Annotated in this window: 51 protein-coding genes, 2 pseudogenes and 1 riboswitch (1 of these 54 only partly in view); of the genes and pseudogenes, 18 read left to right on the forward strand and 35 right to left on the reverse strand. The window is 66.6% G+C overall.

From position 1 onward, the window contains the following. Positions 1-73: 73 nt before the first annotated feature. Positions 74-1,486 carry a hypothetical protein gene (locus C7444_RS17460; protein ID WP_146219426.1) on the reverse strand — a complete coding sequence of 471 codons (1,413 nt, stop codon included), beginning with the start codon at positions 1,484-1,486 and terminating at the stop codon, positions 74-76. Between the two features lie 326 nt (positions 1,487-1,812). Between C7444_RS17460 and C7444_RS17465 the strand changes: the two genes are divergently transcribed. From C7444_RS17465 to C7444_RS17475, 3 genes are read left to right on the forward strand one after another with little or no spacing between them, the layout of a single operon-like run. Beyond that, entirely contained in the window at positions 1,813-2,970 is a 1,158-nt protein-coding gene (locus tag C7444_RS17465) for a glycosyltransferase family 4 protein (RefSeq protein ID WP_110402142.1), read from the forward strand. Next, entirely contained in the window at positions 2,967-4,073 is a 1,107-nt protein-coding gene (locus C7444_RS17470; protein ID WP_110402143.1) for a glycosyltransferase family 4 protein, read from the forward strand. Before C7444_RS17465 ends, C7444_RS17470 begins: the two co-directional genes overlap by 4 nt. Continuing rightward, the gene (locus C7444_RS17475; protein WP_110402144.1) at positions 4,070-4,642 is read left to right on the forward strand and encodes a putative colanic acid biosynthesis acetyltransferase; all 573 of its coding nucleotides are present in this window, start codon (positions 4,070-4,072) and stop codon (positions 4,640-4,642) included. The genes C7444_RS17470 and C7444_RS17475 overlap by 4 nt, the downstream gene beginning before the upstream one ends. A 260-nt stretch (positions 4,643-4,902) precedes the next feature. Here the strand turns inward: C7444_RS17475 and C7444_RS20045 are convergent, their stop codons facing one another. The 12 genes and pseudogenes from C7444_RS20045 to C7444_RS17505 all read right to left on the reverse strand — a co-directional run bounded on the left by C7444_RS20045 (position 4,903) and on the right by C7444_RS17505 (position 16,228). After that, the gene (locus C7444_RS20045; protein WP_146219427.1) at positions 4,903-5,877 is read right to left on the reverse strand and encodes a DUF6625 family protein; all 975 of its coding nucleotides are present in this window, start codon (positions 5,875-5,877) and stop codon (positions 4,903-4,905) included. 28 nt (positions 5,878-5,905) lie between these two features. Beyond that, positions 5,906-6,318 (reverse strand): annotated as a pseudogene (locus tag C7444_RS17480) (transposase); the annotation flags it as partial. Positions 6,319-6,442: 124 nt separating this feature from the next. Then, entirely contained in the window at positions 6,443-6,844 is a 402-nt protein-coding gene (locus C7444_RS20050; RefSeq protein WP_146219428.1) for an acyltransferase family protein, read from the reverse strand. A 14-nt stretch (positions 6,845-6,858) separates the two neighbouring features. Next, complete coding sequence (locus C7444_RS17485; RefSeq protein ID WP_110402145.1) at positions 6,859-7,515, reverse strand: acyltransferase family protein; 657 nt, start codon at positions 7,513-7,515, stop codon at positions 6,859-6,861. 27 nt (positions 7,516-7,542) lie between these two features. Continuing rightward, on the reverse strand, positions 7,543-8,523 hold the full coding sequence (locus C7444_RS17490; protein ID WP_110402146.1) for an acyltransferase family protein: 981 nt from the start codon (positions 8,521-8,523) through the stop codon (positions 7,543-7,545). After that, a complete protein-coding gene (locus tag C7444_RS20055) occupies positions 8,516-9,829 on the reverse strand; it encodes a hypothetical protein (RefSeq protein ID WP_146219429.1) in 1,314 nt (437 codons plus the stop codon). Before C7444_RS20055 ends, C7444_RS17490 begins: the two co-directional genes overlap by 8 nt. A gap of 36 nt (positions 9,830-9,865) precedes the next feature. Continuing rightward, on the reverse strand, positions 9,866-10,684 hold the full coding sequence (locus tag C7444_RS20060; protein ID WP_146219430.1) for a hypothetical protein: 819 nt from the start codon (positions 10,682-10,684) through the stop codon (positions 9,866-9,868). Then, entirely contained in the window at positions 10,677-11,966 is a 1,290-nt protein-coding gene (locus C7444_RS17495; protein ID WP_146219431.1) for a lipopolysaccharide biosynthesis protein, read from the reverse strand. The genes C7444_RS20060 and C7444_RS17495 overlap by 8 nt, the downstream gene beginning before the upstream one ends. After that, entirely contained in the window at positions 11,963-12,979 is a 1,017-nt protein-coding gene (locus tag C7444_RS20065; protein WP_146219432.1) for a hypothetical protein, read from the reverse strand. Before C7444_RS20065 ends, C7444_RS17495 begins: the two co-directional genes overlap by 4 nt. 210 nt (positions 12,980-13,189) lie before the next feature. Next, a complete protein-coding gene (locus C7444_RS20070; RefSeq protein ID WP_146219433.1) occupies positions 13,190-14,080 on the reverse strand; it encodes an SGNH/GDSL hydrolase family protein in 891 nt (296 codons plus the stop codon). A 6-nt stretch (positions 14,081-14,086) separates the two neighbouring features. Beyond that, complete coding sequence (gene gmd, locus C7444_RS17500; RefSeq protein ID WP_110402148.1) at positions 14,087-15,223, reverse strand: GDP-mannose 4,6-dehydratase; 1,137 nt, start codon at positions 15,221-15,223, stop codon at positions 14,087-14,089. Positions 15,224-15,268: 45 nt separating this feature from the next. Beyond that, positions 15,269-16,228: a GDP-L-fucose synthase family protein gene (locus C7444_RS17505; protein ID WP_110402149.1), complete on the reverse strand. Its 960-nt coding sequence runs from the start codon at positions 16,226-16,228 to the stop codon at positions 15,269-15,271. 422 nt (positions 16,229-16,650) lie between these two features. On the opposite strand from C7444_RS17505, the gene C7444_RS17510 reads away from it, so the two are divergent. From C7444_RS17510 to C7444_RS17535, 6 genes are read left to right on the forward strand one after another with little or no spacing between them, the layout of a single operon-like run. Beyond that, complete coding sequence (locus C7444_RS17510; protein WP_110402150.1) at positions 16,651-17,928, forward strand: glycosyltransferase WbuB; 1,278 nt, start codon at positions 16,651-16,653, stop codon at positions 17,926-17,928. Positions 17,929-17,958: 30 nt separating this feature from the next. Beyond that, complete coding sequence (locus tag C7444_RS17515) at positions 17,959-18,228, forward strand: hypothetical protein (RefSeq protein ID WP_146219434.1); 270 nt, start codon at positions 17,959-17,961, stop codon at positions 18,226-18,228. A 30-nt stretch (positions 18,229-18,258) separates the two neighbouring features. After that, positions 18,259-19,743, forward strand: coding sequence for an O-antigen ligase family protein (locus tag C7444_RS17520; protein ID WP_146219435.1), 1,485 nt, complete (start codon positions 18,259-18,261; stop codon positions 19,741-19,743). A 4-nt stretch (positions 19,744-19,747) separates the two neighbouring features. Then, positions 19,748-22,048, forward strand: a complete 2,301-nt coding sequence (locus tag C7444_RS17525) for a GumC family protein (RefSeq protein ID WP_110402153.1) — start codon at positions 19,748-19,750, stop codon at positions 22,046-22,048. Positions 22,049-22,066: 18 nt separating this feature from the next. Beyond that, the gene (locus C7444_RS17530; protein ID WP_110402154.1) at positions 22,067-24,748 is read left to right on the forward strand and encodes a tyrosine-protein phosphatase; all 2,682 of its coding nucleotides are present in this window, start codon (positions 22,067-22,069) and stop codon (positions 24,746-24,748) included. 9 nt (positions 24,749-24,757) lie between these two features. Then, positions 24,758-25,552 (forward strand): hypothetical protein, encoded by a 795-nt coding sequence (locus C7444_RS17535; RefSeq protein WP_110402155.1) that lies wholly within the window; start codon positions 24,758-24,760, stop codon positions 25,550-25,552. 63 nt (positions 25,553-25,615) lie between these two features. On the opposite strand, the gene C7444_RS17540 is transcribed toward C7444_RS17535, so the two are convergent. Continuing rightward, positions 25,616-26,371 carry a PEP-CTERM sorting domain-containing protein gene (locus C7444_RS17540; protein WP_110402156.1) on the reverse strand — a complete coding sequence of 252 codons (756 nt, stop codon included), beginning with the start codon at positions 26,369-26,371 and terminating at the stop codon, positions 25,616-25,618. Positions 26,372-27,183: 812 nt separating this feature from the next. On the opposite strand from C7444_RS17540, the gene C7444_RS17545 reads away from it, so the two are divergent. Then, on the forward strand, positions 27,184-28,662 hold the full coding sequence (locus C7444_RS17545; protein ID WP_110402157.1) for a DEAD/DEAH box helicase: 1,479 nt from the start codon (positions 27,184-27,186) through the stop codon (positions 28,660-28,662). 117 nt (positions 28,663-28,779) lie between these two features. Here the strand turns inward: C7444_RS17545 and C7444_RS17550 are convergent, their stop codons facing one another. From C7444_RS17550 to yaaA, 4 genes are all read right to left on the reverse strand, one after another. Further along, positions 28,780-29,388, reverse strand: a complete 609-nt coding sequence (locus tag C7444_RS17550; protein WP_170130793.1) for a GNAT family N-acetyltransferase — start codon at positions 29,386-29,388, stop codon at positions 28,780-28,782. 167 nt (positions 29,389-29,555) lie between these two features. Then, positions 29,556-30,104, reverse strand: coding sequence for a hypothetical protein (locus C7444_RS17555; RefSeq protein ID WP_110402159.1), 549 nt, complete (start codon positions 30,102-30,104; stop codon positions 29,556-29,558). Positions 30,105-30,139: 35 nt separating this feature from the next. Then, positions 30,140-31,003, reverse strand: coding sequence for a 2OG-Fe(II) oxygenase (locus C7444_RS17560; RefSeq protein WP_110402160.1), 864 nt, complete (start codon positions 31,001-31,003; stop codon positions 30,140-30,142). Between the two features lie 53 nt (positions 31,004-31,056). Next, the gene (gene yaaA / locus C7444_RS17565) at positions 31,057-31,830 is read right to left on the reverse strand and encodes a peroxide stress protein YaaA (RefSeq protein ID WP_110402161.1); all 774 of its coding nucleotides are present in this window, start codon (positions 31,828-31,830) and stop codon (positions 31,057-31,059) included. A 146-nt stretch (positions 31,831-31,976) separates the two neighbouring features. On the opposite strand from yaaA, the gene C7444_RS17570 reads away from it, so the two are divergent. The 4 genes from C7444_RS17570 (at position 31,977) to nth (ending at position 34,397) form a co-directional block, all read left to right on the forward strand. Next, on the forward strand, positions 31,977-32,654 hold the full coding sequence (locus C7444_RS17570) for a hypothetical protein (protein WP_245909620.1): 678 nt from the start codon (positions 31,977-31,979) through the stop codon (positions 32,652-32,654). Positions 32,655-32,722: 68 nt separating this feature from the next. Beyond that, positions 32,723-33,298, forward strand: a complete 576-nt coding sequence (locus C7444_RS17575) for an RES family NAD+ phosphorylase (RefSeq protein ID WP_245909621.1) — start codon at positions 32,723-32,725, stop codon at positions 33,296-33,298. 38 nt (positions 33,299-33,336) lie between these two features. Beyond that, complete coding sequence (locus C7444_RS17580; RefSeq protein ID WP_110402163.1) at positions 33,337-33,744, forward strand: YchJ family protein; 408 nt, start codon at positions 33,337-33,339, stop codon at positions 33,742-33,744. Positions 33,745-33,758: 14 nt separating this feature from the next. Then, positions 33,759-34,397, forward strand: a complete 639-nt coding sequence (gene nth, locus C7444_RS17585; protein ID WP_110402164.1) for an endonuclease III — start codon at positions 33,759-33,761, stop codon at positions 34,395-34,397. Between the two features lie 66 nt (positions 34,398-34,463). Here the strand turns inward: nth and C7444_RS17590 are convergent, their stop codons facing one another. From C7444_RS17590 to C7444_RS17660, 15 genes and pseudogenes are all read right to left on the reverse strand, one after another. Further along, entirely contained in the window at positions 34,464-35,276 is an 813-nt protein-coding gene (locus C7444_RS17590; protein ID WP_110402165.1) for a cobalamin-binding protein, read from the reverse strand. Positions 35,277-35,302: 26 nt separating this feature from the next. Next, positions 35,303-36,361 carry a biotin synthase BioB gene (bioB, locus tag C7444_RS17595; RefSeq protein ID WP_110402166.1) on the reverse strand — a complete coding sequence of 353 codons (1,059 nt, stop codon included), beginning with the start codon at positions 36,359-36,361 and terminating at the stop codon, positions 35,303-35,305. Positions 36,362-36,408: 47 nt separating this feature from the next. Beyond that, a complete protein-coding gene (gene panD / locus C7444_RS17600; protein WP_110402167.1) occupies positions 36,409-36,825 on the reverse strand; it encodes an aspartate 1-decarboxylase in 417 nt (138 codons plus the stop codon). A 111-nt stretch (positions 36,826-36,936) separates the two neighbouring features. After that, a complete protein-coding gene (locus C7444_RS17605) occupies positions 36,937-37,509 on the reverse strand; it encodes a histidine phosphatase family protein (protein ID WP_110402168.1) in 573 nt (190 codons plus the stop codon). Continuing rightward, complete coding sequence (locus C7444_RS17610) at positions 37,506-38,351, reverse strand: adenosylcobinamide-GDP ribazoletransferase (RefSeq protein ID WP_211317595.1); 846 nt, start codon at positions 38,349-38,351, stop codon at positions 37,506-37,508. The genes C7444_RS17605 and C7444_RS17610 overlap by 4 nt, the downstream gene beginning before the upstream one ends. Positions 38,352-38,358: 7 nt before the next feature. Beyond that, a complete protein-coding gene (gene cobT, locus C7444_RS17615; protein ID WP_110402169.1) occupies positions 38,359-39,393 on the reverse strand; it encodes a nicotinate-nucleotide--dimethylbenzimidazole phosphoribosyltransferase in 1,035 nt (344 codons plus the stop codon). A gap of 35 nt (positions 39,394-39,428) precedes the next feature. Continuing rightward, positions 39,429-40,949: a cobyric acid synthase gene (locus C7444_RS17620; RefSeq protein ID WP_245909622.1), complete on the reverse strand. Its 1,521-nt coding sequence runs from the start codon at positions 40,947-40,949 to the stop codon at positions 39,429-39,431. Then, positions 40,946-42,115 carry an aminotransferase gene (locus C7444_RS17625; RefSeq protein ID WP_245909623.1) on the reverse strand — a complete coding sequence of 390 codons (1,170 nt, stop codon included), beginning with the start codon at positions 42,113-42,115 and terminating at the stop codon, positions 40,946-40,948. Before C7444_RS17625 ends, C7444_RS17620 begins: the two co-directional genes overlap by 4 nt. After that, the gene (gene cbiB, locus C7444_RS17630; RefSeq protein WP_110402171.1) at positions 42,112-43,206 is read right to left on the reverse strand and encodes an adenosylcobinamide-phosphate synthase CbiB; all 1,095 of its coding nucleotides are present in this window, start codon (positions 43,204-43,206) and stop codon (positions 42,112-42,114) included. Before cbiB ends, C7444_RS17625 begins: the two co-directional genes overlap by 4 nt. Before the next feature lie 6 nt (positions 43,207-43,212). After that, the gene (gene cobO, locus C7444_RS17635; RefSeq protein WP_110402172.1) at positions 43,213-43,782 is read right to left on the reverse strand and encodes a cob(I)yrinic acid a,c-diamide adenosyltransferase; all 570 of its coding nucleotides are present in this window, start codon (positions 43,780-43,782) and stop codon (positions 43,213-43,215) included. 180 nt (positions 43,783-43,962) lie between these two features. Further along, a pseudogene (locus tag C7444_RS17640) lies at positions 43,963-44,754 on the reverse strand (ABC transporter ATP-binding protein); the annotation flags it as partial. Beyond that, complete coding sequence (locus C7444_RS17645) at positions 44,754-45,761, reverse strand: FecCD family ABC transporter permease (RefSeq protein ID WP_110402174.1); 1,008 nt, start codon at positions 45,759-45,761, stop codon at positions 44,754-44,756. The gene C7444_RS17645 and the pseudogene C7444_RS17640, both read right to left, overlap by 1 nt. Then, a complete protein-coding gene (locus C7444_RS17650) occupies positions 45,758-46,702 on the reverse strand; it encodes an ABC transporter substrate-binding protein (protein WP_110402175.1) in 945 nt (314 codons plus the stop codon). Before C7444_RS17650 ends, C7444_RS17645 begins: the two co-directional genes overlap by 4 nt. Further along, positions 46,699-47,271 (reverse strand): bifunctional adenosylcobinamide kinase/adenosylcobinamide-phosphate guanylyltransferase, encoded by a 573-nt coding sequence (gene cobU / locus C7444_RS17655; RefSeq protein ID WP_110402176.1) that lies wholly within the window; start codon positions 47,269-47,271, stop codon positions 46,699-46,701. The genes C7444_RS17650 and cobU overlap by 4 nt, the downstream gene beginning before the upstream one ends. A 3-nt stretch (positions 47,272-47,274) precedes the next feature. Further along, complete coding sequence (locus C7444_RS17660; protein ID WP_110402202.1) at positions 47,275-49,203, reverse strand: TonB-dependent receptor domain-containing protein; 1,929 nt, start codon at positions 49,201-49,203, stop codon at positions 47,275-47,277. 62 nt (positions 49,204-49,265) lie between these two features. After that, positions 49,266-49,505, reverse strand: a riboswitch (cobalamin riboswitch). Positions 49,506-49,578: 73 nt separating this feature from the next. Between C7444_RS17660 and C7444_RS17665 the strand changes: the two genes are divergently transcribed. The 3 genes from C7444_RS17665 (at position 49,579) to C7444_RS17675 (ending at position 51,258) form a co-directional block, all read left to right on the forward strand. Further along, on the forward strand, positions 49,579-49,833 hold the full coding sequence (locus C7444_RS17665; RefSeq protein WP_110402177.1) for a DUF904 domain-containing protein: 255 nt from the start codon (positions 49,579-49,581) through the stop codon (positions 49,831-49,833). 2 nt (positions 49,834-49,835) lie between these two features. Further along, positions 49,836-50,192, forward strand: a complete 357-nt coding sequence (locus C7444_RS17670; RefSeq protein WP_110402178.1) for a cell division protein ZapA — start codon at positions 49,836-49,838, stop codon at positions 50,190-50,192. Positions 50,193-50,445: 253 nt separating this feature from the next. Continuing rightward, entirely contained in the window at positions 50,446-51,258 is an 813-nt protein-coding gene (locus C7444_RS17675) for a sulfite exporter TauE/SafE family protein (protein WP_110402179.1), read from the forward strand. A 36-nt stretch (positions 51,259-51,294) separates the two neighbouring features. Here the strand turns inward: C7444_RS17675 and C7444_RS17680 are convergent, their stop codons facing one another. Together C7444_RS17680 and C7444_RS17685 are read right to left on the reverse strand one after the other, a co-directional pair. Further along, on the reverse strand, positions 51,295-52,287 hold the full coding sequence (locus tag C7444_RS17680; RefSeq protein ID WP_110402180.1) for a sensor domain-containing diguanylate cyclase: 993 nt from the start codon (positions 52,285-52,287) through the stop codon (positions 51,295-51,297). Positions 52,288-52,393: 106 nt separating this feature from the next. Beyond that, entirely contained in the window at positions 52,394-53,665 is a 1,272-nt protein-coding gene (locus C7444_RS17685) for a type IV pili methyl-accepting chemotaxis transducer N-terminal domain-containing protein (protein ID WP_110402181.1), read from the reverse strand. 387 nt (positions 53,666-54,052) lie between these two features. On the opposite strand from C7444_RS17685, the gene nirB reads away from it, so the two are divergent. Then, a protein-coding gene (nirB, locus tag C7444_RS17690) for a nitrite reductase large subunit NirB (RefSeq protein WP_110402182.1) crosses the window boundary here: on the forward strand, positions 54,053-56,094 show its 5' portion. The gene runs 415 nt beyond the window's last position; the window shows 2,042 of its 2,457 coding nt (coding positions 1-2,042); the start codon lies at positions 54,053-54,055; its stop codon lies beyond the right edge, outside the window.

The following is a 56,094-nucleotide window of genomic DNA, read 5'->3' on the forward strand; positions in this document are numbered from 1 at the left end:
GACTTCGACGCGATGCGCGAGGCCGTGCAGGACCGCGTCGTCTTCGACGGGCGCAACCTCTACGAGCCCGCGCTCATCCGCGGCTTCGGGCTGGAATATCGATCGATCGGGCGGCGCTGATCGGGCGTGCGGTCGGGGCCTCGGTCAACCTCGTCTGCAGCAGCCTGAAGGCGTCATGCCGCGTCACGTTCCGCCCCTTGAGCGCGGCCAGCAAACAATGGATCTGCAAAGCGGCCGCCGCACGTTCATCGGCCAGCACGAGCGCCTCGTCGGCGCGGTGCGACCGGCCCTGCTCCCGAATCACGCCACCGGCCACGCTCCACCGCATCGGATAGCCGGAGGCTTGGCGCACCTCCAGGTTCAGCGGCCCCCGACCCGGGTTGCGCAGCTCCAGCGTCCAGATCTCATCCTGCGTGCGCTGGCGACCCTGCTTGCGCCCTGCGGGCATGCAGCGGATCCAGACCTCGCGCTGCGCCTGCTGCGCGCTCACGGCCACCTGGGTCACCTGCACCAGACATCCGGCCATTTCCACCGCTCGGGTGCTGACGGCGCTGCCGGTGTTGGCTGGAACCACCGCCACGGCACCGTCGGGGGCCGTGATGCGGACATCCAGCGCCATGCCGGACTCGTAGCGCAACACCGTGTCCAGCTCCCGCTCCGGCAACAAACCACCACACACCTGAGCCGACGCCCCGCCCGTGACCGCCGAGCCCAGCACGCCCCGGAACACGGCATCGGGCCGAGTGCCCCGTCGCGGCGCGGCCCACACCACCACCTGCCCCGCCTCGGACAAGGCTCGCACCTTGGCGCCGAGCAGATCGTCCTGGTCGGCCACCACCGCCTGGTAATCCACATCCAGCAGCAGCAACGGCACGGCGCCTGCACTCGCCGCTTCTGCCAGCGCGAAGTCCAGCGCATCCAGGACGGCGGCATCGAACGGCAGGCAACGGACCACGATGTCCACGTCATGAGGCGCATCGGCACCATCGGCAGGCGGCTGGCGCATCACGCGTCCATGCACCGGTCCGTCCGGCTGGGGTGCGGCCACTGCCGTCTGATCCCAGCTCACCTGGGCCAGCGCACGATGCCCGGGGCGCTGCCGGGGCGCCGCCCCTTCGCCGCAACCGATCCAGCAGCAAGCCACCCTGGTCCCGGCCCCCTGCGACAGCAGCGCCTCCCACGACAACGAGCAAGGCGCAGCCACCAGGGCCTGCACGGGCTGTGCAGGCAACACCCGGAGGACCTCAGGCCGGGCACACCACGACACCAGATCCGCCAGCGACGCCTGAGCCGTGCGCCACCCCAGCGGGCGCCGCTCGTCGGCACCGGTCTCGATGACCACCGACCAGCTCGACGCGGCGGCCCACGGACGCAGCGCGTCCGGCGCCAGCGGCCGGGCCGAACGACCCGGACGAACCGGCACTTCATTGGCTTCCAGATGGGCGAAGTCCCGCCAGAGCCGAGCGTGCAGCTTGTTCAATTTCATCGAGATTTCCCTGAGCGTTTTTCTGGCGATCTCTGTCGCCCATGACCGACCCGGTGCGCACGCCTCTTGCACGGGCTTCGTCACGATACCGGCCAAGCCCCTTCTCACGGCATTGATTTCAGGGCGCCACCCCGGGAACACGGGGGGCAACTGTCGCCATTCGGATCCGAAGAGCAGTGATGCTGAGAACCTTGACTCAAACTGATGCGCCCGGTGGATCCGTAGGCTTTCCAGGGCGCCCAGGTGCCGTATCTTCGACCACATGCATGACATCGCCGATGTCATGCCCATGACGACCCTCTGCCACTCCTGCACCCACACCACCCATGCAAATTGCCATCTTCCACAACATCATGTGGTCCAAGTACAAGGGTGGCGTCTTCTCCGCCATCCACGACCTGACCCAGGGCTCGGGCACCCAGGTGTCCTTCACCCAGATCGCCGAGACCGAGGGTGAGCGCGTCGCGCTCGGCGGCGTGGACCTGAACTACCACCGCTACCCGTACGAGCTGATCTTCCCGGGCTCCTACACCAGCGTGCCCACCTACCAACGCACGGCAGCGCTCGTGGCCCGCGCCTGGAAGACCCAGGCCGACGTGGTCGTGCTGGCCGGCTTCGAGCGGATCGAATACTGGGCCATGCTGGCCACGCTGATGGTGCGCCGCAAGCCCCGCGCGGTGTTCTGCGACTCCACCGCCTACGACCGCCCCAGCCGCCTGCTGAAAGCGCTGGCCAAGCGGCTGTTCTTCTCGCAGTGCGACGGCTTCTTCGGCTACGGCATTCGCAGCCGCGAATACCTGATGCAGCACGGCGTGCCCTCGGAAAAGATCTACTTCCGCTGCCAGGCCGCGGCGCTGTCCCTCGACTACGACGAATCCACCGCCCTGGCCCGCCGCCTGGAAGCCGCCCCCAAGGAGGGCGAGGCGCCACGCTTCGTCTACGTCGGCCGCCTCTCGCCGGAAAAGGGGCTCGACACCCTCATCCAGGCCATGGCCAGCGTGGTGAAGGTCCATCCCCGGGCGCAACTCAACATCATCGGCGGCGGCCCCACCCGGGACGCCCTGCTGCAGCAGGTCGCGCAAGCCGGGCTGCAGGACAACATCCACCTGCCCGGCAGCATGGGCATCGACAAACTGGCTGAGCAATATGCCAGCGCCACCGCCATGGTGCTTCCCAGCACCAGCGAGCCCTGGGGGCTGGTGGTCAACGAGGCCCTGAGCCACGGCTGCCCGTCCATCGTCAGCAACATCTGCGGCTGCGTGCCCGAGCTGGTCGTCGCCGCACAGACGGGCTTCGTCTTCCAGGCCAACAGCGCCATCGATCTGGCCGAGAAGATGCTGGCCGCGCCCGGCGCCTTCAGCCACACCGAAAACACCGCACGCCGCTGCATCGAGCACATGCGCCAGTTCTCTCCGGCCAACGCGGCCCGCCAGATCGTCGAAGGCTGCCAAGCCATCCTGAAACGCAACCAGCGCCCGGCATGAGCATCCTGTTCCTCGGCCCCTTGCCCCCGCCGGTGCACGGCTTTTCAGCGATCAACGCGGCCATGCTGGCCCGCCTGGAACAGGCCGGCCCGGTGACGGTCTTCAACCGGGCGCTGCCCGCCCAGGCCACCGGAGCCCGCGCGACCCGCAAAGCCGGCCGGGCCCTCGGCCACTGGCTGGGCCTGCTGGGCGGTTTCATCGCCGCGGCTTCGCGGCGCCCCACCTCGGTGTATGCCGGATTCTCGGGTGGCAAAGGACAGCTGCTCGACCTGCCCTTTTTTGTCGTGGCCCGCCTGCTGGGCATCCCGACCTACGTGCACCACCACAGCTTCGCCTACCTCAATCAACCCTCACGCCTCACCGGGGCGTGCATGAAGGTCTTGAGCCGGGCCCGGCACATTGCGCTGTGCCCCGAAATGGCCAAGGCCATCGGCGCCACCTACGGCATCCCGCAAGCACAGTTGATCGTGCTGTCCAACGCGGCCTTCCTGCCGGCCATGAGCCCACCGGAAACCACCCCCGAATACCACCCGGCCCGCCAAGCCATCAAGGTCGGATTCCTGTCCAACATCACCGCGGAAAAAGGCATCTTCGAGTTCTTTGCCGTGCTGCGCCGCGCCGCCGAGGCCGGACTGGCCCATGAAGCCGAGATTGCCGGTCCGGTCGACCCCGGCATCCTCGATCGTTTCCAGGCCGAGCTGGCCGCCCTGCCCCAGGCAAGGCACCTCGGCCCGCTGTATGGCGCCGACAAGCAGCGCTTCTTCCAGCGCATCGACCTGCTGCTGTTCCCGACGCGCTACGCCAACGAGGCCGAGCCCGTCACCCTGCACGAGGCCCTCCAGGCCGGCGCCACCGTCGTGGCGGCGCATCGTGGCTGCATCGGCGGCATGCTGCCCGACCACTGCGGCTCCGCACAGCCCGCCGAAGCCTTCGAATCCCAGGCGATTCAAACCCTGCAGGAATTGACCTCACTCGACCCGGCCCGGCGCCTGGCCAAACGTGCCGCCATCCAGCAGCACTACCAGACGACCGCCGAGCGCAGCGAGCGCACCCTGCGGCAACTGGTGCAAGACATCAGCCACCCATCCACATCGAGCCCATGACCACCCGCCCTGAAGCCGCCCCCGCACAAGTGCAAGACCTCTCCCGCTTCAGGATGCCCCCCGGCTTCCGCGGCCGCCCCGGCTGGTACGTTCAACTCTGGTGGGCCGTGCAGGCCACCCTCTTCCGCGGCTCACCGCAGTTTGCCTACCGCTACCGCGCCGCACTGCTGCGACTCTTCGGCGCCAAGGTCGGCAAGAAGGTCGTCATCCGCCCCAGCGCCACCATCACCTACCCCTGGAAAGTCGAGATCGGCGACCACGCCTGGATCGGCGACGACGCCGTGCTCTACAGCCTGGGCCCCATCTCGATCGGCGCACACGCTGTCGTTTCCCAACGCAGCTACCTGTGCGCAGGCGACCACGACTACCAGCAGCCCGACTTCCCCATCCGCGGCCAGCAGATCACCATCGGCGACCAGTGCTGGCTCGCCGCCGACACCTTCGTCGCCCCAGGCGTCACCATCGGCTCAGGATCAGTCATCGGTGCGCGCAGCTCAGTGTTCGGCGATCTGCCGCCCAACATGGTGTGCCTCGGCTCCCCATGCCGGCCGATCAAGGCCAGAAATTGATCTCAGGCGCCGCTAAGCCGGCATCTACGCTAACAAACGCCGCCACGCACAAGGCATCACGGGTGTCCCAGCTGCTGTCCCATCGCTGACAACCTCAAGTCAGCGACTGAATTCCTCGGCCGGGGAAACTCAATTGCGAAGTGGATATGCATCCAACCTTCCGTGGTCAGTTCAAAAATGGCGTGGACATGTGTCCGATTACGCCATTCCGGCTATATCCACCAGATATCTTGCCCGGACGATTGCGTTCGTAACACGTTTTAAGATAACGAACCCAACAACCACTTAAAACGCCGCACCCAATTACGAGCCAAAACAAAAAATCTCTTCTTGACTCTATAAAATACACGATTCTTGTTCAATTCAAAAAAATCAGCACGACAATGTTCCCTTTTCATTTTAACAGAAAAATTGTCCGGGGAAATATAAAACCCTCGTGCGCCTATCAATTTAAGATCAATCGACCTCATTGGTCTCTTCTGCAAATGGACATAAGCCCACTCATCACGACACACAACAGGATTAGCCCAACAAATATTGTCATCCTCGACAACATACTCGCGATACAAACAACCATCCTCCCAGTACAGGATTTGCAATTTAAAATTTCCACCACACACATCGCGCAGCATAAATGAATTGCTATTTGCATCGAATATTTTTTTATTCCAGTAATTTCTTACTCCGGCAGCATATGAAATATTATGTATACCACCCCACTCATCGAAACAATACGACCGATCCGAAGAAAAAACCTCGCGATGACTAAGGAAATAGTCATGCGTACGGAACATGTTATTAATATAATCTGTATTTCTATAAAAAGTTAGATGTCCATTTTCTTGAATTCTGTCGAAATCACAAAACACAGAATCAGAGAAAAATTTTGACAAATCACCCCAAATTACATCCAAGTCACAATGCGCCCACCAATCATATCCAGATAAATACCGCGAGAGAATCACACCAAATGCCGGCCTAAAATCACAAATCTTGTAAGGCGCACGCAAAGATATCTCGAAATCAAAGGGCTCCGCCGCACAATCCTTAAAATCCGAAAAACCCATTCGCTCCACAATGATGTTCGCAGGAATATCACCATAACAAGAAACATCCGCATCAGTAATAAGTAGCCAATTAAAACTTTCATTCTTAGCGGCCGATTTCAACCACAAAGGAAAGTAATCAGGCAACCGCCCAAAATACACAGCGACAATGCATACAGAATTTTTCATAAATCCAATCGACAGAGATTAGAGCGTGTTATGAACTTCCCCCCGAAGCCAGCACCGCTGCGGCCTTGGGGAGCATGAGGATGGCGAAGACCACGAAATGCAAACTGGCCAGCACCTGAGGCAAACGCTCGAAATCGCGGCTGAGCCGACGAAACCGCGACAGCCAGCCGAAACTGCGCTCGACCACCCAGCGCCGGGCGGGGCAGCAAGACAAACCCCTTCTTCGCCTCGGGCAGTTTGACGATCTGCAGGTCGATGCCGCTTTCCTTGGCATCTTGCCTGGCCTGCTCGCCCGTGTAGCCTTGGTCGGCCCACGCCAGCTGGACCGTCTCGCCGGTGGCCACCTGCACCGCCTCGCACAGCGCCTTGACTTTGGCTCGCTCCTGCTCGTCGGCCGGGCGTGACCGTCATCGCAATCAACTGCCCCAGCGTATCCGGGGCCTTCAAGCACATCAGTGACTCATTTGTGCAGACCATCCCTAGAACTTGATTTCACGCCGCACCAAGCGGCCTCTACGTTGACAAACACCAGGGGGTTCTGGGAGTGGCCTTTGCACTGCTGCTCTCATGGATTTGTGGAAGCACTGCGTCGCCTCTTGAGAAAGACATTTATTGGAGCCTCCATGTAACCATAAACAACGGCAGAAAACAAAACACTCACAATAACACAGAAAATCAAAAATCCAATCGGATAAATAAAATCAATCTTTGCCCATATTTTCATTAAAAACAAAACAACAAATATATGACTCAAATACAAAGAATAAGAGCTATCACCAAGTCTACAGAGTATTTTTCCAAAAAAAACGAAATAAAAATCTTCGACAAAAACTACACCCACAACCAACAAACAAGCAGAAACCCAAGAAAAATATTTAATTAAGTGAAATTTTTCGAAAAAAAGCGATGGCCAAATAACCGAAAAAAGCAGCACCACGAAAAACGGCAAACAAAAAATCTTCGCCATTTTAATATTAATTTTTAAATTAGACTTATAAATACAACCAAAAAAAATACCGACCAAAAATAAAACCGGAAGCGGGTTACTAAAAAAACAATTAAATCATAGGAGACAAAACCCTCCTGTACGGAATTAAATACAAACAATAATAATAATATAATAAAATTTATAAAAAAAATACCATAAAACTTCTTAAAAGAAATGCCGATCGCGAAAATTATGTAAAAAAATAATTCATACATCAAAGTCCAGCCCGGACCAAGAATTGGTCGGATTGGCCCAGCATAACTACCAGCCTCCAAATATGGAATGAGAAGAAATGATTTAATAACTGTTTCGACTGAAATAACTTTTGGCTGATTCCACAAACCAAACCCAGTCAATAAAACAGCCAACGAAGTAAATATCCAATACATTGGAATTATTCTGAACAACCGATTCTTTAGAAAATAAAATCCAGCGCGCCTCTTTTGAAAAACATCCCAAGAAGTGGTTATCATGATAAATCCACTTATGACGAAAAATATCACAACCCCCTGCTCGCCAAGAAACCAAGCAAAATCCCTCAAAGGATACTCGGCATAAGGATGTTTAATTAAAATTGTTAGCGAATGATCAAACACAACCATTATTGCCGCCACCGCCCGCAAAATTTGCAATAATTGCAACTTATTCATAATAATTTATTTACACCCAATACCAAACTACTTAATGCCGAAGAAAATACCACCAACGCCCATTTTTTTGGCAAGCATTGGAAGCAAAAGCGGCAAACAAAGTGCAACAAGAAAAACCAGCCAGCCATTAACCTCTTCAAAAATATTTATTAATGCTAAATGTATAGCCTGATGATACAGCAATATAGATAGAGAATTACTTCCGAAATAAACAACAACAACACCAACCCACATCAATTTTTCTTTAAAAAAAAGTCCACACCGAAAAATTAAAACGGAAACCACACACGCAAACAATGGACTCCACAAAGGAATTCCAAAATTTTTAGCCGAAACATCTAATCCGGAGTAATCTAAAAAGTTATCAAAAATAAAAAAAATAAAAAATGCAGCTAGAATTTTATATTTATTTGCGTCAAGATTAACCAAGACAACACCAAAAACATAAAATTGCCAACAATACAGCGCCCCTATAAAAGTTCTCGGCACACTATGCATTTCCTTATTAAAAAGAGATATTAAAGCACCAAAAAAAACGCTTACAAAAAACAACAATACATCTCGCTCACACATCTTGGAAAAAACAAAACTCAATGCTTTAATAAAAAACAGAGAAAATATAAACCAATACGCACTGTAAACACCACCAATACCGGGGCGCCCAAAATTGTATCGATAACCATCATCCAAAAAATTAAACAACTTTCCGCTATGGTAATATTTATACAATTCAGTTGAAAATATAATCGGCAAAGTCAGAAAGAAAACCGCAAAAAAAACAGGCGCAAAAATCCTGTAAACCGCTTTCATGCTTAATTGATTATTACCAAAAAATCTTACGGAAAATCCGGAAATCATAAAAAACAACGGCATATGGAACTTATATATAAAGTCATGAACTCCCCCATGAAAAATATGAGCCCAGACCACTAAAATTATCCCAATACCTCGCGAAAATGCAACACCAAATGATGCATCTTTTACCGGAAATTGACCAAACTTAAGCATTAAATTTCAGCCTTTTAAAACATCCGGAATATAAAGCGAATGAAAAAATTGCACCTAGATAAACAGCACCAAATCTCGACCCCAACGGAGTCCCGCCAATACTTATAAATACAAAAGACAAAAACCCCAAAAAACCAACAGCGGACACCAATTGATATTCAAAACAAAAATCTCTACCGCCAATTATATTTGATGAGTCCCTGGAACTCACCACAGCAGCCAACGAAACAATAAAGCTAAAAATTATTCCGGCAAGCAAAGCTCCGCCAAAAACCAATCCGCCAGCAAATAAGACAAAAATATAAAAATTATGCCCCCCTTGATAATCTTGAATAGCAATCAAAAAGTCAACATTAAATGCTCCAGAAGCAACGAGCAAGTCAAAATAGCTTGAGTCATATGAAAATATCGCACCCACCCCATTTCCAAAAAAAATCGACTTATAGTCGACCAACCATTGGCTCAATTGATTCTCCGCCTCAGCCAACCTTGATATACTAGTAACATCGAAACCAAGATCCGCATTAGATTTAAATACCTTAGAATCCCATCGTTCATAGATACTAAACTCACCAACCACAGAAGCCAAAATTAATATAAAAAATGTGAACATTACCGTATAAAAAATTCCGTTAAATTTATTTTTAACTAGTATTTTTTGCCATGCAGCCAAAATTATTGCAGCAATAAGCACGCCAACCAGAGCCAAAACCGTACTACGTGTAACACTAAGCGCCGCCAAAACAACACCTAAGACAGCACAAATTTTGTCGAAAAACCTGATGCCGAACCCAACAAAATACCCATAGGAAAGCAATGCGACAAATGGAACCAGCGCAGGCGACAATATTTCATATCTAGCAGAATCAATACTAACACCCACAACAAAAAATGCATAAAAAGCAGAAAATACAACAGAAATAGATCCACACCTAATAATGCAACTATAAACAACAAGCCAGTTTCCAGTCATATTAATTGACGCAAAATACGACAGCGATAGCCAGACCAACAAAAATGGCAACACAGTTCGCCATGTATTAGAAAAAGGAATATTATTTAATAAGGCAACAACAACCGAGCCAATTGAAAATATAAAAAATGCGACCAACAACGCCATGGAACGGGGGCTTACACTCACCAGTCTCCAATAATTTTCGGACATATAAAATACATACGCCACCAAAACAATTAGCACATATAAAGCCTGGACAACACTACCACCACCTTCGGTTCCTTTGAAATCAAATGCAAGGGGCAATAAAAACCACATTGCGATCGCATAGATATTTTTATGAGCATTCATAATTGTTTTCAATAAATTTCACAATGATTCTAAGAATCAAGATAAATTTTTAACTTTCAGATCCCATAGAGAAGCCGCAAGCGCCACAGCCAAACCTCTGTTAAGTAGATTTTCGGCATCATCAATGCGTTTTAAAAAAAAATTTGCCAGCATTGATTTCTTGCGAAGACCCAGAAAACCAAAAACACCAGTGCTCGTAAAATCCAAAAACGGAGAATTGTTTTTATATGCTAATAGAGTGAGAATAGATTGATCGTGCCTATGATCTCGAAAGCCAGAATGATTATCAAACCCCAAGACGTTCAAATTATCAGCAAGACATCTCGAATCCTCACAATAAGTCAACCATTGATCAAGGAATGAAAATGCCAAGTCACTTGGAGTCCAGAGGCTCCAAGTAGCCTGAATAATCGGCCGAACAAGTACATCCGGTCTATCCATCCCCATGATTTGCAAACAATCCCGCTTTGTCCAATGAGAAACTGGCCCATGTTGACTAATGACTGGGCCGAGCAAAAAGCCATGTCCATTGCTTCTAGCAAGTTCCGAAAGCTTTTTTGGAAATCTAGTTAATTTGTAATAGTCACTTCGTCCTGCGTCACAATAAACCAGTAAGTCACCTGAATTCAATCCACGAAGTGCCTCACGTATCAACCACGGTTTCCAGAGCCAATAACCAGCACCACGAGGGAGAGCCAGAGTCTCGGCGTTGCGAGTCGCAAAATCAGTCCCAAGATAATCATCCGGAGAAAATCTAAGAGCTCGATCAAAACCTACAGCCAATGCACTATCACACAAATAATCACGCCGCCCAGCAAAATTTGGAGTAGCAAAACTAGCAAATACATTAGCCATGACAAGCTCGATTCAGAATATCGACTTCATTGCGTTGCTTGATGTAGAGTCCACCTGCAGCGAGGGCCAGACCTGCTGCCGCACCAACACCTTGAACGCCGAACAAGTACCCCAACCCAATCCCAAAAACAATCATCGACAAAAGCGTCAATATTGCAGAGTGCAAATTATTTTTAATCTTCCCTGCTGCCAACCCAAGATTGTAGGCTGGCGCACCTGCTGTATTAACAACAAATCCAATTGCCAAACAAGCGACAAACACCCAGTATGAATACTTGATGTCACCCATCCAAAGCATTGAAATCAATGGCGCGACGCACACCACCAACAGGAGCACGCCCGTTGTTGATCGGACAACCATCTTCAAAACCTTGTTGTAGAGGTTCTTCGCTGCGCCAGGATCGCTGTGAAGCAAGCCGGTCATTGCAGGCAATGTTGCCTGAGCACCAGACATCACCGCATTTCTGGGGAGCGCCACCGTCTTGTAGGCCAACTCATAAAGCCCCTGCATCTCAAGTGACCCAAAACGGCTGATCAATATCTTGGACAGGGGCTCGAATACGCCATTCGCCAGATTGACGAATTGCACCTTCAGACTGTATCCAAGCATCTCCCGGTGAGCCTCGCGAGACCAGCACACGGGCAACCAGGGACCTGTAGCCATCCTGATTCGCACAAAGGCCCAACCTGCAACCACCATCACGGCATGCTGGGCTATGACACCCCACGCCAACCCAAGCAATCCGAGACGTGGCACGAGAAAGACAACCACGATCAACTGAAGAAAGGTTCCGATCGTGCTGAGCCTTGCCGACACAAAACCCCAATGCAGGCCTTGCAGAGCTCCTAGCATCAAGCCGGATATATTGGTCAAGAAAAATCCGAGCATCATCAAGGGAAGAACGTTCAATGATTTCTGCAGCGCGTCTTCGGAAACGATGCCACTCATTCCCGAATGCATCAAGAAATAACCGACAATGCTCAGGCAAAAAAACAGCACCATGTTGAACAGGATGCCTGTATCAATATAAGTCCTGATTTTCTCCGCCTCATCATCCAGATCACGCATGGAAACGAACCTGGAAATCGCGCTCGCCATACCGACATCGCCCAATCGGATCATGTAGATCCAGGCCATCAGCGTCGACCAGAGCCCCAATTCACCTACTCCGCCTTGTTTGATCACCAACCGGTAACTGACAAACACCAGAGCTATATTCGCAGAAAAATACAGAACCGCATTGCCGACATTTTTCTTGAGATGAAACCTGGATGCAGTCATCCATTGCTTTCTGAAACAGATCGACCCCACAACGCGATATGAAGCGAGTTCAAGCTGCTAGTTCTGAATCGCTCTGCGAGATTGTTCTGAACAGGAGGAGGAAGCTCATTCAGTGCGTTCAACACGTCAATCTGCGCACCCAGCGACACATGAGCAATGCCTTCTGTCTGACAGAACCGATGGCTGTATGATCCTTCGCGCACGATCACAGGTATTCCAAACTGAACTGCACGCCCAAGGATGCCAGAGGCCTGATCATAGTTTTCAGAATAAGCACACCAGACGACCGAACTCGCTGCATAGAGTGCCATCAACTCATCGTCTGATATGAATCGATCCAGCACATGGGCACCAGCAGCTTCAATTTGATTTTTATATACCTGACAATCTTCACTGACTTTGCCACCGGACGCAAAAAGCCACTGATCCCGCACACCAGGAGCAGAATAAAAATTCGAGAAATCGTCAAATCCCTTGTTTTTATCCTGACCGCCTATCGCAACGACAATCTTTTTGCCCGCAGCACGCCTGGACAAGTCCTGCAAAAGATCAACAGCATCTCCAGATGCCTGCGAGCCAGAAATTTCCAAAAACTTCTGCTGCGCCGCAGCATCGATATCCCAGAGCTGAAAGTCGTATATCCAACCGTCGGCAATCTCCATTATCCTGGAGTCCAGTGACGCAGGGACGATCGAAAGCGTCTGTACAACAGCTACGCGTCTCAGTTGTTTCAGCAGAAAACTTTTCAACTTCAGGCGTACCGATACGCCATAGAGCGCGGGTTTCGGGCGAAAAAGCAATCCGACAGTTTTCCACCCAAAAAGACTGCGCCACAACGCCGAAAACAGATAGAGAGCAAACGACTCCTCGATCATCAGAAACATGGCCGGGTTTGACGAAAACATCAAACCCTTGATGTCCGTGCGATAACCACCAAGCAGCCGCTGAGTGAATCCCAAATAGGCAGCCCGATGCCCGTCAAGCCCGCGCGAATACAATTGCACCGATGCCACTTTATTATCCTAAATAAATAATATATAAAAAGAAACCAATCAAATAGGTAAGATGCTTTTGACCACCCACATCGCAAAGGCCAATTTCGTTAAAAAATTTCCTCCGATTCTTAATGGCTTCGAACCCAACCATCTTGGGCCACGATTACTCAGGCATCGCGACGGCCCAATATTTCAACAACAAGGGCAGCCATGTCGGCAACCAGAGCTTCAATCATGCCCCTTCAATGCCAGCGATAAATACTTAGCCATAAACCCATACCCGGCAGAATTTGGATGGACATCATCCCCATAGTATTCAAGCCCCCAACCTTTATCACCCAGTACTCCATCAATAATTCTCACGCCTGCGGAAGAAAATGTTTTTTGAAAAACATCCACCCCTCCACTCGGCACAGATCGAGCCAATAATTCACCCTTATTGGGATAATAAACAGCAACAGTCTTATGTGAAAATAATACAGAAAAGTCAATCAAATCCTGAGTCAGCGATCTATCGCGAAACAGAAGTTTTTTGGGAGGAACTTCTGTGCACAGAGGAATAACTCCGGAGTATTTTTTTACCAAATGCACGAGCGCAGAATATGGCAGACTTCTAGGGTGAGTTTCCTCGCAGGACCAGGAGGACGGCACAGCAAAATCCCCCGCATTTGAAACTATCACAACAGTATCAACGGCTTCAACTACAGCCTTGTTGTGCCTCATCCAAGCCAGTTCATTCAACAGAGCCCAGCTTCCCGCCGAAATTGGCCACACCTTGTAGCCAACGCCAAGCTCACGTTCCAGCTGTGCGCCCAGCCGCTCGCTCATGTCAAATTTGTTGCCACCCAGGACCACGCTGTCACCCACCAGAAGGATGTCGATGACGCCATCTTTCGGCAAGAACGGCCCCGAGCCCATTCCATATTCGTTGTAGTTCCACCGCTTGCCGCCCAGGAATGTTCCGCTCTGGTTCGGCGCGAACTCATAGCCGATTTCGCTGCTGGCCAGATAGAGAGGAAAGTCGATCACGCCGGAAAGGCGAGCGGCCACCTCCGCAAAAAGAAGCAGCGCAATGAAGGAACCGGCGACAGCCCACTTTTTGCGGAGAGTGAATTTCATGGCAAGTTACTCGTGATGATCAAACGCCTGGAACCCGGCCATCTTGACCAGACTGTCCTTGCGCGCCGTCGTGTAGTCGGACTCGATCATCTCCTTGACCAACTGCTCGAATGACGTCGTGGGCACCCAGCCGAGCTTCTCCTTGGCCTTGGTCGGGTCGCCCAGCAGCGTTTCCACCTCGGTGGGGCGGTAGTAGCGCGGGTCCACCTTGACGATCACGTCGCCCACCTTGCACTTGGCCTTGTCTCCCGTCACCGCCACCACCACGCCCACTTCCTTCTCGCCTTCGCCCTCGAACTTCAGCGTGATGCCCAGCTCGGCGGCCGAGCGCTCCACGAACTGGCGCACGCTGTACTGCACGCCCGTGGCGATCACGAAGTCCTCGGCGTGGTCCTGCTGCAGCATCAGCCACTGCATCTCGACGTAGTCGCGCGCGTGGCCCCAGTCGCGCAGCGCGCTCATGTTGCCCAGGTACAGGCAGTCCTGCAGCCCCAGCGCGATGCGCGCCACCGCCCGCGTGATCTTGCGCGTGACGAAGGTCTCGCCGCGCAGCGGGCTCTCGTGGTTGAACAGCACGCCGTTGCACGCGTACATGCCGTAGGCCTCGCGGTAGTTCACCGTGATCCAGTAGGCGTACATCTTGGCCACCGCGTACGGGCTGCGCGGGTAGAACGGCGTGGTCTCCTTCTGCGGGATCTCCTGCACCAGGCCGTAGAGCTCGGAGGTGCTGGCCTGGTAGAAGCGCGTCTTCTTGGTCAGCCCCAGGATGCGGATGGCCTCCAGGATGCGCAGCGCGCCGATCCCGTCGGCGTTGGCCGTGTACTCGGGCTCCTCGAAGCTCACCGCCACGTGGCTTTGCGCGGCCAGGTTGTAGATCTCGTCGGGCTGCACCTTCTGGATGATGCGCACCAGGCTGGTCGAGTCCGTCAGGTCGCCGTAGTGCAGCGTGAACTGGCGGTTGTCCACGTGCGGGTCCTGGTACAGGTGGTCGATGCGGTCGGTGTTGAACAGGCTGGAGCGGCGCTTGATGCCGTGCACCTCGTAGCCCTTCTTGAGCAGCAGCTCGGCCAGGTAGGCCCCGTCCTGGCCCGTCACGCCGGTGATCAGGGCAATCTTCTTGGTGCTGGTGTTGGTGGTCGTCATGTGCAGTTTTCCTTGAATTGATTTCTCGGGCGCTTGAATCGGAATTCAGGCGGAATAGAAAGGGGTGGCCTCGTAGGCCCGGCGGATGCCCTCGCGCAGCGAGGTGCGCGCCGTCCAGCCCAGGCCGGCCAGGCGGCTGACGTCGAGCAGCTTGCGCGGCGTGCCGTCGGGCTTGGTCGCGTCGAAGACGATGCGGCCTTCGAAGCCGACGATCTCCATCACCGTCTCGGCCAGCTCGCGGATGGTCACGTCCGTGCCCGTGCCCACGTTGACCAGCGGGCCGTCGTAGCCCGTCTCCATCAGGTGCACGCAGGCGTCGGCCAGGTCGTCGACGTAGAGGAACTCGCGCTTGGGCGTGCCCGTGCCCCAGACCACGTATTCCGCGTCCCCGCGCCGCTTGGCGTCGTGCGCCTTGCGCAGCAGCGCGGGCAGCACGTGGCTGTTGGCCAGGTCGTAGTTGTCGTTGGGGCCGTACAGGTTGGTGGGCATGGCGCTCACGTACTGGCGCCCGTACTGGCGGTTGTAGCTCTCGGCCAGCTTGATGCCCGCGATCTTGGCGATCGCGTAGGGCTCGTTGGTCTGCTCCAGCGGGCCGGTCAGCAGGTAGTCTTCCTGGATCGGCTGCGCGCAGTCGCGCGGATAGATGCACGACGAGCCCAGGAACATCAGCCGCTGCACGCCCGCCAGGTGCGCGCCGTGGATCAGGTTGGCCTCGATCAGCAGGTTCTGGTAGAGGAAGTCGGCCCGGTAGACGTTGTTGGCCTGGATGCCCCCGACCTTGGCCGCGGCGATGAAGATGTAGTCGGGCTGCTCCGCGGCCAGGAAAGCGTGCACCGCGCGCTGGTCGAGCAGATCGAGCTCGGCGTGGGTGCGGGTGAGGATGTTCTGGTAGCCCGCGGCCTGCAGGCGGCGGACGATGGCCGAGCCGACCATGCCGCGGTGGCCGGTGACGTAGATCTTGGCGGTGGGCTCAAGGGTTGAGCCAGTGACAGCGGCGTGGGGCACGCGGGTTCCTCCTGTGGGCAAGTCTGTTTCAGTGGCAGTAGGCCGAAGCTGACCCCGGGTGTCCAGACCGCAGGCGGGCGAAAAAGCCGCAAAAACGGGCTTTCCGCGAGTTAGTTCGCAACCCCCCTGCGCCGGCCCCCTGATCAGGGTCAACCCGAAGTGTGCGGGCAAGCGCCAGGGGTGGTGTGTCACGCGCCGCCACCGCCCCGCGAACGGGGGATGTCTGGGCGGTAAAGGCGTTTGTTGCGTTTGATTTCACATTCGCCAGAGGGGCCGCTTCAGCATTTACCCGTAGACTGGATCGGGAGAAAAAGCGTCGGGCAGCAGGCCCCGCAAACGGGTGGTGTGGCACCGATGCCCCTCGAAAACCCGTGTGGACCCGCTCTAATGAACGCTGCAGCACACCACCACAGGCAGGGATCATGAAAATTCTGGTGCATGGCATCAACTTCCACCCGGAGCCCACGGGCATCGGCAAGTACAGCGGAGAGATGTGCGAGCGCCTGGCCGCCATGGGCCACGAGGTGCGCGTGGTCACCGCCCCGCCCTACTACCCGGGCTGGAAGATCACCGAAGGCTGGACCAACGGCTACACCCGCAGCCGCTGGCGCGGGGTGGACGTGTGGCGGGCGCCGCTGTGGGTGCCGGCCCGGCCCTCGGGCCTGAAGCGGGTGCTGCACCTGCTGAGCTTTTCGGTGGCGGCGCTGCCGCTGCTGGCGCGCCAGCTGCTGTGGCGGCCCGACGTGGTGATGGTGGTGGCGCCGGCCGTGGTGTGCGCGCCCTGGGCCTGGCTGACGGCCCGGCTGAGCGGCGCCCGCGCGTGGCTGCATGTGCAGGACTTCGAGGTGGACGCGGCCTACCAGCTGGGCCTGCTCAACAGCGGCGGCCTGCGCCGCAAGCTGGTGACGGGCATCGAGCGCTGGCTGCTGCAGCGTTTTGACCGGCTGTCGACGATCTCGCACCGCATGCTGGACCGGGCGCGCGACAAGGGCGTGGCCGAAGAGCGGCTGGTCTACCTGCCCAACTGGGTCGATGACCAGGCCATCACCCGCCTGACCCACCGCAGCAGCTACCGCGACGAGCTGGGGCTGAGCGATGACACGGTGGTGGCGCTGTTCTCGGGCACGATGGGCGGCAAGCAGGGCCTGGAGCTGCTGCCCGAGGTGGCGCGCCAGCTGGCAGCCACCCACCCCCAGCTGATGCTGGTGCTGTGCGGCAGCGGCGTGGTCAAGCCGCAGCTCGAGGCCCAGTGCCAGGGGCTGACCAATGTGCGCATGCTGCCGCTGCAGCCGGCCGAGCGGCTCAACGAGCTGTTGGGCATGGCCGACATCCACCTGCTGCCGCAGCACCCGGGGGCGGCCGACCTGGTGATGCCCTCGAAGCTGTCGGGCATGCTGGCCAGCGGCCGGCCGGTGGTGACCACCAGCCACCCGGGCACGGAGCTTGAACGGGTGGTGGGGCGCTGCGGCCGGGTGGTGAGCCCGGGTGATGCCGATGCCTTTGCCCAGGCGCTGCGCGAGCTGGCCGACGACGCGCCACGGCGCGACGAGTTAGGAACGGCAGCGCGCCACTACGCCGAGCAGCACCTGGCCCAGAGCTCGGTGCTGAAACGGCTGGAGGTGTGTCTGCTGGCGTGTGCTAACCACTCGACCTCGGGGGTTGAGCTGCCCATGGATCACCAGCACACTGGTGGTGTGTAGTGTGTTTTTTCATTTAGAAGGAGTCTCAGGATGATGAACTTCAAGGCAACCCGCGTGGTTGCAGTGGCTTTGGTGGCTGCACTGTCAGTGGCCACGGCCAGCGCGGCGGTCGTCAAGACGCGTGCCGCCAAGTCGGCGATCCCGGTCGTGGTGCCGGTGCTGCCGCAGCCGCCGGTGCCGGTCGTGGTCACCAAGGTGACCGACCCGGTCGTGGCCGCGGTGATCGCGACCCAGCTGGCTGCAGCGCCGGCGGTGAAGGTGATCCCCACCTGCACCCCGAACGCGATCAGCCCCTGCTAAGGCGAGGCAGTTCTGGCTGACACCTTCAGGGTGCGCTTGAGCTGGGCCCGGCAGGCCGAACGTGGTCTGCTGGGCTTTTTTGTGCTCGCGCTGATCTGGGCGCCCGTTCCGCTGGCGAGCAACCGCGGCTGGGGGGTGGCGATCCTGGCCGCCTGGGTGGGCCTGCTGCTGAGCGGCACGCTGGCGCTGCAGGCCTGGACGGTCTGCCGGCAGCGCCGCCTGAGCCTGCACGCGGCGCGCGCCGACCACCGGCGCGGCCGGCACGACATCGTCGACCTGGTCGACCTGAACCCGCCCGGCAGCACGCGCGGGGCCTGGGTGGTGGCGGGCCTGCTGGCGCTGTTCGGCCTGTGGGCCTCGCTGCCGCTGCTGGGCGTGGGCGAGACGGCCGATGCCTTCGTGACGCGGCAATACGTGTTGCGCTGCGCGACCTACACCGCCGCCTTCGTGGTGGTGCAGCGGCTGGTGAACACGCCCCGGCGGCGGCTGTTCCTGATGTCGGGGCTGCTGGCCGCGGGGGTGCTGCAGGCGCTGCTGGCGGTGGTGCTGTTTTCAGCCGGCGGGCAGTACGAGATCTTCGGCCACCCGACAGGGGGCTCGACCCGCGCCAGCGGCACCTTCGCCAACCCCGACCACCTGGCCCAGTTCATGGTGCTGACGCTGTCGGCGGGCATCGGCATCATGCTGGCGCAGATGGGCGGCGACGCGGCGCGCCCGCGCAATGGCCGCGAACGGCTGCTGGCACTGATGCGCTTCGTGATGTCGCCGAAGATGCTGGTGCGGCTGCTGCTGGTGGTGCTGGTGATCACGCTGGTGCTGACGCGCTCGCGCGCGGGCAACGGGGCGTTTTTCATCGCGCTGTTTTTGCTGTGCGGCTGGGTGATGTGGACCTCGCCGCGGCTGCGGCTGCCGGCCGGGCTGCTGGTGGTGAGCCTGCTGGTGGTGGACCTGGTGGTGATCGGCCAGTGGGTGGGGCTGGACCAGGTGGTGCAGCGGCTGCAGGCCACCGAGCTGGCGCAGCAGGCCGAGGCCGCCGCGTCGGGCACGCCGGGCGCCCCGCCGCCGCGCCGCGAAGAAACCATGGAAGAGCGCCTGCGCGCCGCCGAGGACGCGCTGCAGCTGGTGCGGCTCAAGCCCTGGACGGGCTGGGGCGGGGGCACCTTCCACATCAATTTTCCGGCGGTCAAGCAGCAGGCGCTGCCGCTGCGCTACGACCACGTGCACAACGACTACGTGGAGATCGCGGCCGACACCGGCCTGACGGGGCTGGCGCTGCTGGCGCTGGCGGTGGGGCTGACGGTGTGGCGCGTGGCGCGCCTGATGAGCGACCGCACCGGCCCCCTCGACCGGGGGATCGCGGCGGGGGTGGGCATGGCGCTGTTCTGCGCCCTCCTGCACGCGACCGTCGACTTCAATCTACAGGTAACCACCAATGCGCTGGTGCTGACCGTACTATTGGCCGTGGCATGGAGTGTGCCCGTGCCGGCGCGGGCCGATCGTGTGAAATCCAGGTGAGAAGATGAACCAGATACAAGTTGTGAACCCGCAGCAGGGCCCGCTGGCCATGCCCGGGCAGCCGATGCCGTTTGCACCGGTGCAGCTGGGCCTGTCGGACGAGAGCAAGCTGGCGCTGCTGGACTACTGGCGCAGCATCAAGGCGCGCAAGTGGCCCATCCTGGGCCTGGCGACGATGATGGCGCTGCTGGCCGCGGCGGTGGCGTTCTCGATGACGCCGATCTACAAGTCGACCGCGACGGTGCTGATCGAGCAGGGCAAGGGCAAGGTGCTGTCGTTCGACGACATGTTTGCCGGCGCGGCCCAGACCAAGGAGCACTACCAGACGCAGGTCGAGATCCTGAAGTCGCGGGACGTGGCGCTGAAGACGGTCACGGCGATGAAGCTGTGGAACCAGCCTGAATTCGACCCGCGCAAGGGCGGCGACGGCATCGGCAAGAAGATGCTGGCGCTGGTGGGCGTGAAGGAGGCGCAGCCGGAGTGGACCGACGACAAGCTGGCCAGCGCCACCGTGGGCGCGGTGATGAACAACCTCAGCGTCGAGCCGGTGCGGCTGAGCCAGCTGGTGAAGGTGAGCTTCGAGTCGCCGGACCGCAACCTGGCGCAGCGGGTGTCCAACGAGCTGGCCGCTCGCTACATCGACGCCGACCGTGAAGCCAAGTTCAAGCAGGCCCAGGCGCTGAACGGCTGGCTGGACCAGCGCGCCACCGAGCTGCGCACGAAGCTGGCCGAGTCGGAAGACCTGCTGCAGAAATACCGCGAGGACCAGGGCCTGGTGAGCCTGGAGGGCTCGGCGCAGGCGCTGGCCGGGCGGCGCATTGCCGATGTGTCGACCCGCCTGGCCGATGCACGGGCGCGCCGCATGACGCTCGACAGCGCTTACCAGGGCATCTCGTCGATCAAGAACGGCGACTACAGCAATGTGCCGGCGGTGGTGAGCAGCATGGGCGTGCAGGGCGCGCTGCAGCGCGAAGCCGAAGCGGTGCGCAACCTGGCGCAGCTGACGGAAACCCTGGGCAGCAGCCACCCCAACGTGCTGGTGGCCAAGAGTGCGGTGGACGAGGCGCGCAGCTACAAGCGCGCGCAGATCCAGGCGGTGGTCAAGAGCGTGCTGGAGGAGTATGGCAACGCCCGCCGTGCCGAAGGCGCGCTGATGGCCGAGCTGGAGACGGCCAGCGGCTCGGTGCAGGACGTGAACCGCAAGGAGTTCAAGCTCGCGGTGCTGGAGCGTGACGTGTCGTCGAACAAGCAGCTCTACGAGATGTTCATGATCCGCGCCAAGGAGCTGAGCTCGGGCAGCGACCTGCAGTCGGCCATCGCGCGCGTGGTGGACCCGGCGGTGGCGGCCAATGTGCCGGTCAAGCCGAACAAGGCGCAGATCATTCTGGTGGCCTTCATGCTGGGCCTGCTGCTGGGCAGCGGCGGCGCGCTGGCGATGGAGCGGCTGGACAACACCATCAAGGGCGGCGAGTCGACCGAACTGAAGCTGCACCAGCCGGTGCTGACGGTGCTGCCGGCGGTGACCGAGGAGGACGCGCCCAAGGTGGGCCGCCTGTTCGTGGAGGCGCCCAGCTCGCACCACGCCGAGGCGATGCGCACCGCGCGCACGGGGCTGCTGCTGTCGAACATCGACACCCGCCACCGGGTGGTGCTGGTGACCTCGAGCCTGCCGACCGAAGGCAAGACCTCGACCTCGACCAACCTGGCGCTGGCGCTGGCGCAGACCAAGCGCACGCTGCTGATCGACGCCGACATGCGCAAGCCGCAGGTGGGCACGCGCCTGGGCCTGCCGGCCAATGCCAAGGGCCTGTCGAACCTGGTGGCCGGCACGGCCACGCTGAAGGAGTGTGTGCACCAGGTGGAGGGCAGCACGCTGATGGTGATCCCGGCCGGCGACGTGCCGCCCAACCCGCTGGAGCTGCTGCTGTCGCAGCGCTTCAAGGAGGTGATCGAGCACCTGAAGCCGCAGCTGGACTTCATCCTGATCGACTCGCCGCCGGTGGAGCTGGTGAGCGACGCGATGTCGATCGCGCCGATGGCCAGCGAGACGGTGTTCGTCGTCAAGGCCAACCAGAGCACCTACACGATGGCGCGCAAGTCGCTGAACCGGCTGCAGCGCGCGGGCACGCACATCCAGGGCGTGGTGGTGAACGGGCTCGACTTCGACAAGGCGCAGCGCTACTACGGCAGCGAGTACGGCCAGAACACCTATGCGGCCTATGGCGGCACCTACGGCAGTTATGGCACGAGCTACGATGGCGGCGCCAAGCCGGCCACCGCCGTTCAACCCGCCCCCACGACCTGAGGCTGACACCCGACCACCATGCTGGACCTGCACACTCACGTTCTTCCGGGCATCGACGACGGCCCGCGCACCCTGGCGGAGTCGCTCGACCTGCTGCGCGCGATGGAAGAGGACGGGGTGCAGCATGTGGTGGCCACGCCCCACATCTACCCCGGCGTCTACGACAACACGCCCGAGCGCATCGCCGAGACCTTTGCCACGCTGCGTGAAGCGGTGCTGGCTCAGGGCCTGAGCCTGACGCTGAGCTGGGGCGCCGAGGTGCGGCTGTGCCCCGAGATGCTCGACTGGCTGGCCAGCGACCGGCTGACCTGCCTGGGCCGCGGCACCGACGGCGTGCGCACGGTGCTGGTGGAGCTGCCCGACGGCCAGGTGCCGGTGGGCGCCGACCGGCTGCTGGCCCGGCTGGTGGCCCACGGGCTGCAGCCGCTGGTGGCGCACCCGGAGCGCAACCGCGCGGTGATGGAAAACCTGAACGCGCTGCAGCCGCTGCTGGACGCGGGCTGCAAGGTGCAGCTGACGGCGGCCTCGCTGCTGGGCGAATTTGGCGAGAAGGCCCAGGTGACGGCGCGCAAGCTGCTGGAGCTGGGCAGCTGCGTGGCCGCGGTGGCCAGCGACGCCCACAACCTGAAGGGCCGCCGCCCGCGCCTGGGCGCCGCGCGCGCCTGGCTGGTGGAACACTACGGCGAGGCCCTGGCGCTGCAGCTGACCGACACCGGACCGGCGAAGCTGGTGGGCGTGGGCCAGGTGGCCTTCGCCAGCAGCGACGGCACGGTGCTGCGCGACCTGATGAGCCCGGCCGCCCCGGGCGGCAAGAGCCACGAACCGCTGGCCTTCGTGCTGACCGAGCTGGACGTGGTGCCCGACCCGGTCGCGCAGGCCGCGACCGCGAAGGCCGACGAATGGAGCCTGGGCCTGAAGCCCATGGCCCCCGCCGCGCCGGTGCGCCGCCACGCCACGCTGAACGACTCGGATTTCGGCCCCGGCTGGAGCGACACGACCCCGCCGGCGCCGAAGTTCTCGAACCTGGCGCCCTCGGCGTCGACCGCCAAGGCCCAGTCCCGCCCGGCCCCGCTGAACGATTACAGCGACAGCGAACCGGTGGTGGAGTGGTCGCTGTCGGACCTGTTCGGCCCGCAAGGCTTCCGCGGCACCGAGCCCGCCGGGCTGTCGGGCGCCATGCCGCCGATGCCAGCAGCGCAGGCGGTGGCCCCGGCGGCAACGCCTGCAGCTGCCGCCGAAAAGGTACGCGTACACACGACAGCAGCAGCGGAGCCGACGCCCGCTCAGGCTCAGGCTCAGGCTCAGGCTCAGGCTCAGGCTCAGGCTCAGGCTCAGGCTCAGGCTCAGGCTCAGGCTCAGGCTCAGGCTCAGGCTCAGGCTTCGATGGTGGAGCGTGCCGCGCCTGCCGTGGTGTCTGCGCCAGCGAATTCGCCCGCGCCGGTGGCAGCCGCCATCCAACCAACCCCGGCGGTGCAGGCCGCGCCAGCTCCAGCGGCAGCGCCCGTCGGCAGTCCTGATCCCGACCGACTTCGGTCCTCGGTGAGCCCACAGACACCGGTTCAGCAGGCAGCCGCCACGTCGCCCGCGGCATCGGCACGGATCGCCGAGACCCTGCGCACGCCAGCGGCCGCGCCGCTTGACAAGCAGGCTGCAGCGCCCATGCGGGCGCCCGTGGCGGCCCCCGCATCGCCGCTGCCGCCATCGATCACCGTGGCGCCTGCCCAGGCACGCCAACCCGCGCCGGTGGCGGCTCAGGCCACGGTGGCACCGGCACCTGCGGCAGTTCCATCTGCAGCCGTGCCACCGGCGACGGCGCCTTCACCCGCGCCCTCACCCTCGCCCGCTCCCACACCTGCAGCGGCACCTGCGGCCATGCGGCCGTCGGCCCCGTTCCCGCGGCCGCCCGCGCGCCCGCCAGCCTCGGCCCCCCGGTCGGAGCCGATGCCGCTGCTCGAAGACGAGGTGCTGCGCCCGGAGGGGCTGTTCTCGGCCGCGCCGCCCATGGCGCCGCTGCGTCCGGCCCCCCGGGCTGCGGACTCCCGCCCGGCGGCGTTCCAGAGCATTCCGGAGCGTGCGGTCGCCAGTGCCAACGCCACCAACGCCAACGCCAACGCCAGCAACGGTGCCGCCGCCCTGCCGCCCGACGGACTGCAGCGGCCCAGCGTGTCGGACCCGCGCGTGGCGGCACCCGCCGAGGCCATGCCGATGCCCGCCGCGGCGGCCCCGGCCAACCCGCCGGCCGCACCCGCCACGAACACCGTCCGCAGCATGGCGAGCAAGCTCGACGCCTACGTGCGCAGCCGGCAGGACCTGCGCCCGGCGCCGGACAGCCCCCGGCCGGCCGCGGCCGCGCCGACACGGCCGCGGCCCCATGTCGAGGTGGAGGCGCTGGACACCCAGCCGCCGCCGCTGCGCCGCAAGCACGCCTCGCCCACCATTCCGGTGCGGCTGCGCGGCGAGGTGCCGGTGGAGGTGTTCGAGCACGACGAGCTCTCGCGCCCCGCACCGGGCACGCCCGGCGCCACGGCACCGCAGGCCGACAGCGTGGGCACCGGCCTGGGCCGCGAGGCACGCCAGATGGCCGCGCGGGCCTCGAATCCCTCGGGCCCGCACCGCGTGGATCCGGGTGAACCGGGCCGCCCGCGGGGTTTCCGGCTGCAGGACTTCGACCTGCTGCCCCAGCAACCGAAACGGCGCTGAACGATGGGGATGGCGAATGCGCAAGCATCGGGCAGCCAGGCCGACCGCCTGGTGCGCCGCGGCCAGGGCCCCAGCCGGCTGGCCTGCGCGGCCGCCCTCGTGGTGGCGGCGCTGGGCACGGTGGCCGCAGGGGCCATGGTGCGGGAAGCCGGCCGGGTGTTCTCGGCCAGCTGGAGCACCGCCGAGCTGCGCAACGACCTGAACGACTGGTCCACCGGCCGCGCGCCCTGGACCCCTGAACAGTGGCAGCAGGCGGAGGGCACGCTGAAGGCGGCCCTCGAGCTGACGCCCGACGATGTCGTGCTGATCGACCAGCTGGCGCAGCTCCATGCCTTGCGGGGACAGTCGGTGTGGACCGGTGGCCAGCCGGGATCGCCGGAGATCGGCTGGTACACGCAGGCGCTGACGCTGCAGCAGCGCTCGGTGGCCCTGAGGCCGGGCAACGCGCAGGCCTGGGCCAGTCTGGCGGTGATGCAGAGCGCGGCCGGACAGCCGGCGGCCACGGTGTTCGCCTCGTGGCGCCGCGCCAACGAGCTCGGCCCGAAGGAAGAGGACGTGCAGCCCACGCTGGCCGCCCTGGTGCTGCGGCACTGGCAGGAAACCCCCGAGGACGTGATGGCCTGGATGCTGCGCCGGGAGCCCGGCATCATCGACCGCCTGAGGCGCGAGGGCCTGGCGCTGCAGAAGCAGGCCGCGGAGGCCGAAGCGGCGGCCGCCGCCGAGGTGGCCGCATCGGCCGCGGCGGCCGAGCGGCGCGCCGCCCTGGAAGTGGCGCGCCAGAAAGCGAGACAGGCCGGCTACTGAACGCAGCCGGCCTGTCTCGTGGACCGCCCTTCAGGAGCGGCGGTCCGCAGCGTCAAGCGCTGATCAGGCGTTCTTCGTGGAGCGGCGACGCGCCAGGAAGCCCAGGGCACCCAGGCCGGCCATCATCATGGCCAGCGATTCGGGTTCCGGAACCGGCGTGACCACCGAGTTCAGTTCGGCATAGTCGACGGCCAGCACCGGCAGGTTGGCGTTGTCACCGGCGGCGGCACCGGCGTTCTCGAGGTAGATCTCGACGTTGGTCGTGCCGGCCAGGACCGACATGTAGACCCACGGCGACACGGTGCCATAGGCGCCACCGGTGACCGTCAGGTTGTCCTGAGCGGTCCAGTAGGCCGTGCCGAGTTCGGTCGAGCCGGACAGGAAACGCACGGTGAACGAGTCGTTGTAGGCCGCGTCGGTGTCAAACGTCAGCAGCTGGAACGCCAGTTCGGCGCTGCCGGTCGACACGGAGTCGAGCGTCAGCATCTTGTAGGCGGTGAACGAGTTGCCGGTGGTCAGCGCGCCGAACTGGGTGCCGTAGTCCACGCCCAGGATCGAGTTGGACGTCGGCGACGAGATGGCGGCCAGGTAGCCGTTGGACGAGGTCAGGGCACCACTGGCGTCGAAGGTGTCTTCGGTCACCGTGACCGAGCTGCCGTAGGACTGGACCGCCAGCGTGCCGGTCATGGCATTGATGGTGGTCGAACCTTGCGGCTGGTAGCTGGTGGTGGTGCCGTCTTCGAAGCCAGGGCTGGCGGCGAAGGCCGAACCGGCCATCAGCATCGTTGCCGCAGCGGCGGCAATTACTTTCTTGAGCATGAAAATACCCCCGTGAAGGAAATGAACAGAAATATCCAAAGAGGCTCTGGATACGCGTTCCCAATATATCAATCGGGCCGCTTGCCGTGGGGACCTTGTGACCCTTCGTTCCGGGGGAACGTGTGGTATGGAGGGAACCCAGGAGCGGGCCCATTCTGCAGGCCCCGCCCGCGGCCGGAGTGCGCAAATGTGCAGCAAACACAAGGCTGATTGACGCACTGCAGCAACATGACCCGAGGGCCGTCAGGCACGGGCGGATCCGCACCGGTTCCGGGCTCGTCATGCAGTGTTTTTCAATTGGCGACAAGCACTTACAATTTCCGACGGCGATGGCGCGGCGGCCGGACCCCGGCTCGGGCATGGCGCCCCGGCCGCCGGCCGGCCCGTGGGACGCGGCGGGACCCGCGACGGGGCACCCCCCGGTTCCAGGGTTCGAGACAACCCTGTCGTGCAGTTTGAGAAAAACCCGACCGAAACTCGTCCGACCGGTCACGGTAAACCCCCCGTTCGCGGGGGTGGCGAGTATCCGGGCGTGACCGATGCCGCACGGCGGGGCGTGAAACCTGCACAGGATCCGGGGGTGGCGGGCGTTGCGGGCGGGCGCCAGCGGAGTCCCCCGGGCCCGCAATGGCAAAAGCGCCCGCGCCGCGGGCGGCGTGGCGCGGGCGGTACAATGCGCTGGACGAACCCGCACCAGTCAGGGTTCGACCGTCGCTCAGACGCTCTCCCCGACACCGTCGCCGCCTCCGACTGGCGCCCTCGCAACGAGGGGCCGCAGGCGCTGACCTCGCCCGCTTGAGCGGGACCACCTGATGACCTTTGATGATCTGGGCCTGGCCCAGCCCCTTCTTCGTGCCGTTCACGAACAGGGCTACGACACCCCGACCCCCATCCAGCAGCAAGCCATTCCCGCGGTGCTCGCGGGCGGCGACCTGCTCGCCGGCGCGCAGACCGGCACCGGCAAGACCGCCGGCTTCACGCTGCCGCTGCTGCACCGCCTGAACGCGGGCGAGCCGGTCAAGGACGCCAAGGGCCGTCCGGCCATCCGGGCGCTGATCCTGACCCCCACCCGCGAGCTGGCCGCTCAGGTGGAAGAAAGCGTGCGCACCTACGGCAAGTACCTGTCGCTGACCAGCATGGTGATGTTCGGCGGCGTGGGCATGGGCCCGCAGGTCGACCGCCTGCGCCGCGGCGTCGACATCCTGGTGGCCACGCCCGGCCGCCTGCTCGACCACCACCAGCAGGGCACGCTGGACCTGAGCCGCGTGCAGTACTTCGTGCTCGACGAGGCCGACCGCATGCTGGACATGGGCTTCGTCCATGACATCAAGAAGGTGCTGGCCATCATCCCGAAGAACAAGCAGAGCCTGCTGTTCTCGGCGACCTTCAGCGACGAGATCAAGGCGCTGGCCGACAAGCTGCTGAACAAGCCGCAGGTGATCGAGGTGGCGCGCCGCAACACGACGGCCGAGACCATCGAGCAGCGCGTGATCAACGTCGGCCGCGAGAAGAAGAAGGACCTGCTGGCCCACCTGATCAAGTCGCAGAACTGGCACCAGGTGCTGGTGTTCACGCGCATGAAACACGGCGCGAACCGGCTGTGCGAGTTCCTGAACAAGAACGACATCAGCGCGATGGCGATCCACGGCAACAAGAGCCAGGGTGCCCGCACCAAGGCGCTGGCCGAGTTCAAGACCGGCGAGCTGGCCGTGCTGGTGGCCACCGACATCGCGGCGCGCGGCATCGACATCGACCAGCTGCCGCACGTGATCAACTTCGAGCTGCCCAACGTGCCGGAAGACTATGTGCACCGCATCGGCCGCACCGGCCGCGCGGGCGCGCAGGGCGAGGCGCTGTCGCTGGTGTGCCTGGACGAAGAGGGTTTCCTGGGCGACATCGAGAAGCTGATCAAGCGCACGCTGCCGCGCGAGACGGTGGCCGGTTTCGGCCCCGACGCGGGTGAGCGCGCCGAGCCGATCCAGGTCGGCCGCCGCATGATGAACGGCACGGGCGGTGGCAACAAGCGCCCGTCCGGCGGCGGCGGCGGTGGTGGCGGCGCTCAGCGCCCGCCGCGCGGCCCGAACTCCGAAGGCCGCGGTCCGCGTGACGGTGGTGGCCGGAGCGACAGCCGCGGCGCGGCACCGCAGGGCCGTCCGGCCGGCGGTGGTGGTGGTGGCCGTCCGGCTGCCGCCGGCCAGGGCCAGCGCCCGGCCGCGCCCAAGCCGCGTGCAGCCACCGGTGGTGGCGGTGGTGCGCTGACGCGCCCGCCGGCACGTTCGCGCCAGGGCTGATCGCGGCCTCAGGCCGGCCCGCGGCGGATCTGCGGATCGGCTGCGGCCGGCTTCACGGGGCGCCCAGGCGCCCTGCCCCACCGACTTGGCCCTCTGCGGGCCTCGGGTCGGGGCGGCTCAGGTGGTCCGGGCCGGCGCCCAGGCTGAAAAGCCCAGCAGCGCATGGCGGACCACCCGGCTGAACAGCGCGTGCGGCACGCGCGGCCGGTGGGCCTCGCGCAGGCCCCAGCGGGGCGAGGCCGGCATCGGCACCTCGCGCTTGAGGCAGCGCTGCAGCGACACCCCTTCGCGCCGCAGGCTCAGGTCGTGACCCGACAGCAGCGCATCCTGCGGCTGCAGCGGCACGTAACCGGCCCGGCTGAAAAAACCGTCGGCACCCACCTGCACCTGCTGGGCCGACTCGACGGTCTGCGGACCCAGCAGCACGCACGAGGCACCACAGGCGCAGGCGGTCTGTTCCGCATGGCGCAGCAGCGCCGTGCCGACGCCCTGACCGCGCGCACTGGGCAGCACGCCCAGCAGATCGATCTCGGTGCAGCCGTCACCCGGATGCACCTGCAGGCGCACGACACCCACCAGCCGGCCCTGGACCAGCGCCACGGCCAGGCTGTGCGGCTCGTCGCGCAGCCAGCGGCGGATGCGGGCGCCGGAGCACTGCGGAAACAGATGACGGATCACGCCGGTGACGGCCAGGCCGTCGAGCAGGCGCAGGGGACGAACGGTCACCGCGGTCGATCGCTCGGACGATCGATCTGCAGCGGTGGACGGGGACAACAGCATGACAAACGGCTCCAGGTACAACGACGTACTGCGAAATGATGCACGCCCAACGTGACTGCATGCACAGTCAGGTTACGGCATGTATGCAAAGCAGGGTTCACGCCACCCCGGAATCAGGGGCGGGCCGCGGCGCGCTGCCTGGCGGCACGGGCCTTGGCCTGGCGCGCTTCGAGTCGTTTCTGGCGCTGCGCCTTCACGCGTTCGGCCGCCGAGGCCTTGGTCGACGCACCGGCCTTGGCGCTGCGCGCGGCCTTGCCGGACGCGCGGGCGGCCTGGCGCTGCTTGGCCCGCTCGAGCCGGCGGGCCTTGCGCTCTTCGGCGGTGCGGGCCTTGGCCTTGCTGGCGCCGGCCTGGGCGGGGGCGGCCGGATCGGCCATCAGGCGGGCGGCGGCGGCGTCGCGGCGGGCCTCGGCCTTGCTGCGCACCTTGTCGGCCGCGGCGGCCCCCGTGGCGGTGGCCGAAGCCGACAGCGCCGGCGAGCTCGGCACCTTGACGACAGGCACCGGGGTCAGCGTGGGCACCGGGGAGAGCTGCACCGGCGGGCTGGGCAGCGTGGTGGTGACCGTGCCGCTCTGGGGCGCGGGCGCCTGGCCGGCCCCCTGGGCATGTGCCAGTGCAGCCACGCACGACAGCAGGGCGGCAGCGGTGAATCTCGTCTTCATGGGAACTACTCCTCGGTGGGACCGAAATTATCAGCTCAGTCGAAGCGCGACTGACGCAGCCACTTGGTCGCGACCCATTTTTCGCCCTCGATGACGGGGGCGCCACCATGCAGGCTGCGGCTGCTGGGGTGGGGTCGCTCATAACTGAAGAAGACCGCGTTGCCCTTGACCGGCATCACCTCGAGGTGGGCGTCGGGGAAGGTCGTGCCCCCGCCATGCGCCACGGTGTTGAGGTACATCACGACCGTGCCAACCCGCTGGCCACCACGGCGCAGGATGGTCGACGTGCCGGGCTGATCGGGGTCGAAATAGTCGTAATGCGGCTTGTATTCGGCGCCGGGCTGGTAGTTCAGCACCTGCACGCCCTCGCCGTTCTCGACCGGCCAGCGCACCAGCGCGGCGATGCGGGCCTCGAGGCGCTGCAGCAGCTCGTGCTCGCCGCGGCCGAAGAACATGCCCCGGCTGGTGCGGGCCTCGTTGACCTCGCTGCCGCCGGTGTGGTGGTCGACGGTCTCGGAGCGGCTCAGCCGCGGCGCGGCCAGCGCCACCAGGCGGTCACACTCGATCTCGCTGAGCAGGCCGCCGAAGACGACCACCCGCGGCTGCTTCAGGCTCATCAGCACCTGGACCTCGCGGTCGTGGGCCCAGACGGTCGACGGCGAGCCGGCCAGGTCGGGCTCGGGCATGGACGGCGCGGCCGGCTGCGCGGCGGCCAGCTGCTGCTGCTCGAGGTGCTGCTGCAGCGTGTGTTCCAGCGCCGACAGCGCGACGTCCTCGTCCCAGCCCGCATCCAGCATCGACTGCAGCACCGCGTCGGGTGCATGGCCCGCCATGGCCTGGTCGATGATCCACTGGCGCAATTCGGGGGTGACGGTCTGGGTGCTTCTGAGCCTGCTCATGCCGAAATTCTGACAGGCCCGCCCCCCGATTCCGGAGCGGGCCGCGCAAAAAGTCAGTCGCCCTGGCGGCGCCGGAACACCCAGCGGTCGGGGCCGGAGGCCGCGGCATCGTGGGCGTAGCCGTCGAGGTCGAAGCCCTTGAGCGCCTCGGGGTGGCGCACCCGGTGGGTGATGGCCCAGCGCGCCATCAGGCCACGCGCCTTCTTGGCGAAGAAGCTGATGATCTTGTACTGGCCGCCCTTCCAGTCCTCGAACACGCATTCGATGACGCGCGCGGCGAGCACCGGCCGGTCGGCGGCCTTGAAGTACTCCTGCGAGGCCAGGTTGACGATGACCGGCGTGGCGTCGGCCTGCAGGCGCTGGTTCAGGTAGGCGGCGATGGTGTCGCCCCACCAGGCGTAGAGCGTCTTGCCGCGCGGGTTGGCCAGCCGGGTGCCCATCTCGAGGCGGTAGGGCTGCAGCGCGTCGAGCGGGCGCAGCGCGCCGTAGAGGCCCGACAGGATCACCAGGTGATCCTGCGCCCAGGCGAGGTCGTCCGCGCCCAGCGTGCGGGCCGACAGGCCGTCGTAGACGTCGCCATCGAAGGCCAGCACGGCGGGCTTGCTGTTGTCGGGCGTGGCCTGCGGCTGCCAGGCGGCGTAGCGGGCCGCATTGAGTCCCGCCAGCGCATCCGACAGGTGCATCAGCCCCGCGACCTGCTGCGGCGCCAGCGGACGCAGCAGCCCGATCAGCTCGCCCGCCTGCGCGGTGAAGACGGGTTCGGTGGCCGGCACGGTGGCCGGGGTGTCGTAGTCCAGGGCCTTGGAAGGCGACAGCAGGAAGAGCATGGCAGGCGGCAAGGGGTCAGAAGGAGTCAGCCCGCGAGGGTAGCAGCGCGTGGCGCAGGCTGCAGGCCATCACGGATGACCGAACTGATCGACAAGAATACAATTCAGTCAGATCGATCATCACGATCGAAACCAGACTCTTCAGCATGAACAAGAACACCCAGCCTCCTGTCCAGAGCGGTGACCTGCTGTCTTTCCAGCCCTGCCCACCGCCACCGGGCACGCTCCAGCCCCGACGGCACACCTATCTGATCGGCATCGAAGACGATGCCGCGTCCCAGGTGCTGGAGAGTGTCATGCCGCTGCTCGATCGCCTGCTGGCGGAAAAGACGGCCGAAGTGCGCGAACGCCGGCTCGAGCAGATGGTCGACTTCATGACCGAGCAGATGCTGGTGCCGAGCACGGTCGATCTGCAGATGGCCCGGCAGCTGGCCACGCGTCATGCTCGTGTGCTCAACGAGTTCGGTTACCTGAGCGCCGAGCAGCTGGCGGATGCCAACCGATCGCAGGCGGCCAACCGACATGCACTGGCCGACAACTGGCGCAAGCGCCGCCAGGTGTTTGCCGTGCGCCACCCCGATGCCAGCGCCCGCACACGCGAGGTCTTTCCTGCGTTCCAGTTCGAGCAGCACAAGCCGATCAAGGCCGTGCAGGCGATCCTCGAAGCCTTCGGGGAACACAAGGCCCCCTGGAAGATCGCGCTGTGGTTCACCTCGAACAACGGCTGGCTGCCCGACCAGGCCCGTCCGGTGGACTGGCTGACCCGCGACCCCGAGGCCGTGATCGCCGCCGCACGACAGGATGCCGGCGGGAGTGCGGCTTGAATTGCCGGGCACCGGGAGCACGGCTGGATCCGCTCTTCGATCACTGGCCTGCGGGAGAGGCCATCCACGTGATCCATCAGGTGGCCTACGCCCCCGAGAGTTTCAACCCGGGGGTCGACGCCAGCGGCTCACCGGTCAAGCCCACACGATTTGCACCCATCCGCGACCGGCATGCGCAGGTCGTGCCCTATCTCTACGGCGGCTCGTCACGCGACTGTGCGCTCTTCGAGACGATCTTTCACCATGTGCCGATCGATGCGCTGGACAAGTTCGTGGATCTGGATGATTTTGCCCAGCGCGGGCATGGCCAGATCGTGCCGCAGCGGGAACTGCTGCTGGCCGACCTCACCAGCGAAGGCCTGCATCGCCTGAGGGTGCCGAAAGAGGAGCTCATTGCCAGTCCGCCGGCAGCCTATGGCATGACGGCACGGTGGGCCCAGGCGCTGCACCGGCAGTTCACGCAGGTGGATGGCCTGATCTGGATGTCACGACAGCGGGACCGTGACCGGGCCTTGCTGTTGTTCGGCGACCGGGTGGCCACGGCCCTGACCGGCCTGCGGATCGGCGGCCCGCTCAGGAGCAACGATGAACTGCGCCAGGCCATCCTGGCGGCCGCCCTGCGTGCGGGCATCGAGGCGTGCTGAACCTGCGGCAGCCCCGGCTTCTGGCACCATGCGCGCGCATGAGCCGATCCACACCAAAACCCGTTGAAGCGCCCTGCCCCTGTGGCAGCGGGCAGGCGCTGGGCGCCTGCTGCGGGCGTTATCACGCAGGGCCCGGGCACCTGCAGGCGCCGACGGCCGAGGCGCTGATGCGTTCGCGCTACAGCGCCTTCGTGCTCGATGAGCTGGACTACCTGCTGGCGACCTGGCAGGCCGGCCGGCGCCCGGCGACGCTGGAGCCCAACGAGCCGGGGCGGCGCTGGCTGGGGCTGGAGGTGCGCCGGCACGTGCCGATCGACGCGGACCAGGCGACGGTGGAGTTCGTGGCGCGCAGCAAGTGGGGCGGGCGCGCGGTGCGGCTGCACGAGATCAGCCGTTTCGTGCGCGAGGACGGGCGCTGGTTCTACGTCGACGGGGAGCAGCGATGAGCCGCCCGGCGTGGATGGAGGCGGCCGAGATCGAGCGCTTCTTCGCGACGCTGAAGGCGGCCAACCCGATGCCGGCCTCGGAGCTGGAGTACAGCTCGGTGTTCGAGCTGCTGGCGGCCGTGCTGCTGTCGGCGCAGGCGACCGACGTGAGCGTGAACAAGGCGACGCGGCGGCTGTTCCCGGTGGCCAACACGCCGCGCCGCATGCTGGCGCTGGGCGCCGAGGGGGTGATGGAGCACATCCGCACCATCGGCCTGTACCGCAACAAGGCGAAGCACCTGGTGGAGACCTGCCGCATCCTGCTCGAGCAGCACGGCGGCCGGGTGCCGCACGACCGCGAGGCGCTGGAGGCGCTGCCGGGGGTGGGCCGCAAGACGGCCAACGTGGTGCTGAACGTGGCCTTCGGCGAGCCGACCTGCGCGGTCGACACCCACCTGTTCCGCCTGGGCAACCGCACCGGGCTGGCACCGGGCAAGACCCCCTACGAGGTGGAGATGCAGCTGCTGCGGCGCATCCCGAAGGCCTATGCCGAGGACGCGCACCACTGGCTGATCCTGCACGGGCGCTACGTCTGCCAGGCGCGCAAGCCGCAGTGCTGGCACTGCCAGGTGGCCGAGGTCTGCCACTTCGAGCCGAAGACGGCGGCGCCCTGAAGTCGACCTGAGGCGGCACCGGGCCACCGCGATCGACCGGGTGGTGATTCAGGTGGCACGGGCGGCTCAGGCGTGCAGCCGGGCCCAGTCGTCCAGGCGGGTGCGGATCTGCCGCAGGCCGTCGGTCAGCGCGGCGGGGCCGGGCTGCAGGATCTCGCTGGACTTGATCTCGAAGACCTGGGCGTGGCGCACCGCGGGCACGTCGGCCCAGCCCTCGCGCGCCATGACCTGCTCGGGCCGGAACTTGCGCCCGCACCAGGAGCCGAGGATGAGCTCGGGCGAGCGGCGCACGACCTCGAGCGGGTCGGCGATGATGCGGTGCCTGCCCAGCGACTGGCCGGCCAGCTCGGGGAAACATTCCTGCCCGCCGGCCAGCTCGATCAGCTCGCTGACCCAGCCGATGCCGGTGATCAGCGGGTCCATCCACTCCTCGAAATAGACCCGCGGGCGGCGCGGCAGCCCGCGCGCGGCGGCCGCCGCCTCGTCCAGCCCGGCCTGCAGCTGCGCCAGCAGCACGGCGCTGCGCTCGTGGGCGCCGACCATCGCCCCGATCATCGCGATGGTCTGCAGGATGCCGGCGATGCGGCGCTGGTTGAACACGTGCACCGCCACGCCGGCGCGGATGAGCTGGCTGGCGATGTCGGCCTGCAGGTCGGAGAAGCCCAGCACCAGGTCGGGCTCGAGTTCGAGGATGCGGTCGATCTTCGCGCTCAGGAAGGCGCTGACCCGCGGCTTCTCCTGGCGGGCCTGCGGCGGGCGCACGGTGTAGCCCGAGATGCCGACGATGCGGTGCTGCTGGCCGAGCAGGTAGAGCGTCTCGGTCGTCTCTTCGGTCAGGCAGACGATGCGCTGGGGGAAACGGTCCGGGACGGGGCTCATGGCGGGCTCGGCGGGCAGGCAGCGTTTCAGCGGGCGGTGTGCAGGCCCAGCCGGTCGAGCAGCGCGCGGTCGCGCTCGGCCTGCGGGTTGCCGGTGATCAGCAGCTTGTCGCCATAGAAGATCGAGTTGGCACCGGCCAGGAAACACAGCGCCTGGATGGCCTCGCCCATCTGCTCGCGCCCGGCCGACAGGCGCACGCGGGCGGTGGGCATGGTGATGCGGGCCACGGCGATGGTGCGCACGAACTCGAAGGGATCGAGCTTGGCGGTGCCGGCCAGCGGCGTGCCTTCGACCTGCACCAGCTCGTTGATCGGCACCGACTCGGGGTGCGGCGACAGGTTGGCCAGCTGGGCGACCAGGCCGGCGCGCTGGGCACGGCTCTCGCCCATGCCGACGATGCCGCCGCTGCACACCGACAGGCCGGCCGCGCGCACATGGCCCAGCGTGTCCAGGCGGGCCTGGTAGTCACGCGTGGTGATGATGTCGCCGTAGAGCTCGGGGGAGGTGTCGAGGTTGTGGTTGTAGTAGTCGAGCCCGGCCTCGCGCAGGCTGCGGGCCTGCGACGCGTTGAGCATGCCCAGCGTGCAGCAGGTCTCCAGGCCCAGCGCCTTGACGCCCGCGACCAGCGTGGCGACCTTCTCGACGTCGCGGTCCTTGGGCTCGCGCCAGGCCGCGCCCATGCAGAAGCGGGTCGCGCCCTGCGCCTGGGCCTCGCGGGCGGCCGACAGCACCGCATCGACCTCCATCAGCTTGCCGGCCTCGACGCCGGTGTCGTGGTGCACCGACTGCGGGCAGTAGCCGCAGTCCTCGGGGCAGCCGCCGGTCTTGATCGACAGCAGCGTGGAGAGCTGCACCTCGTTGGCGTCGAAGTGGGCGCGGTGCACCTGCTGGGCCTGCCAGAGCAGGTCGTTGAACGGCAGGTCGAACAGCGCCTCGATGGCGGCGACGGTCCAGCGGGCCTCGGCGGCCGGCTCGCTCGGGCGCCGCGGGCGGTGCAGATGGACAGGCTGGTGGACGGGCGGTTCCGGGGACGCGGCCACGGCGCAGGCAGCGCTCGCGGCGCCTTGCAGGGTCGAAGAGGTCATGCGGCGGGGTTCGGACGGGGACGGGGCGGTGGCTCGACCGGGACGGCTCAGGCCTCGGCGACGGTGATCGGGCGCAGCGGCGAGTGCTGCTCGGGGTTCTGCGCGTGGTCGCGCAGTTCCTTGGTGCGGTTGGCCTCGTCCATGAACACCAGCCGGGGCTTGAACGCGCCGACCTGGTCCTCGTGCACCTGGCCGAAGGCGGCGATGATGATCAGGTCACCGACGCTGGCGCGGCGCGCGGCCGAGCCGTTGAGCGAGAAGATGCCGCTGCCGCGCGGCGCCTTGATCGCGTAGGTGACAAAACGCTCGCCGTTGTTGATGTTCCAGATGTGGATCTGCTCGTTCTCGCAGAGGTTGGCGGCGTCCATCAGGTCCTCGTCGATGCCGCAGGAGCCTTCGTAGTGCAGCTCGCAGTGGGTGACGGTGGCGCGGTGGATCTTGGATTTCAGCAGGGTGCGGAACATGGTGGTGGCGCAGGTCGGGCTGGGTTCGGGAGGGGGAGGACGAGGACCGGGCGGGCGGATCTCGCCGAGGCCGGCGATGATAAGGGCAGCGGGCCGCGGCTGACGTTAACGTCAACCGCAGCGGGACCCGGGGCTTTCGGGCGGCCAGCGCTGCAGCGTGCCGTGGGCCGGGGCGGCCGGCCAGTCCTGCGGGGTCAGGTCCGCCCGCTCGAGCAGGCGCAGCGTGTTGATCCAGCCGGCGTGGCCGACCAGCAGCCGCGGCCCGCCCGCCGCGGCCAGGCCGGCGAGGTGGGCCGACACGCGCTGGCGGATCTGCAGCAGCGACTCGCCGCCGCCGGGCGCGTGGGCGCCAAAATCGGCCTCCCAGGCGGCCACCTCGGCCGGGTCGATGCGGCTCCAGGCCAGGCCGTCCCAGCGGCCGAAGTCGAGCTCGAGCAGCAGCGGGTCGACATGGTGGCGCCAGCCCCAGCGGCGCAACCAGCGGGCCACGTCGGCACAGCGGCGCAGCGGCGAGCTCCACACCTCGCGGGCCAGGCCCTCGCGCCGCGCCAGGCGGCGGATGCGGTGCGCCAGGCGCTTGGCGCGGCGCGCGGGCACCGGCAGGTCGGTGCGGCCGATGCAGCGCCCGGCCGCACCGACCGGGCGCGGGTGGCGCCAGATCAGCAGCGTGGGCACGGCGCTCACACCGGCGCCTCGTCGAGGGCCGCTGGATCCCCCGCGGGGTCCTGCAGCAGCGCCACCGTGGCCAGCCAGGCCAGGTAGATCGCCAGCTCGCCGAGCTGCTGCGACGCGCCGAGCGTGTCGCCGGTGTAGCCACCCAGCCGCTGCCGGTACCAGCGGGCGCACCAGCGGCCCATGGCGGCCAGCGCCAGCCCCGAGGTGGCCAGCGGCAGCGCCTGCCCCAGCAGCGTGTGCAGCGCCGCGGCGGCCAGCAGCACGGTGGCCAGCACGAAGCCCAGGCCGCGGCCGGAGATCTGCTGGGCCATGGGCTTGGCCTTGGCGTGCTCGGGGTCGCCCGCATACGGCAGCCGCCACAGCAGCACGACCGGCAGCGCCCGCGAGGCCACATGGGACCAGAGGATCACCGCGGCGGTCTCGAGCGCGTCCCAGGCGGCCAGCTCCGACAGCGTCACCGCCTTCAGGCCCAGCACGAAGAACAGCCCGAGCGCGCCGTAGCTGCCCAGGCGCGAGTCCTTCATGATGGTGAGCGCCCGCTCGCGCGAGACCGAACCGCCCAGGCCGTCGCAGGTGTCGGCCAGGCCGTCCTCGTGGAAACCGCCGGTGAGCCAGGCGGTCGCGGCCATCGACAGCAGCACCGCCACCGACATGGGCAGCATCTGCCCGGCCAGCAGCAGCACCACCGCGCCCCAGCCGCCGACCACCAGGCCCACCAGCGGGTAGTGGCGCGCGCTGGCGTGCATCCAGGCCGGGTCGTAGCCGACCCAGGCCGGCACGGGGATGCGGGTGAAGAACTGCAGCGCCAGGAAGAACAGGCGCAGCTCGTGGCGCAGCAGGGCGAGGACCATCGCGGGCTCAGGCCTGCTGGCTGACGCCGGCGGCCTCGAAGCTGGCCATCTCGGCCAGGATGCGGCAGGCCGACACCAGCAGCGGCCAGGCCAGCGCCGCGCCCGAGCCTTCGCCCAGGCGCAGGCTGAGCTGCAGCAGCGGCTGGCCGCCGAGCTGGCGCAGCATCAGCGCATGGCCGGCCTCGTCGGACTGGTGCGCGAACACGCAGCGCTGCAGCACATGGGGCTGCAGGCGGGCGGCCACCAGCACCGCGGCGCTGACGATGAAACCGTCGACCAGGATGACCCGGCGCTCGGCCGCGGCCTGCAGCACCGCGCCGACCATCATCGCGATCTCGAAGCCGCCCATCGCGGCGAGCACGGCCAGCGGCGCGTCGACGCCCTCGTGGCGCTGCAGCACGGCCTGCAGCACGCCGATCTTGCGCTGCAGCGCGGCGTCATCGAGGCCGGTGCCGCGGCCGGCGCAGCGCTCGATCGGCTCGCCGCTCAGGCGCGCCAGCAGCAGCGCGGCCGACGAGGTGTTGCCGATGCCCATCTCGCCGAAGATCAGCACATTGCCCGGCAGGCTGCGCACCACGCCGCAGCCGGTCTCGATGGCGCTGGCGCATTCGGCCTCGGACATGGCCGGGCCGTCGAGCATGTCGGCCGTGCCGGGGCCGATCTTGCGCTGCAGCAGGCCCGGGCGCGGGGTGAAGTGGTGGCGCACGCCGGCATCGACCACCGTCAGCGCCAGGCCGTGCTGGCGCGCCAGCACGCTGACGGCCGCGCCGCCGGACAGGAAGTTCTCGACCATCTGCCAGGTCACGTCGCTCGGGTAGGCCGACACGCCGCGGGCGGCCAGGCCGTGGTCGGCCGCGAACACCACCAGCTGCGGGTGCAGCAGCTGCGGGCGGGTGCTGCTCTGGATCAGGCCCAGCTGCAGCGCCAGCGCCTCGAGGCGGCCGAGCGAGCCCAGCGGCTTGGTCTTGTGGTCGAGGTGGTGCTGCAGGCGGGCGGCCAGCGGCTCGTCTTGCAGGTCGGTGACCTGGGGCAGGATGTTCATGGGGGCAGCCTCCGCTGAAGGGTTGGAATGGGTCGTCATGGGTGATGCGGCTCGAGCAGGCCGTTGAGCACACCCGGGGAAAAATGGGCATCGACGTAGTCGGCCAGGCCGTCGAAGACGCTGTCGAGCGTGCGGCAGCGCTGGCCGAACAGCGCCTGCAGCACGGCCGGCGACTCGAACAGGCCGTGGGTGTAGACGCCGAGCACCGGGCCCTGCTGCCAGCCGAGCACCTCGCCGGCCTCGTCGTGCAGCGCGGTGGCCGCGGCCGGCAGGCCGGCGTGCTGCACCGTGCGGCCGTGGTGGATCTCGTAGCCCTCGAAGGCCACGCCGGCCAGCGCCTGCCAGGGCCCGGCCAGCGTGGCCGCGAAGCGGGCCCGGCTCGGGCGCAGCAGCTTGACCGGATCGAACTGCGTGACCAGCGGCAGCAGGCCCAGGCCGGGGCCATTGGCACCGATCACCGCGGCGGCGGGGCCGCCTTCGACGCCGTGCAGGTCGATCAGCGCCTCGCCCAGCATCTGCAGGCCGCCGCAGATGCCCAGCACCGCCCCGCCGGCGCGGGCGTGGCGGTTGATGGCCGCATCGAGCCGCTGCGCCCGCAGCCAGGCCAGGTCGGCGCTGGTGTGCTTGGAGCCGGGCAGGATGACCCAGTCGACCCCGTCGAGCCCGGCGGGCTCGCGCACCCAGCTCAGGCGCACCTGCGGCAGGTTGCGCAGCGGCTGGAACTCGTCGAGGTTGCTCAGCCGCGGGTAGGCGATCACGGCCACGCGCAGCGGGCGCTGGCCGGTGCCGCCGGTGGAGCGCTCGTCGAACACGCCGTCCTCCTCGGGCAGGCCGTGCTCGCGCCACATCGGCAGCACCGCCACCGTGGGCACGCCGGTCAGCGCCTGCAGCTGCTCGGGGCCGGGCGCCAGCAGCGCCGCGTCACCGCGGAAGCGGTTGAGCACGAAGCCCCGGATCAGCGCGCGCTCGTCGGCCGGCAGCAGCTGGTGGGTGCCGTAGAGGTGGGCGAAGGCGCCGCCGCGGTCGATGTCGGTGACCAGCAGGCAGGCGGCCCGCGCGGCCACGGCGGTGCGCATGTTGACGTAGTCGCTGCTGTGCAGGTTGATCTCGGCGGGCGAGCCCGCGCCCTCGATGACGACGACGTCGTTCTCGGCCTGCAGCGCCTGCAGCGCGTCGCGGGCATGCGGCCACAGCGCCTCGCTGCGGTGGCGCCAGGGCATGTCGCCCAGCGCCCGGTCGACCTCGCCCAGCACGACGACCTGGCTGCGGGTGTCGGCCTCGGGCTTGAGCAGCACCGGGTTGTGGCGCACCTCGGGGCGCACCCGCGCGGCCAGCGCCTGGAAGTACTGCGCGCTGCCGATCTCGCCCATGCGCCCGCCCGGGCCGGGCACGACGCGGGCGTTGTTGCTCATGTTCTGGGCCTTGAAGGGCGCGACCTTCAGGCCCTGGCGGGCATACCAGCGGCTCAGCGCGGTGGCCAGCCAGCTCTTGCCGGCACCGCTGGTGGTGCCCAGCACCATCACGGCACGGCCGAGGGGACGGACGGGAGTCGTCATGCGCAGTTCCGATCGAAGCAGGAGGAAGGTGAGGCCGCGGCCCCCAGGCAGGCCGCCAGCGCCGCCTGGGCCGCGGGCGGCTGCACGCTCAGGCGCACCCAGCCGGGCAGGCCCATCGAGGTGGTGTCACGCAGCTTCAGGCCACGCTCGCGCCAGCCGGCCAGCAGCGCGGCCGGGGTCTGCCCGGCGGGCCAGTGCGGCGCGCGGGCGACCAGGAAGGGGGTCACGCTGGCCTGCACCTGCCAGCCGGCGTGCTGCAGCAGCGCCACCTGGGCCTGCTTCCAGCGCCGCAGCACGGGCAGGCAGTCCCGCACCCAGGCCTGGGTGTCGGCGCCGGCCCAGCACTCGAGCAGGCCGACCGCATGCGCGCCCAGCGGCCACGACGGCGCCAGCGCCTGCACGCGCTGCAGCAGCCGGGCCTGCAGGTCCGGGCTCGCCTCGCCCAGGCTCTCTGCATGAGCCAGGGCCGCCTCGGGCGCGATCGCGTAGGCGCCCCGCACGCCGGTCAGGCCCAGCGCCTTGTTGGGCGACCAGAGCTGCCAGGCCGCCGCGGGCAGCTCGGGCGCACGGCCCTCGAGCCGCAGCGGCGCGTAGGCCCGGTCGACCACCAGCACGGCGGCGGCGGGCCGCGGCGGTGGCGCGTCGGCCCGGCCCAGCGGGCTCGACGGTTCGGTGTGCCAGCACAGGTCGGGGGCCTGATCGTCGGCCTGCAGGCCGAGGGCGGCGGCGGCACGGCCGTAGTCGCCATAACCCGGCACGGGCCAGCGCACGCGGGCGCCGGGGCGGCACAGCGCCATGGCCGTGCTCAGGCGCTGGATGAACTCGCTGGCGCTGGCCGCGGGCACGATGCGGCACGGATCGACCCGGTGCAGCCGCGCCAGCTGCTCGCGCAGCGTGTGGTAGCCGGGGTCGGGGTAATGGCGGGCGTCGACCCGCGCCAGCACCTCGACCACCCCGGGCGCGGGGCCGCAGGCGTTGGCGTTGGTGGAGAAGTCCCAGCGTGGCACGCCGAGCGCGTCCGGGCCGCCATGCAACGGCACCAGGCCGGGCAGCGCAGCGGGTGGCACGTCCGCCCGCACATCCGTCAGCAGGGCCGACGCAGGGCCCGACGTGGCCGGCGCCCCGCAGGCGCCCGCATCGGGACTCGACGTCGGGGGGATGCTCATGACGCCCCCCTGCCCGGCCCCATCGGCCCGGCCTGCGGCGCCATCCACGGGCTCGGGATCTGAGCCAGCCATGGGCCGGCCACGTCGGCCAGCCAGGGCAGCAGGCCCGGCAGCCGGTCCGCCGCCCCCGGCAGGCCGGCCAGGCCCAGCCCGGCCAGCGCCGTCAGCAGCAGGCCCAGCCAGGCGTGGGCGGCCAGCGTGGCCAGCAGCAGCGCGCCCTGCAGGTCGGAGGATTCGGGCGGGCGGCCGGCGGCGTTGAGCACGTAGACCCCGGGCTTGGACAGGCGCACGCCCAGCTGCAGCGCCATCGCGCCCATGGGCCAGCCGCCGTTGGGCGACGGGGTCAGCGCGGCCTGGTCGGCCAGCAGGCCCCAGGCACTTGGGCGCCAGCACGGGCGCAGCAGCAGCGCGCTGACCCGGGCGGTGGGCCAGGACAGCAGGTCGTCGGCGCGCGCGGCCCACTTGCCGGCCCACTCCCAGGCGCCGCGGTAGCCCCACATCGCGTCGGCGGTGTTGGCGAAGCGGTAGAGCACGGCCCCGGGCAGGCCCAGCAGCAGCAGCCAGGCCAGCGGGGCGATGAACGAGTCGTTGAGGTTCTCGGCCAGGGTCTCGATGGCCGACTCGCGCACCTGGCTGGCGTCGAGCACCGTCACGTCGCGGCTGACCAGGCGGGCGAGCCGCTGGCGACCGGGCTCGAGCCCCTGCTGCAGCGCCGCGCCGACGGCGGCCACCTCGTCGTGCAGCATCCGCCAGGCGAACAGCGGCTTGAGCAGCACGGCCAGCAGCGGCAGCGCCAGCAGCGCGGGCAGGCTCAGCAGCCGAGCCTGCAGCCAGGCGGCCGCGGCCATCAGCAGGCCGGCCAGCACCGTCCAGGCCAGCGCGCCACCGGGCAGCGCCAGCGCGGGCCGCGCGCGGCGCAGCCGCCGCCCGACCGGCCCCAGCACCCGGCCCAGCCAGGCCACCGGGTGCCAGGCGTCGGGCGGCTCGCCCCAGCGCCGGTCCCCGAGCCAGGCCAGCAGCAGCGCCCCGGCCAGCGCCAGCGGCCAGGGCGCCGGGGCGCACAGCAGCGCAAGCCAGCCGGAGGCGCTCATGCCGTCCTAGTCCTCGATGCCACGCTGGGCCGGCACGCCGGCCCGGAAATGGTGCTTGACCAGCGTCATCTCGGTGACGGTGTCGGCCAGCTCGATCAGCTCGTCGGGCGCGTTGCGCCCGGTCAGCACCACGTGCACATGGGCCGGCCGCTCGCGCAGCGCCTGCAGCACCGGCTCGAGCGGCAGCCAGCCGTAGCGCAGCGGATACATGATCTCGTCGAGCACGACCAGGAAATGCTCGCCGGCCCGGATCACGGCCTCGGCCCGCGCCCAGCCGTCGCGGGCCAGCTGGGCCGAATGCTCGAGGTCCTTGCTCTTCCAGGAAAAGCCGTCGCCCAGGCCCTCGATGGGCACGCCCAGCTGCTCGAACAGCCGGTGCTCGCCGAAACGGGCGCTGGGCACCTTCATGAACTGGTAGATCCGCACCGCCTTGCCGCGGCCGTGGGCGCGCAGCGCCAGGCCGAAGGCGGCCGTGCTCTTGCCCTTGCCGTCGCCGGTGTGCACGAGGATCAGGCCGCGGCGCTCGCCTTCGGGCACGCGGCGCTCACGGTCGACGGGAGGGGATTCGATCTGCATGGTGGACGGGTTCCGGGTTCAGGGCAGGACTCAGCCGCGCCGGTGGCGGGTGAGCTCGATCACGGTGGCCTGGCGGGCCGGCGGCGCCTCCAGGCAGGCAAGGGCCTCGGCCGCCTCGGGCGGCGGCACGCCGGCAGCGGCGGGCTCGGGCTCGGGCGGCCGCGGTTCGGCCGGCTCGCTCCCCAGCCGCGGCACGGCCAGCCACTGCTCGCCGACCCGCTGGATGCGGATGGCGCCGCCGAAGACCTCGACCAGCGCCCGGTGCACCCACGGGTCGTCGCTCGCCCCGATGGCACGCACGTCGCCCTGGGCCAGCACGACGAGCTGGTCGGCGGCCAGCGCCAGGTTGAGGTCGTGCAGCACGCTGATGACCGTGCCGCGGCGACCCAGGCGCATCATCAGGCGCACCAGCGCGATCTGGTGCGGCGGGTCGAGGTGGGTGGTCGGCTCGTCGAGCAGCAGCACCGGCGCCTGCACCGCCAGCGCACGCGCCAGCAGCACGCGCTGGCGCTCGCCGCCCGACAGCTCGGACAGGCGGCGGTGCTGCCAGCCCTGGCATTCGGTGTCGGCCATGGCCTGCTGCACGATGGCCTCGTCCTGCGGGCCCGGGCTGGCGAGCAGGCCGAGCTGCGGCAGGCGGCCCAGGTGCACGACGTCACGCACGGTCAGCTCGCCGCTGGCCTCGCCCTGCTGCGCCATCCACGCCAGCTGGCGGGCCCGCTCGCGCGGGCGCCAGCCGGACAGCGGCCGCCCGGCCAGCCGCACCTCGCCGGCCTGCAGCGGCTGCAGCCCGGCCAGCGCGCGCAGCAGCGTCGACTTGCCTGCGCCGTTGGGGCCGACGATGGCGGTCCAGCCGGGCGCGAACGACAGGTCCAGCCCGTGCAGCACGCGGCGTCCGCCCAGCTGCACCTGCAGGCCGCTGGCCTGCAGGTGCCATGCCGGCACGGCCGTGCCCGATCGAGCCTGGTCCATCACACCCCTCCCCGGCGCCGCAGCAGCCACAGCAGATAACAGCCGCCCAGCACCGCGGTGAGCACGCCCACGGGCAGCTCCTGCGGCGCGACGACGGTGCGCGCCATCACGTCGGCCACCAGCAGCAGCGCGCCGCCCATGGCCGCGCTGGCCACCAGCCGGTAACCGTGGGCGGCCTGCACGAAGCGCCGCACCAGGTGCGGCGCGACCAGGCCGACGAACGCGACCAGCCCGGCCTGGGCCACCGCCGTGCCGGTGGCCAGCGCCATCAGCACGACCATCACCAGCCGCAGCGTCGGCAGCGGCAGGCCCAGGCTGGCGGCGCTGTCCTCGCCCAGCGTCAGCGCATCGAGCACGCGCGACAGGCGCCAACTCAGCGGCAGCACCAGCGCCAGCACGGCCGCCAGCGCCACGTCCGACGCCCAGCCGAGGAAACCGGTGGTGCCCAGCAGGAACATCTGCCGCCCGCGCATCGCCTCGGGCGACACGGTGGTGATCAGGTCGTTGACCGCGCCCAGCACCACGCCGACGACCACGCCGGCCAGCAGCAGCCGGGTGGTGTGCTGCGCCCCGCGCGCCAGCGACAGCGTCATCGCCACGCCGGCCAGCGCGCCGGCGAACGCCGCGGCCACCAGGCCGACGCGGGCCAGCAGGTCGGCCGACACCAGGCTCAGGCCGGCCCCGGCCAGCGTGCTGGCCGCCAGCACCAGCACGACCCCGAGCGAGGCGCCCGCGGCCGAGCCCAGCAGGTAAGGATCGGCCAGCGGGTTGCGGAACAGGCCCTGGGCGATGGCCCCGGCCAGGCCGAACAGCGCCCCGGTCAGCCAGGCCCCCAGCGAGCGGGGCGCGCGGATCTGCCAGACGATGAGCTCGGCCTCGGCGCCGTGCAGGTCGGCCCAGCGCCAGCCTTCGCTGCCGGCGACCAGGCCGCAGCCCAGCGCCAGCAGCGACACCACCAGCAGGCCGACGGCCAGCACGCGGCGACGCCGCTGCTCGAGCGTGTTCATCGCGGCGCGCGGTCGAGCCGCTCCAGGCAGGAGGCCACCAGCAGCGCGGCCTCGCCCATGCGCGGGCCGGGGCGCACCAGCATGTCGTAGCGCTCGGCGTCGAAGCCGCAGGTCTGGCCGCTGCGCAGCGCGGCCAGCGTCGACCAGCCCGGGCGGGCCGGCATGCTCGCGAGGTTGCGCTGCACGGCCATGATCAGGTCAGGCCGGGCGCGCACGATGAATTCGGGGTTGAGCTTGGGAAACGGCCCCAGCGGTGGCGGCACGATGTTGCCCAGGCCGAGCCGGGTCAGCGTCTCGCCGATGAAGGAGGACGTGCCCGCCGCGTAGGGCGCGGCGTCGATCTCGAAATAGACCCGCTGGCCCCGCAGCCGCGCCGGGGTGCGGCCGGCGGCCTGCTGCAGCTGGGCCTCGATGCGCGACCACAGCAGCGGCCCCTGCTCGGGGCGGCCGATCAGCGTGGCCAGCAGGCCCAGCGAGCGGCGCACGTCGGCATGGTCCTTGGCCTCGATCGCGAAGACCTTGACGCCCAGCGACTCGAGGCGCTCGAGCGCCCGCGAGGACAGCCCGGCGACCACGACATCGGGCCGCAGCGCGACGATGCGCTCGATCTGCGCGTCGTCGAGCCCGCCCAGGCTCGGCAGGCGAGCCACCGAGGCCGGCCAGTTGGAATGGCGGTCGACCCCGACCAGGCGCTCGCAGGCGCCGAGCGCGCAGACCGCCTCGGTCAGCGAGGGCAGCAGGCTGACCAGGCGCTGCGGCGGCTGGGCCAGCACCAGCTCGGCGCCACGGTCGTCGCGCAGGTGCACCGGCTGGGCCCGGGCCCCGGCGGCCGTGGCCAGCAGGCCGGCGACCAGCAGCACGGCCGCCAGGGCCCGGTGGATGAACCCGCACCGCCACCAGGACGGCGGCCGCACCCGCCCGAGGCGCAGGGCCCGGCTCATGGCCGGCCCCCGTCGTCGGCCTGCACCGGCCGGCTCCAGGCCTGGCCGGCGACCATCAGCGTGAGCTGGCCGCAGGCCGAGGCGACGCGCTGGTTCAGCCGGCCGAGCTCGTCGACATAGTCACGCACCTCGCGACCCATCGGCACGATGCCCCAGCCGACCTCGTTGGAGACGAACAGCACCGGGCTGGCCAGCCCGGCCAGCGTGTCGATCAGGCGCTGCTGCTCGGCGGCCCAGCCATCGAGGTCGGGCGCGCCGTGCATCGGCATCAGCCAGTTGGTCAGCCACAGCGTCAGGCAGTCGACCAGCAGCAGGCGGTCGGGCCGGGCCGCGGCCGCCAGGGCCGCGGCCAGATGCAGCGGCGCCTCGACGGTGTCGAAACCCGCCGCTCGCTCGGCCCGGTGGCGCTGGATGCGCGAGGCCATCTCGGCATCGGCCGCCAGCGCGGTGGCCACCACCGTCACGCCGCGACCGGGCCGCGCCCGCTGCCAGGCCAGCGCCAGCCGCTCGGCCTGGCGCGACTTGCCGCTGCGCTGCCCGCCGACGATCAGGTGGTGGTGTGCGGCCATCGCTCAGATGCGCGGCGACCAGCGCAGGCCGACGTAGAGCTGGCGCTGCTGGACCGAGTAGTACTGAGCGCTCTCGTAGGCCTGGTCGAACAGGTTGTCGACCCGGGCCTCGAGGCGCCAGTCCCGCGCGAAGCGCCACTGGGCATCGAGGTTGAGCACCGTGTAGCCGGCCAGGCGCCGGGTGGCGGTGTTGGCCGCGTTGTCGTAGCGGGTGCCCGAGGCCAGCACCTGCGCGCCCAGCGTCCAGTCGCCCAGGTCGGTGTCGGCCTTCAGGCTGGCGTGGCGACGGGCCCGGCGGGTCAGCAGCTTGCCGTTGTTGGCGCTGCTCGCGTCGGCGTTGCGCGGCGACAGCGCGTCGATGCTGCCCGACAGGCGCACGGCGCCCAGCTCGGTGCCGCCCTCGAGCGTCAGGCCCTGCAGGCGGGCCACGCCGACGTTGTTGTAGCAGCCGTACAGGCTGGCGCAGGGGCTGGTGCCGGTCACGCTCTCGTAGACGATCAGGTCACGCACGCGGTTGCGGTAGACCGTCAGGCCGGCGTGGTTCACGCCCTCGCGCCAGTTCAGGCCGGCCTCGACGTTGAAGCCCTGCTCGGCACTCAGGCCGGCCTTGCCGTATTCGCTGAAGCGCTGGTAGAGCGTGGGTGCACGGAAGGAGTTGCCCGCCGAGGCGCGCACCCGCCAGCCCGGCGCGAGCTCGTAGGCCGCGCCCAGCAGGCCGGTGGTGTGGCCGCCGAACTCGCTGTCGTGGTCCTGGCGCACATGGGCCTGCAGCGCGAGCGCGCCGTGATGCCACTGGTCACCGACGGCCAGCGCGTTCTGCGCGCGGCCGGCCCGGCCGTCGAGCACGCCGGAGTTGTCGAGCTGGTCCTCGCGGCGCTCCAGCGTCGCGCTGACCGTGTGCTCGCCCAGGCTCAGGGTGTTGAGCCAGGTGGCGGTGCGGATGCGGGTGCGGGTGTCGTAGGCCGACGGGCGGGTCTTGTACTGGTCCACGCTCTGGCCGAGCGTGACCTGGCTGCGCCACTCGGGCAGCCACTGCGCCGACCAGTTCAGGTCGGCCGACGAGAAGTTGTGGAAGGCGTGGTGATCGACGCCGGCGGGATAACCGTCGTACTGCGAGTTGCTGTGCGCGGAGGTCAGGCCGGCCTCGACCCGCTGGGTGGGGCTGAGCTGCCAGCCCAGGCGGGCGCTGCCGCCCCGGTTCTGGTAGCCGTCGTCGTCGGCCGAGTAGGACGAATTGGCCGGGTTGGTGATGGCGCTGAAGCCGCCGGCGCGCTCGCCGGCCACGCCCAGGGCGTAGTCGAACTCGCCGCTGCGGCCGCTCACGCGGGCGTCGAGCTTGCGCAGGCCGTTGTTGCCCAGGCCGGCGCCGAAGTCGAACGCCAGGCCGGGCTCGCCCTTGCGGGTGAAGATCTGCACCACGCCGCCCAGCGCGTCGCTGCCGTAGATGGCACCGACCCCGCCGCGCACCACCTCGATGCGATCGATCTGCGACAGCGGCAGGGCCTCCCAGGGCGCGCCGCCGGTGGACTGGGAGTCCACGCGCACGCCGTCGATCAGCACCGCGACGAAGCGGCTTTCAGCGCCACGCACGAAACACGAGGTGATGCCGCCCGGGCCGCCGTTGCGCGAGATCTCGAAGCCGGCGGCCGAACGCAGCAGGTCGGCGACGTTGCCGGTGGCGCGGCGATCGAGGTCCTCGCGGCTGAAGACGCTGACGTCGGCGATGGCCTGGCTGATGCGCTGGGGCACGCGGGTGGCGCTGATGATGACCGGATCGAGCGCCTCGGCCGCCCGGGCCGGGACGGTCGCGGCACCGATCAGCACGGTGGCACAGGCCAGGGCGACACGACGGGGCGACAGCGGAGGGGCCTGATGCACGGACACGCACACAGGACGGGACGGGCGCACGAGACGCCGGGAGAGATCGGACATGTTGAGAGCAGAGGTGAGCTCAGGCACCGGCTTCCCCGCCAGCACCTGCATCCGAGCCGCGCATGCGCGGCTCCCTGTTGGCCGGTATCCGGGCTGACGAACGAACCAGTGCGACCTTCCCGGGAGCCGTGAGGCCGACCCAGTGGCATGAACACACCAGCAGGGAGTGGAGAACTCCCGTTCGCTTACCGTTGCGGGGGCAGCGCAGGTTGGGCGTGACCCGTGGGGTCGGACCTTCCTGCTTCCCGTTTAACCGTGCGGCTGTGATAGCCGGCACGAGCACCAACGAGGAACATTGTAATCGGCAATGGTGCGGCCACTACAATCAGATGGACTGGGGGCCGTTCCCGCGGCCCTGGTTACAACACCTTCGACATGTCCACACTTGAAGACCTCGCCGAACGGGTAGAACGGCTGCTGCTGCGCCACGAAGAGCTCAAGCGCACGAACCTGCAGCTCGCGCAGCAGCTCGAGTCGGTCACCTCCGAGCGCGACAACCTGCGCTCGCGCCTGTCGGCCGCGCGCAACCGCATCGACGCGCTGATCGAGCGGCTGCCACCGAGCGACGAGCGCCTGTCGAGCCATGAACCCGAAGGTGGCGACCGCGGCATGTCCGGTGGAGGCGTCTGAGCATGAAACAGCTTGAAGTCAGCATCATGGGCCAGACCTACATCCTGGCCTGCCCCGAAGGCCGCGAGACCTCGCTGCTGCTGGCCGTCGACAGCGTCGACCGCGAGATGAGCACGATCCGCGACGCCGGCCGCGTCAAGGCCCGCGAGCGCATCGCCGTGCTCGCGGCCCTGAACCTGGCCTACGCGCTGTCGGAGCGGCCCGCCACCTCGGCCACGCCCGGCGACGACGGCACCCCGGTCGACAGCGCCGCGCAGCAGGCCGGGGCCGAATGGGCCGCGGCCGCCGCACGCCTGGACCTGCGTTCGCTGGTGCAGCGTGTGGAAGCCGCACTCGGCGACACCCCCGCATCGAGCTGAGGCTTTCGCGGGCCGCGGCGGTCGGCTTAGAATGGATCCGTCCGTCGCGTCCGCGAAGGTTTTATATTTCCTTGAACCGATGCTCTCGCGAGCCTGGGCTTGGAACATTGCCTGACTGGTGTGATCGTCTCGCGTCAGATGAACCCGACGACAGGCTGACCTCGCCCACCTGAATCCCCTGGGTTCAGGAATGCGGCCTTCGGTTCGCGACGGACACCTTTTCGCCCTCCTCCTTTCCCCTTCCCCCTCCGAGATGATCGACCTCCAGCTGGCACTGGAACTGATGCTGCTGGGCTGTGCCACCGGCTTCCTGGCGGGGCTGCTGGGCATCGGGGGCGGCATGCTGCTGGTGCCCTTCCTGACCTGGCTGCTGTCGCAGCGTGGCATCGACGGCGGCCTGGCGGTCAAGATGGCCATCGCCACCTCGATGTCGACCATCCTGTTCACCTCGATCTCCAGCGTGCGGGCGCACCACCGCCGCGGCGCGGTGCGCTGGGACGTCGTGCGCCGGCTCGCCCCGGGCATCGTGCTGGGTGGCCTGGTGGCGGGTGCGGGCGTGTTCGCGATGCTCAAGGGCCAGGCGCTGGCGCTGATCTTCGCGCTCTTCGTCGGTTTTTCGGCCACGCAGATGCTGCTCGACCGCAAGCCGGCGCCCAGCCGGCAGCTGCCGGGCCCGGCGGGCAGCCTGGGCGCGGGCGGCCTGATCGGTTTCGTGGCCGGCCTGGTCGGCGCGGGCGGCGGTTTCATCTCCGTGCCCTTCATGACCTGGTGCAACGTCGCGATGCACCATGCGGTGGCCACCTCGGCCGCGCTGGGCTTCCCGATCGCGCTGGCCAACACCGTCGGTTATGTCGTGGGCGGCTGGTCGCTGCAGACCGGCCTGCCCGGCACGCTCGGTTATCTGTGGCTGCCCGCGCTGGCCGCGGTGGCCAGCGCCAGCGTGCTGACCGCGCCGCTGGGCGCCCGGGCGGCCCACGCGATGAACGTGCGCCAGCTCAAGCGGGTGTTCGCGATGGTGCTCTATCTGCTGGCCGGCTACATGCTGTTCAAGGCGCTGACCGTCTGAGGGCGGTGCCCGTGCCGGCGCCGGCCGGACCGGCGCTCAGCGGGGCTGCTGGTCGGCCAGGCTGATGGTGGCCAGCGCGACCCGGTTGCCGCCGCGCTGGCGCGCGTCGAACAGGGCCCGGATGGCCGCCTGGCTGAGCGCGTCGAGCGCATCGGCCGTGTGCGGGAAGCTGGCCACGCCGACCGACACCTCGAAGCCGAACGAATGCCCGCTCTGCACCACCAGCTGGGTCGCGCAGGTGCGGCGCAGGTGCTCGGCGCGGGAATGGGCCGTCGCCAGGCCGACGCCCGACAGCAGCACCGCGTAACGGTCGTCCCCGAGCTGGGCCAGCACGTCCATCGCGCGGGTGTTGCCACGCAGGATCTGCGAGATGCTTTCGGCCACGCGCGGCATCAGCGCCGGCGCTTCGGTGGCCAGCTGCCGATCGACCCGGTCCACCGACAGCAGCAGCAGCGCGAACTCGCGCTGCTCACGCTGCGACAGCGCCACCTCGCGGCGCAGGTGCTCCTCGAAATGCTCGCGGCGGAACAGGTCGAGCGGCCGGTCGACGCCGGCCGCCACGTCGCGGCGCAGCTGCTCGAACTCGCCCTGCTGGCGCTCGATCTGGTCGAGCGCCGCCTTCAGGCGCTGGCCCGACTGGCGCGCCTGGCCGTGGTCCCACCACACCGTCAGCAGCTGGGACCCCTGGCCCTCGGGGGCCAGCACGATGCGCCAGCTGCGGTACTCGAGCGCCTGCTCGCCCCGCTCGAAACGGTGCTCGTCGGCCGCCGGCTGGCCCGCTGCCAGCGCCCGCAGGTCGGCGGCCTTCATGGCCTGGGCATCGACCAGCGGCAGCAGCTGCAGATCGGTGCGCCCGACCAGCGTGTCCGGCTCGGACGCCCCCAGGAAAGCGAGCATGGCCGCATTGGCCCAGAGGTAGGCCCCCGTGTCCGCCTGCTTGACCGACACGAGCGCGCCGTCGACGCCCAGCAGGGCGAGCAGACCCCCGGCCAGGGCCGCAGGATCGGAGGAGACAGGCGATGTGGACATAAGGAACAGGAGCGCGGTGCCATGACCGCCGCAGATTCACCACCGACCATGATACGCAGCCGGCGCGCCGCCCACTCGCGGGCTTGCCCGCGCAGGCGCGGCCGGATCAGCCGATCAGCAGCTGCAGGCCACGCTCGTATTCACCGGTCAGGCGGTCGAACAGCTCCAGCAGGTCCTCGCTGGAGGCGGCCAGCGCCATGCGGCCTTCGTGCGTGCCCATCGTCGCCTCGCCCTTCAGCATGGTCTGCCAGGCGCGGTCGACCCCGGTCAGCGCCTCGCGGATCGAGCCGTTGCTCAGCGGCAGGTCACGCAGGAAACCGAGCGACTGCTCGAACGCGGCCCGGGTCTGGCCCCGCTGCTGCAGCTCGGCCTCGGCCACCGGCCCGGACAGCGAGGCCAGCAGCGCCTGCTTGGCCAGGCGCTGGGTCAGCATGCGCTGGCGACCCGACACGTTGATGACCTGCAGGTTGGTGACCGGGCCGGCCGTGGTCAGGGCCGCGGTCAGGCGCTCGGCCTGCAGCAGCAGGTCCTCGCCCAGCGCATCGACCTGGACCAGGCTGACGGCGTTGACCGGCGCATCCAGCGTCCGGCGCAGCAAGGCCCAGGTGGCCTCGGCCGCCTCGATCAGGTCGCCGAAGGTCGGGCGCGACAGGCTGCGGCCCAGGCCGGCGAACAGCTGCTCGGCCTGCTGGCGCGAATCGGCCAGCAGCGCGCGCGAACCGGCGGCCTCGACCCCGGCGACCAGCAGCGCATAGAGCTTGACGATGCGCTGCGACAGCATGCGCAGCCGCCCGGCGCGGTTGATCGCGTCGGCGTAGTGCACCGCGTCGATGACCTGCTGCGAGACCTGGCCCATGCGCATCTTGTTCTGCATGGACGCGGTGCGCAGCAGGCGGAAGGCCTCTTCCTCGTTGACCCGGCGCGAGCTCATCAGGATGCCCTTGGCGCGGTCGACCAGCTTGCGCTCGCTGTAGCGCTGGTTGACCTCGGCGAGCTCGCCACGCAGCGTGGTCTCGACCCGGAAGCGGGCCTGCGCGAGCTGGATCAGCGGGCGCAGGCGCTCGGGTGCATACCCGTTGACGACCCAGCCCTGCACCCCCGAGGCCAGCGCCTGCTCCATCGGCTCGGCGCGCACGTCGCTGGTGAAGACCAGCACCGGCCGGGCCGCGGCGGCGGCCAGCAGGCGGGTCGACTCGAACAGCTCGTCGCCCGGCAGCGGCTCCCAGATGACGACCACATCTGGTGCAAGACGCACCGCCTCGCGCACCAGAACATGACATTCACATTGCCCCAGCACCTGCAGTCCGACCGACCGGAGGTCTGCCGACAGCTCGGGCATGCACGGGGCGGCGGAGGCGGCAAGCAGTACGGAAGTCACGGGCAGGTTGGCAGAAATGGTGGCGATGCCCGAGCATACCGGCTGGCGCGCAGGCTGTGCAGCCCTCGGGATCCGGCCGTGCGCCAGCACTGGCATGCGCTTTGCAATGTTCCTGGTCAAGAAGTCGCAAGGTCGCGATTTTGACCGGTAGAACTGCACCGCCGGTCATGTGCACGTCGATGTGCGCAGCCATGTGCCTCCACCCAGCGCCGAGCTGGGCATCTGCCCTGACCAGATGAGCGACACATGCGCCATGAACACCCCTGCCCACCCGTTCCTGAACAGGCTCATGCCATGAGCCCTGCATCGAGCCGCGCCTGTCCGTGTGCCGCCGCACCACGTGCAGCCCGCATCTTTATCGCCTGATGTGCCTTGAGGAGTGACCCCATGAAAAAGATGAAGCTGGTGATGATCGGCAACGGCATGGCCGGTGTGCGCACGCTGGAAGAGCTGCTCAAGATCAATGACGAGCTCTACGACATCACGGTCTTCGGCGCCGAGCCGCACCCGAACTACAACCGCATCCTGCTCAGCCCGGTGCTGGCCGGGGAGCAGACGCTCGACCAGATCATCCTCAACCCGCTGAGCTGGTATGCGGACCACGGCATCACGCTGCACCTGGGCGCGACGGTCACCCACGTCGACCGCGGCGCGCGCCAGGTCACGGCCGTGAACGCCGCGGGCGAGACCCTGACGGCCGACTACGACCGGCTGCTGATCGCCACCGGCTCGACGCCGTTCATCCCGCCGGTGCCGGGGCGCGACCTCGAGGGCGTGATCGCCTACCGCGACATCGCCGACACGAACACGATGATCGAGACCGCGAAGACCCACCGGCACGCGGTGGTCATCGGCGGCGGCCTGCTGGGCCTGGAGGCGGCCAACGGCCTGATGCTGCGTGGCATGGCCGTGACGGTGGTGCACATCGGCAGCTGGCTGATGGAGCGCCAGCTCGACACCGTCGCCGGCAAGCTGCTGGAGAAGTCGCTGGCCGAGCGTGGCCTGAAGTTCGCGCTGGGTGCGCAGACCGCCGCGCTGCTGGGCAACGAGGCGGGCCGCGTGCGCGCGGTGCAGTTCAAGGACGGCACCGAGATCCCGGCCGACCTGGTGGTGATGGCCGCGGGCATCCGCCCCAACACCGCGCTGGCCGAGCGGATGGGCCTGCACTGCAACCGCGGCATCGTCGTCAGCGACACGATGCAGACGATCACCGACGCCCGCATCTACTCGGTGGGCGAGTGCGCCAGCCACCGCGGCATCGCCTACGGCCTGGTCGCGCCGCTGTTCGAGCAGGGCAAGGTGCTGGCCGCCCACCTGGCGCAGACCGGCCTGGGCATCTACGGCGGCAGCCAGACCTCGACCAAGCTGAAGGTCACCGGCATCGACCTGTTCTCGGCCGGCGACTTCATGGGCGGCGAGGGCTGCGAGGAGATCCTGCTGTCCGATCCGGTCGGCGGGGTCTACAAGAAGCTGGTGGTCAAGGGCGACCGGCTGATCGGCGCCTGCCTGTACGGCGACACCGTGGACGGCAGCTGGTACTTCAAGCTGATCCGCGACGGCCAGGCCATCCACGACATCCGCGACAAGCTGATGTTCGGCGAGAGCCACCTGGGCGACGCCGGCCACCAGGGCCAGAGCAAGGCCGCGCTGATGGCCGACACCGACGAGGTCTGCGGCTGCAACGGCGTGACCAAGGGCAGCATCTGCAAGGCCATCAAGGAGAAGGGCCTGTTCACGCTCGAGGACGTGCGCAAGCACACCAAGGCGAGCGCGTCCTGCGGCTCCTGCACCGGCCTGGTCGAGCAGCTCATCATGTTCACCGCCGGCGGTGACTACGACGCCTCGCCGAAGAAGAAGGCGCTGTGCGGCTGCACCGACCACAGCCACCAGGACGTGCGCGACGCGATCCGCGAGCACCGGCTGCTGAGCGGCGACGAGGTCCGCAAGGCCCTGGGCTGGAGGACCCCCGACGGCTGCCCGAGCTGCCGCCCGGCGATCAACTACTACCTGATCAGCACCTGGCCGAAGGAGGCGCGGGACGATCCGCAGAGCCGCTTCATCAACGAGCGCAGCCACGCCAACATCCAGAAGGACGGCACCTACTCGGTGGTGCCGCGCATGTGGGGCGGCGAGACCACCGCGGCCGACCTGCGCCGCATCGCCGACGTGGCCGACAAGTACGCGATCCCGACCGTCAAGGTCACCGGCGGCCAGCGCATCGACCTGCTGGGCGTGAAGAAGGAAGACCTGAAGGCCGTCTGGACCGACCTGGGCATGCCCTCGGGCTTCGCCTATGGCAAGTCGCTGCGCACGGTGAAGACCTGCGTGGGCAGCGAGTGGTGCCGCTTCGGCACGCAGGACAGCACCCGCATGGGCCAGGACCTGGAGCGCGCGCTGTGGGCGATGTACTCGCCGCACAAGGTCAAGCT

The organism is Sphaerotilus hippei, from assembly GCF_003201595.1.
Lineage (GTDB): Bacteria > Pseudomonadota > Gammaproteobacteria > Burkholderiales > Burkholderiaceae_C > Sphaerotilus > Sphaerotilus hippei.

Excerpts from the sequence above, each read along its gene's own strand:
- C7444_RS17460 (WP_146219426.1), bottom strand. The coding sequence starts at position 1,486 with ATGAAATTGAACAAGCTGCACGCTCGGCTCTGGCGGGACTTCGCCCAT.
- C7444_RS17465 (WP_110402142.1), top strand. The coding sequence starts at position 1,813 with ATGCAAATTGCCATCTTCCACAACATCATGTGGTCCAAGTACAAGGGT.
- C7444_RS17470 (WP_110402143.1), top strand. The coding sequence starts at position 2,967 with ATGAGCATCCTGTTCCTCGGCCCCTTGCCCCCGCCGGTGCACGGCTTT.
- C7444_RS17475 (WP_110402144.1), top strand. The coding sequence starts at position 4,070 with ATGACCACCCGCCCTGAAGCCGCCCCCGCACAAGTGCAAGACCTCTCC.
- C7444_RS20045 (WP_146219427.1), bottom strand. The coding sequence starts at position 5,877 with ATGAAAAATTCTGTATGCATTGTCGCTGTGTATTTTGGGCGGTTGCCT.
- C7444_RS20050 (WP_146219428.1), bottom strand. The coding sequence starts at position 6,844 with ATGGCGAAGATTTTTTGTTTGCCGTTTTTCGTGGTGCTGCTTTTTTCG.
- C7444_RS17485 (WP_110402145.1), bottom strand. The coding sequence starts at position 7,515 with ATGAATAAGTTGCAATTATTGCAAATTTTGCGGGCGGTGGCGGCAATA.
- C7444_RS17490 (WP_110402146.1), bottom strand. The coding sequence starts at position 8,523 with ATGCTTAAGTTTGGTCAATTTCCGGTAAAAGATGCATCATTTGGTGTT.
- C7444_RS20055 (WP_146219429.1), bottom strand. The coding sequence starts at position 9,829 with ATGAATGCTCATAAAAATATCTATGCGATCGCAATGTGGTTTTTATTG.
- C7444_RS20060 (WP_146219430.1), bottom strand. The coding sequence starts at position 10,684 with ATGGCTAATGTATTTGCTAGTTTTGCTACTCCAAATTTTGCTGGGCGG.
- C7444_RS17495 (WP_146219431.1), bottom strand. The coding sequence starts at position 11,966 with ATGACTGCATCCAGGTTTCATCTCAAGAAAAATGTCGGCAATGCGGTT.
- C7444_RS20070 (WP_146219433.1), bottom strand. The coding sequence starts at position 14,080 with ATGAAATTCACTCTCCGCAAAAAGTGGGCTGTCGCCGGTTCCTTCATT.
- gmd (WP_110402148.1), bottom strand. The coding sequence starts at position 15,223 with ATGACGACCACCAACACCAGCACCAAGAAGATTGCCCTGATCACCGGC.
- C7444_RS17510 (WP_110402150.1), top strand. The coding sequence starts at position 16,651 with ATGAAAATTCTGGTGCATGGCATCAACTTCCACCCGGAGCCCACGGGC.
- C7444_RS17515 (WP_146219434.1), top strand. The coding sequence starts at position 17,959 with ATGATGAACTTCAAGGCAACCCGCGTGGTTGCAGTGGCTTTGGTGGCT.
- C7444_RS17525 (WP_110402153.1), top strand. The coding sequence starts at position 19,748 with ATGAACCAGATACAAGTTGTGAACCCGCAGCAGGGCCCGCTGGCCATG.
- C7444_RS17530 (WP_110402154.1), top strand. The coding sequence starts at position 22,067 with ATGCTGGACCTGCACACTCACGTTCTTCCGGGCATCGACGACGGCCCG.
- C7444_RS17535 (WP_110402155.1), top strand. The coding sequence starts at position 24,758 with ATGGCGAATGCGCAAGCATCGGGCAGCCAGGCCGACCGCCTGGTGCGC.
- C7444_RS17540 (WP_110402156.1), bottom strand. The coding sequence starts at position 26,371 with ATGCTCAAGAAAGTAATTGCCGCCGCTGCGGCAACGATGCTGATGGCC.
- C7444_RS17545 (WP_110402157.1), top strand. The coding sequence starts at position 27,184 with ATGACCTTTGATGATCTGGGCCTGGCCCAGCCCCTTCTTCGTGCCGTT.
- C7444_RS17555 (WP_110402159.1), bottom strand. The coding sequence starts at position 30,104 with ATGAAGACGAGATTCACCGCTGCCGCCCTGCTGTCGTGCGTGGCTGCA.
- C7444_RS17560 (WP_110402160.1), bottom strand. The coding sequence starts at position 31,003 with ATGAGCAGGCTCAGAAGCACCCAGACCGTCACCCCCGAATTGCGCCAG.
- yaaA (WP_110402161.1), bottom strand. The coding sequence starts at position 31,830 with ATGCTCTTCCTGCTGTCGCCTTCCAAGGCCCTGGACTACGACACCCCG.
- C7444_RS17570 (WP_245909620.1), top strand. The coding sequence starts at position 31,977 with ATGAACAAGAACACCCAGCCTCCTGTCCAGAGCGGTGACCTGCTGTCT.
- C7444_RS17580 (WP_110402163.1), top strand. The coding sequence starts at position 33,337 with ATGAGCCGATCCACACCAAAACCCGTTGAAGCGCCCTGCCCCTGTGGC.
- nth (WP_110402164.1), top strand. The coding sequence starts at position 33,759 with ATGGAGGCGGCCGAGATCGAGCGCTTCTTCGCGACGCTGAAGGCGGCC.
- C7444_RS17590 (WP_110402165.1), bottom strand. The coding sequence starts at position 35,276 with ATGAGCCCCGTCCCGGACCGTTTCCCCCAGCGCATCGTCTGCCTGACC.
- bioB (WP_110402166.1), bottom strand. The coding sequence starts at position 36,361 with ATGACCTCTTCGACCCTGCAAGGCGCCGCGAGCGCTGCCTGCGCCGTG.
- panD (WP_110402167.1), bottom strand. The coding sequence starts at position 36,825 with ATGTTCCGCACCCTGCTGAAATCCAAGATCCACCGCGCCACCGTCACC.
- C7444_RS17610 (WP_211317595.1), bottom strand. The coding sequence starts at position 38,351 with ATGGTCCTCGCCCTGCTGCGCCACGAGCTGCGCCTGTTCTTCCTGGCG.
- cobT (WP_110402169.1), bottom strand. The coding sequence starts at position 39,393 with ATGAACATCCTGCCCCAGGTCACCGACCTGCAAGACGAGCCGCTGGCC.
- C7444_RS17620 (WP_245909622.1), bottom strand. The coding sequence starts at position 40,949 with ATGACGACTCCCGTCCGTCCCCTCGGCCGTGCCGTGATGGTGCTGGGC.
- C7444_RS17625 (WP_245909623.1), bottom strand. The coding sequence starts at position 42,115 with ATGAGCATCCCCCCGACGTCGAGTCCCGATGCGGGCGCCTGCGGGGCG.
- cbiB (WP_110402171.1), bottom strand. The coding sequence starts at position 43,206 with ATGAGCGCCTCCGGCTGGCTTGCGCTGCTGTGCGCCCCGGCGCCCTGG.
- cobO (WP_110402172.1), bottom strand. The coding sequence starts at position 43,782 with ATGCAGATCGAATCCCCTCCCGTCGACCGTGAGCGCCGCGTGCCCGAA.
- C7444_RS17645 (WP_110402174.1), bottom strand. The coding sequence starts at position 45,761 with ATGAACACGCTCGAGCAGCGGCGTCGCCGCGTGCTGGCCGTCGGCCTG.
- C7444_RS17650 (WP_110402175.1), bottom strand. The coding sequence starts at position 46,702 with ATGAGCCGGGCCCTGCGCCTCGGGCGGGTGCGGCCGCCGTCCTGGTGG.
- cobU (WP_110402176.1), bottom strand. The coding sequence starts at position 47,271 with ATGGCCGCACACCACCACCTGATCGTCGGCGGGCAGCGCAGCGGCAAG.
- C7444_RS17660 (WP_110402202.1), bottom strand. The coding sequence starts at position 49,203 with ATGTCCGATCTCTCCCGGCGTCTCGTGCGCCCGTCCCGTCCTGTGTGC.
- C7444_RS17665 (WP_110402177.1), top strand. The coding sequence starts at position 49,579 with ATGTCCACACTTGAAGACCTCGCCGAACGGGTAGAACGGCTGCTGCTG.
- C7444_RS17670 (WP_110402178.1), top strand. The coding sequence starts at position 49,836 with ATGAAACAGCTTGAAGTCAGCATCATGGGCCAGACCTACATCCTGGCC.
- C7444_RS17675 (WP_110402179.1), top strand. The coding sequence starts at position 50,446 with ATGATCGACCTCCAGCTGGCACTGGAACTGATGCTGCTGGGCTGTGCC.
- C7444_RS17680 (WP_110402180.1), bottom strand. The coding sequence starts at position 52,287 with ATGTCCACATCGCCTGTCTCCTCCGATCCTGCGGCCCTGGCCGGGGGT.